The organism is Streptomyces sp. NPDC015242 (assembly GCF_043079125.1).
Classification (GTDB): Bacteria; Actinomycetota; Actinomycetes; order Streptomycetales; family Streptomycetaceae; genus Streptomyces.
In genome coordinates, this window is sequence record NZ_JBIBUF010000005.1 from 166406 (window position 1) to 222850 (window position 56445).

At 73.9% G+C, this 56445-nt stretch carries 50 protein-coding genes and 1 pseudogene (2 of these 51 only partly in view); 24 read left to right on the forward strand and 27 right to left on the reverse strand.

Annotated features, from left to right (window positions below; genetic code table 11):
• Nucleotides 1-98 carry the final stretch of a peptidase inhibitor family I36 protein gene (locus tag ACF07N_RS18560; protein ID WP_392113998.1) on the forward strand. The gene continues 238 nt to the left of window position 1, outside the view, so only the last 98 of its 336 coding nucleotides appear in the window; its start codon lies beyond the left edge, outside the window; the stop codon is at nt 96-98.
• Nucleotides 99-110: 12 nt separating this feature from the next.
• Here ACF07N_RS18560 and ACF07N_RS18565 read toward each other — a convergent pair whose 3' ends face one another.
• The 3 genes from ACF07N_RS18565 to ACF07N_RS18575 form a co-directional block, all read right to left on the reverse strand.
• Nucleotides 111-1076, reverse strand: coding sequence for a LysR family transcriptional regulator (locus tag ACF07N_RS18565; protein ID WP_392114826.1), 966 nt, complete (start codon nt 1074-1076; stop codon nt 111-113).
• A 98-nt stretch (nt 1077-1174) separates the two neighbouring features.
• Entirely contained in the window at nt 1175-2917 is a 1743-nt protein-coding gene (locus tag ACF07N_RS18570) for a pyruvate dehydrogenase (RefSeq protein ID WP_392114001.1), read from the reverse strand.
• A gap of 66 nt (nt 2918-2983) precedes the next feature.
• Complete coding sequence (locus ACF07N_RS18575; protein ID WP_392114004.1) at nt 2984-4081, reverse strand: protein phosphatase 2C domain-containing protein; 1098 nt, start codon at nt 4079-4081, stop codon at nt 2984-2986.
• A 1236-nt stretch (nt 4082-5317) separates the two neighbouring features.
• Between ACF07N_RS18575 and ACF07N_RS18580 the strand changes: the two genes are divergently transcribed.
• Complete coding sequence (locus ACF07N_RS18580; protein ID WP_392114007.1) at nt 5318-5800, forward strand: DUF456 domain-containing protein; 483 nt, start codon at nt 5318-5320, stop codon at nt 5798-5800.
• Nucleotides 5801-5829: 29 nt separating this feature from the next.
• Here the strand turns inward: ACF07N_RS18580 and ACF07N_RS18585 are convergent, their stop codons facing one another.
• The 6 genes from ACF07N_RS18585 to ACF07N_RS18610 all read right to left on the reverse strand — a co-directional run bounded on the left by ACF07N_RS18585 (nt 5830) and on the right by ACF07N_RS18610 (nt 13264).
• The gene (locus tag ACF07N_RS18585) at nt 5830-6318 is read right to left on the reverse strand and encodes a methylated-DNA--[protein]-cysteine S-methyltransferase (protein ID WP_392114010.1); all 489 of its coding nucleotides are present in this window, start codon (nt 6316-6318) and stop codon (nt 5830-5832) included.
• Nucleotides 6315-7730 carry a DNA-3-methyladenine glycosylase 2 family protein gene (locus ACF07N_RS18590; RefSeq protein WP_392114013.1) on the reverse strand — a complete coding sequence of 472 codons (1416 nt, stop codon included), beginning with the start codon at nt 7728-7730 and terminating at the stop codon, nt 6315-6317. The genes ACF07N_RS18585 and ACF07N_RS18590 overlap by 4 nt, the downstream gene beginning before the upstream one ends.
• Nucleotides 7731-7785: 55 nt before the next feature.
• Nucleotides 7786-8925 carry a ribosome small subunit-dependent GTPase A gene (gene rsgA, locus ACF07N_RS18595; RefSeq protein WP_392114016.1) on the reverse strand — a complete coding sequence of 380 codons (1140 nt, stop codon included), beginning with the start codon at nt 8923-8925 and terminating at the stop codon, nt 7786-7788.
• A 197-nt stretch (nt 8926-9122) separates the two neighbouring features.
• Nucleotides 9123-10616, reverse strand: a complete 1494-nt coding sequence (locus tag ACF07N_RS18600; protein WP_392114019.1) for a cellulose binding domain-containing protein — start codon at nt 10614-10616, stop codon at nt 9123-9125.
• A 184-nt stretch (nt 10617-10800) separates the two neighbouring features.
• On the reverse strand, nt 10801-12126 hold the full coding sequence (locus ACF07N_RS18605; protein WP_383338432.1) for a radical SAM protein: 1326 nt from the start codon (nt 12124-12126) through the stop codon (nt 10801-10803).
• A 130-nt stretch (nt 12127-12256) separates the two neighbouring features.
• Nucleotides 12257-13264: a hydroxyacid dehydrogenase gene (locus ACF07N_RS18610; protein ID WP_383338430.1), complete on the reverse strand. Its 1008-nt coding sequence runs from the start codon at nt 13262-13264 to the stop codon at nt 12257-12259.
• A gap of 177 nt (nt 13265-13441) precedes the next feature.
• On the opposite strand from ACF07N_RS18610, the gene ACF07N_RS18615 reads away from it, so the two are divergent.
• Complete coding sequence (locus ACF07N_RS18615) at nt 13442-14698, forward strand: FAD-binding protein (protein ID WP_392114024.1); 1257 nt, start codon at nt 13442-13444, stop codon at nt 14696-14698.
• Nucleotide 14699: 1 nt separating this feature from the next.
• Here ACF07N_RS18615 and ACF07N_RS18620 read toward each other — a convergent pair whose 3' ends face one another.
• Entirely contained in the window at nt 14700-15050 is a 351-nt protein-coding gene (locus ACF07N_RS18620; RefSeq protein WP_392114027.1) for a helix-turn-helix transcriptional regulator, read from the reverse strand.
• 136 nt (nt 15051-15186) lie between these two features.
• On the opposite strand from ACF07N_RS18620, the gene ACF07N_RS18625 reads away from it, so the two are divergent.
• The 6 genes from ACF07N_RS18625 to ACF07N_RS18650 all read left to right on the forward strand — a co-directional run bounded on the left by ACF07N_RS18625 (nt 15187) and on the right by ACF07N_RS18650 (nt 23317).
• Entirely contained in the window at nt 15187-15645 is a 459-nt protein-coding gene (locus ACF07N_RS18625) for an STAS domain-containing protein (protein WP_392114030.1), read from the forward strand.
• Between the two features lie 235 nt (nt 15646-15880).
• The gene (locus ACF07N_RS18630; RefSeq protein ID WP_392114032.1) at nt 15881-17137 is read left to right on the forward strand and encodes an ROK family transcriptional regulator; all 1257 of its coding nucleotides are present in this window, start codon (nt 15881-15883) and stop codon (nt 17135-17137) included.
• 164 nt (nt 17138-17301) lie between these two features.
• Complete coding sequence (locus ACF07N_RS18635) at nt 17302-18567, forward strand: ABC transporter substrate-binding protein (RefSeq protein WP_392114034.1); 1266 nt, start codon at nt 17302-17304, stop codon at nt 18565-18567.
• A 20-nt stretch (nt 18568-18587) separates the two neighbouring features.
• Entirely contained in the window at nt 18588-19553 is a 966-nt protein-coding gene (locus ACF07N_RS18640; RefSeq protein WP_392114036.1) for a carbohydrate ABC transporter permease, read from the forward strand.
• Nucleotides 19550-20431 (forward strand): carbohydrate ABC transporter permease, encoded by an 882-nt coding sequence (locus ACF07N_RS18645; RefSeq protein WP_383331250.1) that lies wholly within the window; start codon nt 19550-19552, stop codon nt 20429-20431. The genes ACF07N_RS18640 and ACF07N_RS18645 overlap by 4 nt, the downstream gene beginning before the upstream one ends.
• Nucleotides 20432-20443: 12 nt before the next feature.
• A complete protein-coding gene (locus ACF07N_RS18650) occupies nt 20444-23317 on the forward strand; it encodes a glycoside hydrolase family 2 TIM barrel-domain containing protein (RefSeq protein WP_392114039.1) in 2874 nt (957 codons plus the stop codon).
• 174 nt (nt 23318-23491) lie between these two features.
• Here ACF07N_RS18650 and ACF07N_RS18655 read toward each other — a convergent pair whose 3' ends face one another.
• Nucleotides 23492-24019, reverse strand: a complete 528-nt coding sequence (locus ACF07N_RS18655) for a hypothetical protein (protein WP_392114042.1) — start codon at nt 24017-24019, stop codon at nt 23492-23494.
• On the reverse strand, nt 24001-25692 hold the full coding sequence (locus tag ACF07N_RS18660; RefSeq protein WP_392114044.1) for a PHP domain-containing protein: 1692 nt from the start codon (nt 25690-25692) through the stop codon (nt 24001-24003). Before ACF07N_RS18660 ends, ACF07N_RS18655 begins: the two co-directional genes overlap by 19 nt.
• 249 nt (nt 25693-25941) lie before the next feature.
• On the opposite strand from ACF07N_RS18660, the gene ACF07N_RS18665 reads away from it, so the two are divergent.
• Both ACF07N_RS18665 and ACF07N_RS18670 read left to right on the forward strand, forming a co-directional pair.
• Entirely contained in the window at nt 25942-27279 is a 1338-nt protein-coding gene (locus tag ACF07N_RS18665) for a jacalin-like lectin (protein WP_392114047.1), read from the forward strand.
• Between the two features lie 78 nt (nt 27280-27357).
• Nucleotides 27358-27945, forward strand: coding sequence for a TetR/AcrR family transcriptional regulator (locus ACF07N_RS18670; protein WP_392114050.1), 588 nt, complete (start codon nt 27358-27360; stop codon nt 27943-27945).
• Between the two features lie 12 nt (nt 27946-27957).
• On the opposite strand, the gene ACF07N_RS18675 is transcribed toward ACF07N_RS18670, so the two are convergent.
• From ACF07N_RS18675 to ACF07N_RS18705, 7 genes are all read right to left on the reverse strand, one after another.
• Nucleotides 27958-28749 (reverse strand): isocitrate lyase/phosphoenolpyruvate mutase family protein, encoded by a 792-nt coding sequence (locus ACF07N_RS18675; protein ID WP_392114053.1) that lies wholly within the window; start codon nt 28747-28749, stop codon nt 27958-27960.
• Between the two features lie 510 nt (nt 28750-29259).
• A complete protein-coding gene (locus ACF07N_RS18680; protein ID WP_392114056.1) occupies nt 29260-30957 on the reverse strand; it encodes a DUF2264 domain-containing protein in 1698 nt (565 codons plus the stop codon).
• Nucleotides 30958-31037: 80 nt separating this feature from the next.
• Complete coding sequence (locus ACF07N_RS18685; protein WP_392114058.1) at nt 31038-32066, reverse strand: rhamnogalacturonan acetylesterase; 1029 nt, start codon at nt 32064-32066, stop codon at nt 31038-31040.
• Nucleotides 32067-32182: 116 nt separating this feature from the next.
• Nucleotides 32183-33595 (reverse strand): RICIN domain-containing protein, encoded by a 1413-nt coding sequence (locus ACF07N_RS18690; RefSeq protein ID WP_392114061.1) that lies wholly within the window; start codon nt 33593-33595, stop codon nt 32183-32185.
• A 1-nt stretch (nt 33596) separates the two neighbouring features.
• Nucleotides 33597-34688 (reverse strand): family 43 glycosylhydrolase, encoded by a 1092-nt coding sequence (locus ACF07N_RS18695; RefSeq protein ID WP_392114064.1) that lies wholly within the window; start codon nt 34686-34688, stop codon nt 33597-33599.
• A gap of 185 nt (nt 34689-34873) precedes the next feature.
• Nucleotides 34874-35992 carry an aminoglycoside phosphotransferase gene (locus ACF07N_RS18700; protein WP_392114067.1) on the reverse strand — a complete coding sequence of 373 codons (1119 nt, stop codon included), beginning with the start codon at nt 35990-35992 and terminating at the stop codon, nt 34874-34876.
• 119 nt (nt 35993-36111) lie between these two features.
• Nucleotides 36112-37047, reverse strand: a complete 936-nt coding sequence (locus ACF07N_RS18705; RefSeq protein WP_392114070.1) for an alpha/beta hydrolase family protein — start codon at nt 37045-37047, stop codon at nt 36112-36114.
• 49 nt (nt 37048-37096) lie between these two features.
• On the opposite strand from ACF07N_RS18705, the gene ACF07N_RS18710 reads away from it, so the two are divergent.
• Both ACF07N_RS18710 and mmuM read left to right on the forward strand, forming a co-directional pair.
• Entirely contained in the window at nt 37097-37504 is a 408-nt protein-coding gene (locus ACF07N_RS18710; protein WP_392114073.1) for a winged helix-turn-helix transcriptional regulator, read from the forward strand.
• A 61-nt stretch (nt 37505-37565) separates the two neighbouring features.
• Nucleotides 37566-38480 carry a homocysteine S-methyltransferase gene (gene mmuM, locus ACF07N_RS18715; protein WP_392114076.1) on the forward strand — a complete coding sequence of 305 codons (915 nt, stop codon included), beginning with the start codon at nt 37566-37568 and terminating at the stop codon, nt 38478-38480.
• A gap of 7 nt (nt 38481-38487) precedes the next feature.
• Here mmuM and ACF07N_RS18720 read toward each other — a convergent pair.
• Nucleotides 38488-38628: pseudogene (locus ACF07N_RS18720) on the reverse strand (MerR family transcriptional regulator); the annotation flags it as partial.
• A 71-nt stretch (nt 38629-38699) separates the two neighbouring features.
• Nucleotides 38700-40301, reverse strand: coding sequence for a carboxylesterase/lipase family protein (locus ACF07N_RS18725; protein WP_392114079.1), 1602 nt, complete (start codon nt 40299-40301; stop codon nt 38700-38702).
• A 321-nt stretch (nt 40302-40622) separates the two neighbouring features.
• Between ACF07N_RS18725 and ACF07N_RS18730 the strand changes: the two genes are divergently transcribed.
• Entirely contained in the window at nt 40623-41666 is a 1044-nt protein-coding gene (locus ACF07N_RS18730) for a LacI family DNA-binding transcriptional regulator (RefSeq protein WP_392114082.1), read from the forward strand.
• A 289-nt stretch (nt 41667-41955) separates the two neighbouring features.
• The gene (locus ACF07N_RS18735) at nt 41956-42375 is read left to right on the forward strand and encodes a RidA family protein (protein ID WP_392114085.1); all 420 of its coding nucleotides are present in this window, start codon (nt 41956-41958) and stop codon (nt 42373-42375) included.
• A 348-nt stretch (nt 42376-42723) separates the two neighbouring features.
• Here ACF07N_RS18735 and ACF07N_RS18740 read toward each other — a convergent pair whose 3' ends face one another.
• Nucleotides 42724-43377, reverse strand: a complete 654-nt coding sequence (locus tag ACF07N_RS18740; protein ID WP_392114088.1) for a ThuA domain-containing protein — start codon at nt 43375-43377, stop codon at nt 42724-42726.
• A 91-nt stretch (nt 43378-43468) separates the two neighbouring features.
• Nucleotides 43469-43876: an SRPBCC family protein gene (locus ACF07N_RS18745; protein WP_392114090.1), complete on the reverse strand. Its 408-nt coding sequence runs from the start codon at nt 43874-43876 to the stop codon at nt 43469-43471.
• A 113-nt stretch (nt 43877-43989) separates the two neighbouring features.
• Here ACF07N_RS18745 and ACF07N_RS18750 point away from each other — a divergent pair, with 113 nt between their 5' ends.
• Nucleotides 43990-44394, forward strand: a complete 405-nt coding sequence (locus tag ACF07N_RS18750) for a VOC family protein (RefSeq protein ID WP_392114093.1) — start codon at nt 43990-43992, stop codon at nt 44392-44394.
• A gap of 111 nt (nt 44395-44505) precedes the next feature.
• On the opposite strand, the gene ACF07N_RS18755 is transcribed toward ACF07N_RS18750, so the two are convergent.
• Nucleotides 44506-45111 carry a TetR/AcrR family transcriptional regulator gene (locus tag ACF07N_RS18755; protein ID WP_392114096.1) on the reverse strand — a complete coding sequence of 202 codons (606 nt, stop codon included), beginning with the start codon at nt 45109-45111 and terminating at the stop codon, nt 44506-44508.
• Between the two features lie 93 nt (nt 45112-45204).
• On the opposite strand from ACF07N_RS18755, the gene ACF07N_RS18760 reads away from it, so the two are divergent.
• Nucleotides 45205-46407 carry an MFS transporter gene (locus tag ACF07N_RS18760; protein ID WP_392114100.1) on the forward strand — a complete coding sequence of 401 codons (1203 nt, stop codon included), beginning with the start codon at nt 45205-45207 and terminating at the stop codon, nt 46405-46407.
• Nucleotides 46408-46552: 145 nt separating this feature from the next.
• Here ACF07N_RS18760 and ACF07N_RS18765 read toward each other — a convergent pair whose 3' ends face one another.
• Nucleotides 46553-47242 (reverse strand): helix-turn-helix domain-containing protein, encoded by a 690-nt coding sequence (locus tag ACF07N_RS18765; RefSeq protein ID WP_392114103.1) that lies wholly within the window; start codon nt 47240-47242, stop codon nt 46553-46555.
• A gap of 355 nt (nt 47243-47597) precedes the next feature.
• The gene (locus ACF07N_RS18770) at nt 47598-48533 is read right to left on the reverse strand and encodes an AraC family transcriptional regulator (RefSeq protein WP_383338379.1); all 936 of its coding nucleotides are present in this window, start codon (nt 48531-48533) and stop codon (nt 47598-47600) included.
• An 81-nt stretch (nt 48534-48614) separates the two neighbouring features.
• Between ACF07N_RS18770 and ACF07N_RS18775 the strand changes: the two genes are divergently transcribed.
• Nucleotides 48615-49484: an NAD(P)H-binding protein gene (locus ACF07N_RS18775; protein ID WP_392114106.1), complete on the forward strand. Its 870-nt coding sequence runs from the start codon at nt 48615-48617 to the stop codon at nt 49482-49484.
• 14 nt (nt 49485-49498) lie between these two features.
• On the opposite strand, the gene ACF07N_RS18780 is transcribed toward ACF07N_RS18775, so the two are convergent.
• Nucleotides 49499-50650: a YihY/virulence factor BrkB family protein gene (locus tag ACF07N_RS18780; protein ID WP_383331326.1), complete on the reverse strand. Its 1152-nt coding sequence runs from the start codon at nt 50648-50650 to the stop codon at nt 49499-49501.
• A 110-nt stretch (nt 50651-50760) separates the two neighbouring features.
• Here ACF07N_RS18780 and ACF07N_RS18785 point away from each other — a divergent pair, with 110 nt between their 5' ends.
• The 6 genes from ACF07N_RS18785 to ACF07N_RS18810 all read left to right on the forward strand — a co-directional run.
• Entirely contained in the window at nt 50761-52407 is a 1647-nt protein-coding gene (locus ACF07N_RS18785) for an acyl-CoA dehydrogenase family protein (RefSeq protein ID WP_392114109.1), read from the forward strand.
• A 247-nt stretch (nt 52408-52654) separates the two neighbouring features.
• Nucleotides 52655-53932, forward strand: a complete 1278-nt coding sequence (locus tag ACF07N_RS18790; protein WP_392114112.1) for a GAF domain-containing protein — start codon at nt 52655-52657, stop codon at nt 53930-53932.
• A gap of 175 nt (nt 53933-54107) precedes the next feature.
• Nucleotides 54108-55430 (forward strand): hypothetical protein, encoded by a 1323-nt coding sequence (locus tag ACF07N_RS18795; RefSeq protein ID WP_392114115.1) that lies wholly within the window; start codon nt 54108-54110, stop codon nt 55428-55430.
• Between the two features lie 22 nt (nt 55431-55452).
• Nucleotides 55453-56025, forward strand: coding sequence for a GNAT family N-acetyltransferase (locus ACF07N_RS18800; protein ID WP_383331338.1), 573 nt, complete (start codon nt 55453-55455; stop codon nt 56023-56025).
• Between the two features lie 126 nt (nt 56026-56151).
• The gene (locus ACF07N_RS18805; RefSeq protein WP_311241247.1) at nt 56152-56235 is read left to right on the forward strand and encodes a putative leader peptide; all 84 of its coding nucleotides are present in this window, start codon (nt 56152-56154) and stop codon (nt 56233-56235) included.
• Nucleotides 56236-56365: 130 nt separating this feature from the next.
• Nucleotides 56366-56445, forward strand: the beginning of a protein-coding gene (locus ACF07N_RS18810; protein ID WP_392114118.1) for a nitrite/sulfite reductase. Its footprint extends 1618 nt past the window's final position; 80 of the gene's 1698 nt are visible here — the first part of the coding sequence; the start codon lies at nt 56366-56368; its stop codon lies beyond the right edge, outside the window.

Consider the following 56445-nt stretch of genomic DNA (forward strand, 5'->3'; position numbering starts at 1 on the left):
ACAACGCCGACTGCACCGGTGGCTCGATCGTCATCGACGGCTCCGGCTACTACGCCATCGGCGCGTGGGTCAGCGCCTACCGGGTGTCGAGCGTCTGACGGACCGTCCCTTCACCGGCCGCCCGCCTCCTGGAGTCCGCCGCTCCGGGCGGCGGTGCGGGCGGCGGTGCGGGCGGCGGTGCGGGCGGCTCGCCGGACAGCCGTGATGGCGGGCTCGTCGCGTCGCTCGGCGAGCCAGGCCAGGGCCGATGTGGAGGGCGGCAGGTCCCTGACATCGACGTAGCGCACGCCCGGACGGGGAAACAGGTCGCGGGCCGCGGCCGGCAGGAAGGACATGGCTTCCCCCCGGGCCACGGTGTGCAGCAGCGTCTCCATGTCCGTGACGACGGGCCCGTACCGCACGGGGCTGCCGTCAGGGCGGGGATCGACGGACCAGAACTCCTTCCAGGCACGCGGCACCTGGCCGGGCCAGTCGACCACGGGGTGGCCGGCGAACTGGGCGAGAGCGGCGTCGGCCGTCCCGGCCAGGGGATGACCGGCCGGGAGACACGCCACCCGGGGCTCCGTGGCGAGATGCTGTTGTTCGATGCCCGCCGGCACGGGAGGTCGCACGAACACCACGTCGACCTCCTTGTCCCGCAGGGCGGCGGCGAACCGGTAGGCGTCCAGGGTCACCATGTGCACCGTCAGCAGCGGATGGCCCGCCTCCTGCAGGGCCCGCAGTACGGCGTGCGTATGAGGCATGGCGGCCTCCGCCCCGACGGTGCCGACGACGAGCCGGCCCGAGACGCGCCGCACCTGTGACTCGGCGGTGCGGCGCACCTGGACCATGGCGTCGACCGCCGCCCGGGCCGCGGGCAGCAGTGTCCGCCCGGCGTCCGTGAGATCGACCATCCGGTTGGTGCGCTCGAACAAGCGCACCCCCAGGCGTTTCTCCAGACCACGAATCTGCTGGCTCAACGCGGACTGGGTGATGAAAAGAGAGGCGGCGGCGCGCCCGAAATGGCGCATTTCCCCGAGAACGATGAACAGACGTAATTGGTGAATGCTGGGCTCAGCCTCATTACCTGCAGCCATCGACACGACACCGAACCAGCCAGAAGAAAGGGACAGGGACGAAGCGAGGACCAGGCTAGGAGGATGCCGGCCGGGCCGGTCCTGACAGATGTCAGGTGTCAGGGCCGGGGCACATTGCGCAGGTTGGAGCGGGCCATCTGCAGCATCCGGCCGACCCCGCCGTCCAGCACGATCTTGGACGCGGACAGGGCGAACCCGGTCACCATCTCCGCCTTGATCTTCGGCGGGATGGACAGCGCGTTGGGGTCGGTGACGACGTCGACGAGGGCCGGGCCCTTGTGCTTGAACGCGTCCTTGAGGGCACCGGCGAGGTCCTTCGGCTTCTCGACGCGCACACCGTAGGCGCCGCAGGCGCGGGCGACGGCCGCGAAGTCGGGGTTCTTGTTGGCCGTGCCGTGCGAGGGCAGCCCGGCGACCAGCATCTCCAACTCGACCATGCCGAGGGAGGAGTTGTTGAAGAGGACGACCTTGACCGGGAGGTCGTACTGCACCAGCGTCAGGAAGTCGCCCATCAGCATGGAGAAGCCGCCGTCGCCCGACATCGACACGACCTGCCGCTTCGGGTCGGTGAACTGCGCGCCGATCGCCATGGGCAGGGCGTTGGCCATCGAGCCGTGGGAGAAGGAACCGATGACGCGGCGGCGGCCGTTGGGTGAGATGTAGCGGGCGGCCCAGACGTTGCACATGCCGGTGTCGACGGTGAACACGGCGTCGTCGGCGGCGACTTCGTCCAGCACGGATGCCACGTACTCGGGGTGGATCGGTGTGTGCTTCTCGACCTTGCGGGTGTACGCCTTCACCACGCCTTCCAGCGCGTCGGCGTGCTTCTTCAGCATCCGGTCGAGGAAGCGGCGGTTCTTCTTCTCCCGCACGCGCGGGATCAGGCAGCGCAGCGTCTCCCGCACGTCGCCCCAGACCGCGAGGTCCAGTTTCGAGCGGCGGCCGAGGTGTTCGGGCCGGACGTCGATCTGGGCGATCTTGACGTCGTCGGGGAGGAACGCGTTGTACGGGAAGTCCGTGCCCAGCAGGATCAGCAGGTCGCACTCGTGGGTGGCCTCGTAGGCGGCGCCGTAGCCGAGCAGTCCGCTCATGCCGACGTCGTAGGGGTTGTCGTACTGGATCCACTCCTTGCCGCGCAGGGCGTGCCCGACCGGTGACTTGATCTTCCCGGCGAACTCCATGACCTCGGCGTGCGCGCCCGCGGTGCCGCTGCCGCAGAAGAGGGTGACCTTGCCGGCCTCGTCGATCATCTCGACGAGCCGGTCGATCTCGGCGTCGCCGGGGCGGACCGTGGGCCGGGAGGTGACGAGTGCGGTCTCGGCGGTCTTCTCCGGGGCGGGCAGGTCGGCGATGTCCCCGGGCAGGGTGACGACGCTGACGCCGCCGCGCCCGACGGCGTTCTGGATGGCGGTCTGCAGCAGCCGCGGCATCTGCTGCGGGCTGGAGATCATCTCGCTGTAGTGGCTGCACTCGGCGAACAGCCGGTCGGGGTGGGTCTCCTGGAAGTAGCCGAGACCGATCTCGCTGGAGGGGATGTGCGAGGCGAGCGCGAGGACCGGGGCCATGGAGCGGTGGGCGTCGTAGAGGCCGTTGATGAGGTGCAGGTTGCCGGGGCCGCAGGAGCCGGCGCAGGCGGCGAGACCGCCGGTGATCTGGGCCTCGGCACTGGCGGCGAAGGCGGCGGTCTCCTCGTGCCGGACGTGGATCCAGTCGATGGCGGAGTTGCGGCGGACGGCGTCGACGATCGGGTTGAGGCTGTCGCCGACGACGCCGTAGAGGCGTTTCACTCCGGCACGGGTCAGGATGTCGACGAACTGTTCCGCGACGTTCTGTTTGGCCATGGTTCTCGTCTGCCCCTTCGGTCTCCTGGGATCCCTCCGGGTTCCATCAAGTCACAGGGCGGGCGCTCACGCCTCCCACACGGCCGCCGCCGTACGGTCGTCTGCATAACCCTTGACCCGCACTTGGGAGTCGGCGAGGAACGCGGCGAGGCCGGGCGGTTCGGGCCGGGACCACCGCTCGGCGAGGTACTCGCCCAGTTCGGGCTCGCCGCGCAGCGGGTCGGCCAGGCCGGCGCTGCACATCAGGAGCGTGTCACCCGGGCGGGCGACGGAGGTGCGGAAGCGGAAGGGTTCGCGGGGCGGTTCCGGGGCGGGTTCGTAGGGGCTGGGCGGGGTCGGGATGCCCAGGTCCATGGTGAGCCGGTCGCCCTCGGGGGTCTCGGAGGGCGGCGAGCCGTAGCCCACGACCGCTTCGCCCCTGACGTCGGCGACCTGCGGCTCGATGTCCTGCCACTCCCCCTCCCGCAGCCGGAACAGGCCGCCAGGGCCGACGCCGAAGAACACCCGGGTACGGCACTCGGGGTCGGCGGGCAGCAGCAGGCAGCGCAGGCCCGCCGCGTACTCCTCCGGGGCGACGCCCTGTTCGGCGGCGCTGGCACGGAGCTTGCCGAGGCTGCGGTCGGTGAGACGGTGCAGACCGGACTTGAGGTCGCCGCGCCGGCCGCCCCTTATGTCCTCGACGAGCCGTGCGTGGCTGCGCCCGACGGCCCGTCCGATCCAGTGGCAGGCCTCGACGGCGGCCCGGTGCGCCCCGGGTGCCGTCCGGGCGCCGGTCGCCATCGCCACGAGCAGCAGGGCGTGCTCGCCGGTGCCGAACCGGGCGGTGAGCAGCGAGTCCCGGCGCGGCTCGCCCCGGTACCGCGCGGAGTCGCCGCGCACGGACGCCGCGCGCAGCGTGCAGACCCCGTAGCGGGCCCCGTCGAGCACGGTGTCGGCGACCAGGTCACCGAGGTCGTCCGGGTCGGCCGGCGGGAGGGCGGTGGGTTCTGCGTCGTAGGTCGGCGGCCGCGAACCGACGTGGCCCCGGGCGCGGGGGACGGACTCGGGCGGCTCGATCCGCGGGCCGGAGCCGCCGGGCCCGGGGGCGAATCCGGGCGGCGGGCCGGGCAGCGGCTCACCGGAGGCGGGAGGCACGGACGGCGGCCCGGAGGCGGCGGGAGACACGGGCGGCGCCTCGTCCGGGTGCGGCCCCGACCAGGAGGTGAGGGACCCGCTGGACGCGGACGTGGGACCGGCGGCCGCCGGTGGCGTGGGCGGCGGGCCGGCCGGGACCGGCGGGGCGAGCCAGCCGGCGGCCGTCGGGGGCGTGGCGTCCCGGGGCGGGCCGGCGGACGTGCCGGACGGCCGCCCGGGGTCGCGCCGGCCGGGAGGGCCGGCGGGCAGGGGTGGGACGGGCGGTGGGCCCGGAGGTGTCCGCGCGGCCGGGATCGCCGCCTTGCGCGTCTTCCCGGGGTCGTCCGGGGGCGTGCCGTCCCCGGAGGGCGCGGTGCCCAGGGGCGTGCCCGGGGCCCGGGCCGACGGCCCGGAGGCGTCATCCGGCTCCCCGGGCGGTGGACCGCCGGCCCGGCCCGGTGGGCTCACCGGGCCGGCCGGCCTCCCGGTGGGAGGGACCGGCGCCGCGGGGGGCCCCGCCGGCGCGCCCGGAGCCGTACCGCCCGGGCCTGCCGGGGCGGTACCGCCACCCGCGGGTGGGGGCGGCGGGCCCGTGGGGCGTGGTGGTCTCCTGGGGTCGGCCTCGGCGCGGCCCGGCGGACGGGACGCCGTCGGGAAGGTCACGGGGCCCGTGGCCCGTGCGGGGGGCGGTTCCCAGGGGGCCCGCTGCGGAGTCCGGCCACCGGGGCGCGGACCGTCCGGTGCGTCGTCCGCTCCGGAGGACCGGGGGGCGGGCACCACCGGCTCGGGCCCGGCGGCACGCGGCGGCACCACCGGCTCCGGGCCGGCAGGCCGCGTCGGCGTCCCCGGCTGCCTCCCGGCGGACCGGGTCGGCGGGGCGTCCTGCGAGCCGAGTCTCCGGCCGGGCCCGGCGGATCCGCTCTCCCCCGGGCCCCCGACCGTCCCCGCCGCCGAGGCGAAGCGGTCGTCCAGGGAATCGGGGGCCGGTGCGGGGCCCGTGTCGCCGGTGGAGTCGTCGTACAACTGCCCCCACCAGTCGTCCTCGTGACCGGTGGGCCTTCCCCCCTGCTGGCTCATGCCCCTAATTGTCCACCGCGTGAGCCGGATGAAAACGGGGCTTGTGGAAAAAACCGGCCCGCCACCCCGCCCTACCCGGCGCGTCGAGTGAGCCGTAGAACGTCCGAGCGATACCGGACGTCCCGGGCCGGGAGGCGGCTGACCTGCGGCTCCGGGGCCCGGTCACGCTGCTGACCTGCGCCTTCTGCGATGTTCCGGCAGTCTGGTCAGATGGGAGTGTGGGACCTCCTGCTGGTCGGGCTGGTCATCCTGCTCGGCCTGTGCGGAGTGCTGCTGCCCGCGATGCCGGGGTCGCTGTTCGTGTGGGCCGCGGTCCTGTGGTGGGCGCTGAAGGACCCGCGGCCCGTGGCCTGGTGGGTGCTGGTGGGGGCCACGGTGCTCATGCTCGTCTCCCAGGCCGTGCGCTGGGCGCTGCCGCCCCGGCGCCTGCGGGCGAACCGCACCAGCCGCCGCATGCTGGCCTGCGCCGGGGCCGGCTGCACCGCCGGGTTCGTCGTCGTCCCCGTCGTGGGCGCGATCCCGGGCTTCCTGGCCGGTGTCTACCTCTTCGAACGGGTCCGGCTGGGCCGCCGCGCCGAGGCGATGTCCGCCCTGCGCACGGTCATGCGCTCGGGCGGCTCCGGCATCCTGGCCGAACTGTTCACCTGCCAGCTGATCGCGGCGGCGTGGCTCGGCGCGGTCCTGTGGGGCTGAGCGGCCGCGCACGCCCTCCCGCGGGAACGTCAGAGCACTCCCTCGTGCGTCAGCAGCCGCACCTTGCGGTCCAGGCCGCCCGCGTATCCGGTCAGCGTGCCGTCGGCACCGACGACCCGGTGGCAGGGGCGGACCACGAGCAGCGGATTGGCGCCGATCGCGCCGCCGACGGCCCGCACGGCCGCCCGGGGCGCGCCGATGCGCCGGGCGATCTCGCCGTACGTCACGGTCGCGCCGTAGGGGATGTCGTCCAGGGCGGCCCACACCTTCTCCCGGAAGGGGGTGCCCTCGGTGCGCCAGGCGAGCCGGAACTCCTTCAGTTCGCCGGCGAAGTACGCGGCCAGTTGCTCCCGTGCCGCGCGGAAGGGTCCCGGGTCCCGCCGCCAGTCGTCCCGCACCACGCGTGCGCCCTTCTGCCCGGGCACGGACAGCGAGGTCAGCTCGCCGGTCGGGGCGGCGGTGAGCAGAAGCGGCCCGACGGGGCTGGGCACGCTCGTCCAGTAGGCCGGATGGGTCATCGAAGCTCCCACTCCCCTGCTGCGCGCAGGTGGTTCAGGGCGTACGAGCGCCAGGGGCGCCACGTGCCGGGGATGTCGGGGCCGGGCGGGGCGACGTCCGGGTCGCCGAGGGCGCGGGTGCGGATCTCGGCGACGGTCCGGGCGTCCAGGCCGGGCACGGCCAGCAGGGCGTCGTGCGCGCCGTCCCGGTCGGCGCCCGGGCCGAGGCGCACGGCGCCGTCGGCGAGGGCGGCGGTGAGGGCCCCGAGCGTGCCGCCGGGTTCGGCCTCCGCGAGGACGGCAGGCTCGGGGAACAGGTGTGTGAGGCTGCCGCAGGGCGCGTCGAGGGCCTTGCCGTAGCGGCGGACGAGGCGTTCCGCGTCCGTGCGTCCGGCCACCGCGCGCACCGCGAGTTCCTCCGGGTCGGCGGCGCCGGGTGAGCGCAGGCCGGGCCGGGCGGCGACCAGGGGCGCGAGCCGTGGGTCGGCGCCGAGCCGCTCGTCGACGGCGTAGGGGTCGGCGTCGAGGTCGAACAGCCGCCGCAGCCGCTGGACGGCGGTGGTCAGGTCGCGGGGGTCGGTCAGGTGCAGCCGGGCGTCGAGCCAGCCGCCCGGGTGGGCGCCGGTGCCGGTGCGGGAGGTGCCGGGACGTTCGCCGACGGCGACGATGCCGGTGCCGTACGGCAGGCGCAGGGTGCGCCGGTAGGTGCGCGCGCCGGGCGGGCCGCTCACCTCCTCGATGCCGGGCACGGCCTCGTGTTGCAGCAGGTCGAAGACGGGGCCGGCCTGGTAGGGGCCGCGGTGGGCGAGCCGCAGCGGGATCCCGGCGCCGGGGGTGGCCGTGCGCCGGGCCCGGCCGCCGCGCGGCGCGGCGGCGCGCAACTGGCTCGGGGTGGAGGCGTAGATCGCGCGGATCGTGTCGTTGAACTGCCGCACGCTGGAGAAGCCCGAAGCGAACGCGATCTCCGTGATCGGCAGCTCGGTGGTCTGCACCAGCAGGCGCGCGGTGTGGGCCCGCTGGGCCCGGGCGAGGGCGACCGGGCCGGCGCCGAGCTCGGCGGTGAGCTGCCGCTGCACCTGCCGTGCGCTGTAGCCGAGCCGTGCCGCGAGCCCGGCGACGCCCTCCCGGTCGACGACGCCGTCGGCGATCAGCCGCACGGCGCGGCCGACCGCGTCCGCGCGGACGTTCCACTCGGCGGAGCCGGGTACGGCGTCCGGGCGGCACCGCCGGCAGGCCCGGAAGCCCGCGCCCTGCGCGGCGGCGGCCGTGGCGAAGAACCGTACGTTGGCCCGCTTCGGGGTGACCGCGGGGCAGCTGGGCCGGCAGTAGATGCCGGTCGTCTCGACGGCGAAGAAGAACACGCCGTCGAAACGGGCGTCCCGGCTGCGCACGGCCTCGTACCTGGTGTCCTCGTCCGTTGCGTGGTTGCTCACGGGTCCAGTCTCCGCCGTCGGCCCGGCCGCCGCTGGCGGAAATCGGACACCGTGATCAGGAGCGCCGGTGCGCTCCCCGCCCGGCCTCCAGCGCGGCCCTGCCGGTCGCCCCCTTGGCCTCCAGCGCGGCCTTGCCGATCGCCCCCTTCCGCTTCCATTCCTTGCGGATCTCGGCCCGGAGGCGGGCGTCGGTCTTGGCGACGATGCGCTGGTTCTCGCGCAGCAGCTTGCGGTAGCTGTGCAGCCGCCGTTCCGGCAGTTCACCGGAATCCACGGCGGCCAGCACGGCACAGCCGGGTTCGGCCTCGTGCGCGCAGTCGTGGAAGCGGCACCGCTCGGCCAGGTCCTCGATCTCCGAGAACACCTGCCCGACGCCGCTCTCGGCGTCCCACAGCCCCACGCCCCGCAGTCCGGGCGTGTCGATGAGGACGCCGCCGCCGGGCAGGGCGAGCAGGTTGCGGGTGGTGGTGGTGTGGCGGCCCTTGCCGTCGACGTCGCGGGTGGCCCGGACGTCCATGACGTCCTCGCCGAGGAGCGCGTTGGCGAGGGTCGACTTGCCCGCGCCGGACTGGCCGAGCAGCACGGACGTACCGCCGGAGACGAGCGCGACGACCACGTCGAGCCCGTCCCCGTCCCGCGCGCTGACGGGCACGACCGGCACGCCGGGTGCGCTGGTCTCGACGTCCTGCACCAGGTGGGAGCGGGTCACGGCGTCGGGGACGAGGTCGGCCTTGGTGAGGACGACGACGGGCTGTGCCCCGGACTCCCAGGCGAGGGCCAGGAACCGCTCGATGCGGCCGAGGTCGAGTTCGACGGCGAGGGACACGGCGACGACGGCGTGGTCGACGTTGGCCGCGAGGATCTGTCCCTCGGACCGCTTGGAGGAGGTGGAGCGGACGAACGCGGTGCGGCGGGGCAGGTACGCGCGGACGTAGCGGGGGTTGCCGCCGGGTTCGACGGCGACCCAGTCACCGGTGCAGACGACCCGCATCGGGTCGTGCGGGGTGACGAACGCGGTGTCGGCCCGCAGCGTCCCGCCTGCGGTGACGACGTCGCACTGCCCGCGGTCGACCCGGATCACGCGTCCGGGCAGCAGCCCTTCGGCGGCGTAGGGGGCGAACTCGTCCGCCCACGCGTCGTCCCAGCCGTAGGGGCTGAGCGCGCGGGAAACGGAGGAAGCGGAGCTGGAAGTCAAGGGTGACCCTTTCCAAGGTCGGCCCCGGCTCGACGACGGTCGGATCAGCCGGTGGCCATGGAGGTGGACGTGAAGGACTGGATGCGGGCAGCGCTCATCGCAAAGACAGCCATCGGTCAACACCTCCTCGTTCCTCGACCGGTCGTGCTCCTGCGGCAGCGACCGGCGTCACCGTATCCCGCCGGGCCGCGGGCGCGTCAACCGCTTTTCACGCACTCCCGGCCGTTCAGCGTGAAGTCGTACGGCGGGGAGTTCGTGCCGCGCCAGGAGGCGATGAAGCCGAAGGCCAGGTCGCCTCCGGCGGGAACGGACTTGTTGTAGTCGGCGGCGGTGGCGGTGACGCGGGAGCCGTCCTGGGAGACGGAGGCGTCCCACATCTGGCCGACCTGCTGGCCGTCGCGGAAGGACCAGGACACCCGCCAGGAGTCGAGGGCGGTGGTGCTGGTGAGGCTGACCGTGGCCTGGAAGCCGTCGGGCCATTGGTTCACCAGGTCGTACTCGACCCGGCAGGTGGACCGTTCGCGCTCGGCGGGTGCGGCCCGCTCGGTGGGCGAGGCGGTGCCCTGCGGGCCGGTGCGGCGGTCGCCGCTCTCCGACGAGCGGGGCGGGTCCGGCTCCTCGGTGCCACCCGCGGCACGGCCGGCCGGCTGCGACGTGGCGGGCGGCAGCGACGGGGCGGACGGCAGGGACGGGCCGGGGTCGGCCACGGGCTGGCGGCCGGCGTCGTCGCGGGCCCCGAACTCGTCGCCGGAGCCGCCGAAGGGCATCAGGGACACGCCGAGCGCCAGAGCGGAGACGAGGACGGCGGCGACGAGGAGGCCGTTGCGGGCGACGCGGGCCTTCTGCGTCCCGTCCTCCGGGTCGTCGGCCGCCCGGTGCGGCGTGCCCGGACGGCCGGTGCCGAGCCGCACCTCGGCCGCGCGGCGGCGGCGCTCCAGATAGGCGAGACCGCCCCAGCCGATCACCCCGCCGGCCAGCGCCCCGGGCAGTCCGCCGCCGTGCAGGCGCAGGCAGGCGGCGGCCTCGGCGCACTCCACGCACGTGGCGAGGTGCCGGGACAGGTCGCCCGGGGTGTCGGCGGCGGGGGCGCGCGTGACGGCGTCCAGCAGCCGGGCGTAGCTGCGGCACTCGGCGTCCATCGGGGTGTCGAGGTGGTTGCGGTGGCAGCGGTCCCGGAACAGGGTGCGGACCTGCTCGAGTTCCTCGGCGGCGGTCGCCGGGTCGAGGCCCAGGCGCCGCGCGACGAGGGACAGCGGCAGCGCCTCCACCTCGGCCAGCCACAGCAGTTCGGCGTCGGCCTGCTGCAGGTCGCGCAGGCCGCGCAGCGCGAGCGGGCGCCGCAGGGGCGGCCCCGTGTAGCGGGCGGCCTTGTCCGAGTTGAGCCACAGCCGCAGGTCGGGGTCGAGCTTGTGTCCCTGCCCGTCCTCCTCCCAGGCCGCCGCGGTGGTGCGCACGGCGGTCAGCAGCAGCGGGATGCGGGGCAGCCGGGCGGGGCGGCGGCCGGCGCCCCGTACGGGCCCGGCCTCCGCCGCGCGGGCCTCGCGCATGCCGTGTGCGAACGCCTCGCGGCCGAGCTGTGCGGCGGCCGTGGAGCCGGACGTGCACAGGTCGGCGTAGGCGAGGACCGCGTCCCAGCACTCGGAGAACAGCGCGGCCTCGGTGGCGTCCTGAGGGGTCGGCAGGTCGGGCATGAGTCTCCTGCATCCGCAAACGAGGTCAACTCACCATGTCGGCAATGGAGTTGGGGGGAACCTCGGGGCGGGGAGGAGTTTTTCACGCTTCCGACACAACTGACAAGCCGCGTATTCGAATCCCGGAGCCCGGCCGACGGGACTGTATACGCACCGGAGGCCGGTCCGTCTCGAGCGGGGCGGGTCAGACCTCGACGGGTTCGTCCGCGGGCAGGCTGTCCATGAAGGAGCTGACCGAGAAGACCGCGTTGCCGGCACCGGGCGGGCCGTAGCCGGGGGGCGAGGAGAGGCCGAAGTCCTCCATGGTCTGCCGGTACGCCTGGAGCAGGCGGATGTGGTACTCCAGGGGCGCGCCTTGCGGGTTGGCCTTGCCGAGCGGCGTCGTGGGCTCCGGGCACCAGGTGGTGAAGCGGGGCGTGATGCCGTGCGACATGAAGAAGCGCAGGCCCTCGGTGGTGGAGGCGATGGCCTCGTCGACCGTCTTGAAGCCGAAGGGCTCGGCCATCTCGACTCCGGCGACGAAGTTCGGGATGACGTTGCGGGCGCCGAAGACCTCGGCGGAGTCGAGGATGCGCCTGTGCCACTCGTCGCGCCCGACGTACCGCTCCTTGCCGGGGCAGTACATCTTGAACAGGTACTCGTCCCACACCTCGTAGTTGGGGTGGTAGATCTGCACGCCGTAGTCCTTGAACCGCTGGACGTCGTCGCGCGGCAGGGCCTGGGCCACGACCTTGCCGATCCAGCGGCCGGGGAAGCGCTCCTCGATGGCCTTGGCGTAGTGGCCGTAGAAGTCGGCCTCGTCGCGGCCGGAGACCGTCTTGGTGATGGCGCCGCCGGTGAGGGTGTAGGCGGTGGAGGTCTTCGCCGTGTCGTAGCGGTCGATGATCTCCAGGGCCTCCAGCACCTCCTCCACGTCCTTGACGCCGGTGTAGGGGCGGCCCGCGGCCTTGTGCTGGCGCCAGTTGTGGTTGATGTCGCAGTACTGGCACTCCTCCTTGGCGCCGAAGTACTGGCAGACGCGGAAGACCGTGAGGTAGATCAGGTAGCCCCACTGGATGGTCGGGGCGACCTCCATGACCGACTTCCCGTTGGCCAGGGTGTGCCGGTAGTACTCGGGCATCGGCGGCACGCCGACGTCGGAGATGCGCCTGCCGTCGAGGTAGAGGCCGAGCACGCCGTCCTCGTTCGCGGCGACGCGGTAGGGCGAGGCGGGGTTCACCCGGACCGAGACGACCGTGCGGCGCAGGTCGTAGGGGCCGCCAGTGAGGATGATCTCCTCGGGCGGGCGGCGCAGCGCGGCCTCGCCCAGCTCGGGCAGGGTGCCGTGGTCGAAGGAGAAGATGAAGTACGACTTCGGCTTGACCTCGCCGTCCTCGTTGTCGCTGAGCGCCGACGGGTCGAAGGCCACACCGCCGCGGAGCAGGTCCTCCTTGAAGACGGCTTCCCGCGGGACGTGCGGGAACCGCTCCATCAGATCCTCGACCAGCGCGGTACGGCTGCCGCTGCCCATCCCGTGTCTCCTCCCGGCTCGGACGTACGACTCCTCACGGTATGCCCATGGGTGCGCGTGAGCGGTACCGGGTCCCCCCGGGCCGGCACCTCTGCCGGGAATCGCCCGGTTCGTGACCCCGGGGCCGCCGTCAGGCCGTGTGCGACAGGGCCGCGGGGTCGACGGCGTGGGCCAGGCCGTCCCCGGCCAGCAGCCGTTCCGCCTCCCGCGTCACGGCCAGGCCGAGCCGGGCCAGCTCGTTGCCCTGGGAGCCCGCGAGGTGCGGGGTGACGAACGCCCCGGGCAGGTCGTACAGGGGCGAGCCGGCGGGGAGCGGCTCGGGGTCGGTGACGTCGAGGACCGCGGTCAGGCGCCCGGCGCGCACCTCCGCCACCAGGGCATCGTGGTCGACCAGCGAGCCCCGGGCGGTGTTGATCAGCGTGGCCCCGTCGGGCATGAGGGCCAGCTCACGGCGGCCGATCAGGTGGCGGGTCTCGGGCGTCTCGGGGGCGTGCACGGTGACGATGCCGCTGGTGCGCAGCAGCTCGTCGAGCGGCAGCAAGGGGACGCCGAGCGCGGCGGCCTCCGGCTCGTCGACGTAGGGGTCGGTGAGGACCGGGCGCAGGTCGAAGGGGCGGAGCAGTTCGAGGACGCGGCGGCCGATGCGGGAGGCGCCGATCACGCCGACGCGCCGGCCGTGGTTGCCGATGCCGGGGACGACGCCCCAGCCGGCCGGCGCCCGGGTGGCGCGCAGCCGCTCGCGGGCGGCGAGCACGTCCTTCCCGGCGAGCAGGATCATGGCGAGGGTGTACTCGGCGACCGGCAGCGCGTTGGCCGCGGCCGCCGAGGAGACGGCGATGCCGCGCTCCCAGAGCGCCGGGGTGGTGAAGGACTTCACCGAACCGGCCGAGTGCAGCACCGCCCGCAGCCGGGGGGCCGCGTCCAGGACCGCCTCGTCGAGCCGGGGACAGCCCCAGCCGGTCACCAGGATCTCGGTCCGGGCGAGGGCGCCGAGGACGGCGGGGTCGCCGAAGTCCTCCGCCACGAGACCGGGGTCGAGGTCCACCGACGCCCGCAGCCGGGCCAGGACGCCGGGCGGGAAGACCTGGGGCACGTGCTCGGCGGTCATAGCGAACAGTGCCGGGGGGCGCTGGCTCAAGGAGGTGACCTTCCCACTCGTGACACGCGGGAGCGGTCCTCGACGACCGGGCAGAAACCGCTCTCTGCAACGTCTCCACGGTAGGCCGACCCGGGCGGCGGCGGCAACGCACGGCGGCCGGGGTAGGTTCCGGCGGGGGCCTTCCCGGCCCTCGCTGCCTCGGGGAAGGACGACGCGATGAACGGGACCGTGACCAACTGGGCGGGCAACATCACCTACGCGGCGAAGGAACTGCACCGGCCTGGCTCGCTGGACGCACTGCGCGCGCTCGTGGCGGACAGCGACCGGGTGCGGGTGCTGGGCAGCGGGCACTCGTTCAACGCGATAGCCGAGCCGGGCACCGAGGGCGTCCTGCTGTCGCTGGCGGAGCTGCCGCCACAGGTGGAGGTCGACACGGCGGCCAGCACGGTCCGGGTCGGCGGCGGTGTGCGCTACGCCGAGCTGGCCCGGCGGGTGCACGCGCAGGGGCTCGCGCTGCCCAACATGGCGTCCCTGCCGCACATCTCGGTCGCCGGGTCGGTCGCGACCGGCACGCACGGCTCCGGGGTGCTCAACGGGCCGCTCTCGGCGCCCGTCCGCGAGGTGGAGCTGGTCACGGCCGACGGGTCGACGGTGACCATAGGCCGGGACGAGGAGCGGTTCGGCGGGGCCGTGACGTCGCTCGGCGCGCTGGGCGTGGTCACCGCGCTCACCCTCGACCTGGAGCCGGCCTACGAGGTGGAGCAGCACGTGTTCACCGAACTGCCGCTGGAGGGGCTGGACGCGGGGGCGTTCGAAACGGTCATGGCGACGGCGTACAGCGTCAGCCTGTTCACCGACTGGCGGGCGCCGGGCTTCCGGCAGGTGTGGCTCAAGCGGCGCGCCGACCAGCCGCTGCCCGCCTTCCCGTGGGCCGCGCCCGCCACCGAGAAGATGCACCCGGTGCCGGGCATGCCGGCCGTGAACTGCACCGAGCAGTTCGGCGTGCCCGGGCCGTGGCACGAGCGACTGCCGCACTTCCGGGCGGAGTTCGTGCCGAGCAGCGGGGAGGAACTGCAGTCGGAGTACCTGCTGCCGCGCGGGCACGCCGTGGACATGCTGCGGGCCCTGGACGCGATCCGGGACACCGTCGCCCCGGTCCTGCAGACCTGCGAGGTGCGCACGGTGGCCGCCGACGACCAGTGGCTGAGCCCGTCCCACGGGCGGGACACCGTGGCGGCCCACTTCACGTGGGTGGCGGACACGCGGGCGGTGCTGCCGGTGGTGCGGCGGGTGGAGGAGGCACTGGCCCCCTTCGGGGCGAGGCCGCACTGGGGCAAGGTCTTCGCCCTGCCCGCGTCGGCGCTGCGCGGGCTCTACCCGCGGCTCGACGACTTCCGCGCACTGGCCCGGGACCTCGACCCGCGCGGCACGTTCGCCAACGCGTTCGTGCGGGACGTGCTCGCGGAGGCGTAGCTCACGCCGTGGCGTGCGGGCGGCTCGGCGTGCCCGGGGGCACCGTGCGGTCCGCCTCGTCCCGCAGCAGCAGCGAGAGCAGGGACGCCACGGTCAGGCCGGCCTCGGCGGGGTGCCGCAGCACCTTGCCGGGGTCGATCCGGTAGGTGTTGGTGCGGCCCTCGCGGGTGTGGGAGAGGTAGCCGTCCCGCTCCAGGTCCGAGATGATCTTCTGGACAGCGCGTTCGGTGAGCCGGCAGTGGGCCGCGATGTCCCTGATCCGGACGCTGTGGTTGTCGGCGATGGCCGCCAGCACGCGGGCGTGGTTGGTGAGGAACGTCCATCCGGTGTGTGGCTCGGGCACTCCATCCATGGCCCACACTTTACCGACCGGACATTCGCGCACCCAAAAACACGTACTTCATTTCATGTATCGGTTGACGTGCGTGGGGTGGACGGGCAACGCTTGGGAGACGAAGGCGGGGCGAGCGGAAGAGGGAGCGACAGCCATGCCGGAGCCTGCGTACGCCGCGCGGTCCGGGCCCGGGAGGGGCGCCGCATGGACCGCGAGCGACGATGTGTCCGCGGCGCTGCCGCCCTGCACGGCCGGCCTGCAGGTCAGGCCGGACGGCGACCGGACGGCCGTGATGCTGTCGGGCGGACTGGACCTGGGCAGCCGGCGCCTCCTCCCGGATCTCCAGCGGGCCCTCGCCTCGTCGACGAGCGGCGTCGACCTCTTCCTGGACGCGGTGGCGTTCTGCGACTGCGCCGGCCTCGGCGTGCTGCTGGAACTGCGCGCCCACGCCCTCGCCGGGGGCCGGACGGTCACCGTCCGCTCCGCCGGGAGTGCCGTGGGACGCCTGCTCGACCTGACCGGCACGAGGGACCTCTTCGCGGAGGCGGGGCACGCACCCGTCCGGCCGGAGGGCGGTGTGCCCGCCGCGGCCACCCGGCCGGCGGCGCTCTGAACGCCCGGCACCCGCGAACCACCGGCACGCCGAACACCTCCGCACCGCACCCCTGAGGCGGCCGGCCTCTCCCCCTGGGGCATCATGGGCACGCCACCGCACGACACTCCGCGACACCGCGGCCGGTACTTTATAAAGCCCCTTTCCAAACCCCTTGTCGAAAGGTGCGGCGGCCCCATAGCCTTGCGCCGCGCCGGTGCCGATGCCGCCCCGGCACGAGCCGGCCTGGGAAGGGATGGGCACCCCGGTGAAGCGCACATCACGCGACATCCGCACCGCGAACCGTTACGAGGTGCTGCGCCAGATCATCGCGGCGTCCCCCACCTCACGGCAGGAACTGGCGGCCGCCACCGGCCTCAGTCTCGCGACGGTCGCCACCCTCGTCGGTGAACTGCTCGACCTGCGCATGATCACGGAGGTCGGTTTCGAGGACTCCGCGGGCGGCCGCCCCCGGGGCCTGGTCGCGGTCAACACCACCGGGGGCGCGCTGATCGGCGTCGACATCGCCGAGACGTACGTCCACGTCGAGCTGTTCGACCTGGGGCTGAACGTGCTGGCCCGCGCCGAGGAGGACGTCCGGCCCGGCGAGAGCCTGCCCGAGCAGGTGGTGGGCCACGTCGCCACCGCCGTGGGCTCGGTGGTCGCCCAGGCCGGCGTCGAGGGCGCCCGGGTGCTCGGGGTCGGCGTGAGCGTACCGGGACAGGTGGACCGGGCCACCGGCATCGCGGAGTACGCCCCCAACTGGGACTGGCACGACGTGCCGCTGCTCGACCTGCTCACCGAGCACATCGCCTACCCGCTGTACCTGGACAATCCGCTGCGCGCCAGCGCGGTGGCCGAGCTGTGGTTCGGGGCCGCGCGCGGGCGCGGCAACGCCGTGATCGTCAACCTGGGCACGGGGGTGGGCGCCGGGCTGGTGCTGGGCGGCGGGCTGCACCGGGGCGTGAGCAACAGCGCCGGCGAGTGGGGCCACACCACGATGGTGCTGGACGGACGGCTGTGCCGGTGCGGCAACCACGGCTGCGTCGAGGCCTATGTGGGCGCGCGCGGCATCATGCTGAACCTGCGCGAGATCGGCCCCGGCAGCGCGCTGCTCCACCCCGAGGACCAGACGGCGACCATCGACGCGCTGGCCCGGGGCGTGGTCGCGGGCGACCCGGTGGCCCTCCGGGCCGTCCACGAGACCGCCCGCTATCTGGGCGCCGGGATCGCCGACCTGGTGAACCTCTTCAACCCCGAGATCGTCGTGCTGAGCAGCTGGGTCGCCCGCACCCTGGGCGAGCCGCTGCTGCGCGAGGTGCGCGACGCCGTGACCCGGCACGCGCTGCCCCGGCCGCTGGCCGCCACGCAGATCGTCCTCTCGCCCATCCCCACCGACTCGGTGTGCCTGGGCGCGGCGACGTTCGCCCTGGAGGGCGCGCTGCAGGCGGTCGGGCAGAAGAACGGCACGCGCGCCGCCGTGCGCGGCCGGGCCACCGCGCCGCCCTCGTAGCGGCGCCGGCACTCCCCCACGCCCTTCGGGTGTTCGATATAGCGAACCGGAGACAACGCTTCGCACCGACTTCGTCCAACCCCTTGCCGAAGCCTTAGCCGAAGCTCTAGCGTCCCGCACCGCACCCCCTGAGCCGCAGCCGTACTCGAGACAAGGACGTCAGCATGTCGGCATCGAGCAACAGCAACTGGGACCGCCGAACCGTACTGCGGGCCGCGATGGGCCTGGCCGCCGCCGGCGGACTGGCCGCCTGCGGCAGCAACACCGGACGGGGCGGCGGGTCCGGTTCGGGCAAGAACCTGGTGCAGTACTTCCACGCGTACGGCGAAACCGGCGTCGAACAGGCCGTCAAGCGCTACGCCAAGGCCTACCAGGACGCCGACGTGACCACCCGGTGGATCACGGGCAACAACTTCGAGCAGAAGCTCTTCGCCGCGCTGCTCACCGACAACGCGCCCGACGTCTTCGAGTTCCACCCGCAGATCCAGCTCGTCAAGAGCGGGCAGGTGGCCGACCTGACCGACATCATCGAGCCGGTCAAGGACGACTTCAACCAGGCCGACATCACGTCCCACACGGTCGACGGCAAGATATACGGCGTCCGGATGATCGACGACCCGCAGTTCCTCTTCTACCGGCCCTCGCTGTTCGAGAAAGCGAGAATCGAGGTCCCGACCACGCTCGAGGAACTGCTCGAGGCCGCCGACAAGCTGACCACCAGCAAGGTCAAGGGCATCTTCCTCGGCAACGACCTGACGTCGATCGACCGCCCGCTGATCTGGTCGGCCGGCGCCGACACCCTCACCGCGGACAACAAGCCCGCCTTCAACACCGACGCCGTCGCCGACGGCCTCAAGCAGCTGCGCGCTCTCTTCACCAGTGGCAACCTGCTCCTCGACGCCCCCGCCGACTCCTGGGACCCGTCGGCCTTCATCCAGGGCCTCACCGCGATCCAGTGGTGCGGCATGTGGGCCATGCCGGCCATGCAGAAGGCGCTCGGCGACGACATCGGCATCTTCCCGTTCCCCAAGGTCGGCTCGGCCGGCAAGCAGTCGGTCTACAACGGCGGCTGGTCGATGTTCGTCAACGCCAAGGGCAAGAACGTCGAAGCTGCCAAGGAATACGTCAAGTGGCTGTGGATCGACCAGAAGCAGTACCAGGAGGACTTCGCCACCTCCTACGGCTTCCACATCCCGCCGCGCACCTCCCTCGCCCGGTCCGCGGACAAGCTGAAGTCCGGTCTGCCGGCCGAAGGAGTCAAGCTCTTCAACGAGTTCGGCCACTTCGACAACATCGGCTGGACGCAGTCCATGATCGCCGCGTTCTGGGACGTGATCGCCAACACCGTCCGCAAGGACGGCGACCCCAAGGCCCAGCTGGCCGCCGCCGAGAAGAAGGTCGACGCCGAGCTCAAGAAGCTCTTCGGATAGGCCACCGGACGGATCTCGACATGTCGACCACCACCACACGCGGGGTCGCCTCCCCCGCCCCGGCCAAGGGCTCCGAGGGCCGGCCGCGGCGGGGCCTCAGGGCGAGCAGCACCTTCAACTTCTGGCTCTTCACCGGCCCGTTCCTCCTCGGCCTGGTGATCTTCGTCTTCGTGCCCATCGGCTGGAGCATCTGGCTCAGCTTCTTCGAGGCCCGCTTCACGGTCACGCCGAGCGAGTTCGTGGGCTTCGAGAACTACGCGTCGATCCTGACGGACGACGACTTCCTCAGCTCGCTCGTCACCTTCACCGTGTTCGCCGCGTTCATCGTGCCCGCCACCTGGGCGATGTCGCTGGGGCTCGCCCTGCTGGTGAACCGGCTGACCTTCATGCGGGCGTTCTTCCGGTCGGTGTTCTTCCTGCCCACCGCGGTCAGTTATGTCGCCGCCGCGCTGATCTGGAAGATGTCCATCTTCAACGGCGTCCGCTTCGGTCTGGCCAACACCGTGCTCGGCTGGGTCGGCATCGACAACGTCGCCTGGCTGGCCAACCCCGATCCGCCCTGGTACTGGCTGGTCATCGTGACCGTCCGCCTCTGGCTCCAGTCGGGCTTCTACATGATCCTGTTCATCGCGGCGCTGCAGAACATCCCGCGGGAGCTGTACGAGGCCGCGGCCATCGACGGCGCCAAGCCGGGCTGGCAGACCTTCCGGCACATCACGCTGCCCCAGCTGCGGGCGACCTCGACCGCGGTGATCCTGCTCCTGCTCGTCGCCGCCTACCAGGCGTTCGACGAGTTCTGGAACCTGCTGCCCAAGGCCACCTGGGGCCAGCCGCCGCTGGTCGAGCTGTACAAGATGGCGCTGGGCGAGAACCAGAACTACGGCGTGGGCAGCGCGGGCGCGGTCGTCCTCACCCTGCTCATCTGCGTCGTCACGCTGTTCCAGGGCAAGCTCATGGGCTTCGGAAGGGGTGAGGAGTCCAAGTGACCATCACAGCACCCGACCTCGACAAGGCCACGGAGCCGGTCAGGGGCAGGCGGGGCGGCGTCCTCGGCAACACCGGCCTGTACCTCGCGACCGGTGTCGCCGCGGTCCTCTTCCTGGTCCCCTTCTACCTGATCGTGCGCAACGCGCTGATGACGGACCCCGAGATCACGGGCGAGGAGTGGAAGTGGTTCCCCGGCTCCGTCCAGTGGAGCAACTTCACCGAGCCCTTCGACGACGTCACCGTCGACTTCGCCCGGTCCCTGTGGAACTCCGTGGTCGTCGCCGTCCTGCACACCGCCGGCATCCTGCTGATCTGCTCGCTCGCCGGGTACGGCCTCGCCCGGATCCCGTACAAGCACGCCAACAAGGTGTTCTACGCCGTCCTGGCGACCCTGATGGTGCCCACGGCGGTCACGTTCGTGCCGAGCTTCGTCCTGGTGTCGTCCCTCGGCTGGGTCGACAGTTACCGGGGGCTCATCATCCCGGGCCTCTTCAGTGGTTTCACGTGCTTCCTGTTCCGGCAGTACTTCCTGGGGTTCCCGAAGGAGCTTGAGGAGGCGGCGCGCGTGGACGGGCTCGGCTACTGGGGCGCGTACTGGCGTGTCGTCGTGCCGAACTCGCTGAACTTCTTCGCGGCCATCGCCACGATCACCTTCATCAACGGCTGGAACTCCTTCCTGTGGCCCCTGGTCATCGGCCAGGACCCGAGCGCCTGGACCGTCCAGGTGGCGCTGTCGTCGTACATGACGAACCAGACCGTCAACTACCACCTGATCTTCATGGCCACGGCCATCTCGATCCTGCCCCTGGTCCTCGTCTTCCTCTTCCTCCAGCGCTGGCTGGTGCAGGGGATCGCGCAGACCGGCATCAAGGGCTGAGCTAGGAGACCGATGTCTTTCCGCACGACCCCCTCCGCCGACTACGTCGAGGACGTCTCCCCGGGCCGCGGGACCCTGCCGCCGCGTGCCTGGTACGCGTCCTCGGACGCGCGGTCGCTGTCGCTGAACGGCAGTTGGCGCTTCCGGCTGTCGGCCACGGCCGGCGCCGAGGACGACTCGTTCGCCGAGGAGGGCCACGACGCCGGGGACTGGGCCGAGGTCACGGTCCCCGGGCACTGGGTCCTCCAGGGCGACGGGGCGTTCGGGTCCCCGATCTACACCAACCACCTCTACCCCTTCCCGGTGGATCCGCCGCACGTGCCGACGGAGAACCCGACCGGTGACCACCTGCGCGTCTTCGAGCTGCCGTCCGACTGGCCGTCGGACGGCGGTGCGGTGGTGCGCTTCGACGGCGTCGAGTCCTGCGCCCGGGTGTGGCTGAACGGCACGGAGCTCGGCGAGTTCAAGGGCTCCCGGCTGCCGCACGAGTTCGCGGTCGGGCACCTGCTGAAGCCGGGGCGCAACGTGCTCGCGGTCCGGGTCCACCAGTGGTCGGCGGGGTCCTACCTGGAGGACCAGGACCAGTGGTGGCTGCCCGGCATCTTCCGTGACGTGACGCTGCTGCACCGCCCGGCCGGCTCCGCGGGCGACTTCTTCGTGCACGCCTCCTACGACCACACCACCGGCGAGGGCACCCTGCGTGTCGACTGCGACGTCGACGGGCGGGTGACCGTCCCGGCCCTGGACATCGATGTCGCCACCGGCGAGCCGGTCACCGTCGCCGTCGAGCCGTGGACCGCCGAGACGCCGAAGCTGTACGACGGTGTGCTGGACACCGGGGGCGAGCGGATCCCGCTGCGCGTCGGGTTCCGCACGGTCGTCCTGGAGGACGGGCTGGTCAAGGTCAACGGCAGGCCGGTCCTCTTCAAGGGCGTCAACCGGCACGAGTGGCACCCGCGGACGGGCCGCGCGCTCGACCTGGAGACCATGCGCGAGGACGTGCTGCTGATGAAGCGGCACAACCTCAACGCCGTGCGCACCTCGCACTATCCGCCGCACCCGGCCTTCCTGGACCTGTGCGACGAGTACGGGCTGTGGGTCGTCGACGAGTGCGACCTGGAGACCCACGGCTTCACCGAGCAGGACTGGCGGGACAACCCCGTCGACGACGACCGCTGGACGCCGGCCCTGCTGGACCGGGCCGCGCGGATGGTCGAGCGGGACAAGAACCACCCGTCGGTCGTGTTCTGGTCGCTGGGCAACGAGGCCGGCACCGGCCGGGGGCTCACCGCCATGGCCGAGTGGATCCACGCGCGCGACCCCGAGCGGCTCGTGCACTACGAGGGCGACTGGAACTGCCGCGACACGGACGTCTACTCGCGGATGTACGCCTTCCACGACGAGGTCGACCGGATCGGCCGGCGGCTCGACGGCGGCACCCGCAGGCGACGCGAACTGCCGTTCATCCAGTGCGAGTACGGGCACGCGATGGGCAACGGGCCGGGCGGACTCGCCGACTACCAGGAGCTGTTCGAGAAGCACGAGCGGCTCCAGGGCGGTTTCATCTGGGAGTGGATCGACCACGGCGTCGAGCACCCCGGGCTGGGCTACGCCTACGGCGGCGACTTCGGCGAGGAACTGCACGACGGCAACTTCGTCTGCGACGGGCTGCTCTTCCCGGACCGGACGCCGTCGCCGGGCCTGATCGAGTACAAGAAGGTCATCGAGCCCGTCCGCATCGAGGGCGACGGGGCCGACGGCACGGTGCGGATCACCAACAAGCACGACTTCGCCGACCTGTCCGCGCTGGCCTTCGAGTGGTCCTGCCAGGTGGACGGCGAGACCGTCGAGTCGGGTTCCCTCGCGGTGCCGGCGCTCGCGCCGGGCGAGAGCGCCGAGGTCAAGCTGCCCGAGCCGCCCGCGGACGGCCGGGGCGGCGAACGCCAGTGGACGGTGCGTGCGCTGCTCGCGGACGACGCCTCCTGGGCCGCGAAGGACCACGTCGTGGCCTGGGGCCAGTTCGCCGTCGGGGCACGGCCGCTGCCGACCTTCCCCGCGACCGACAAGCCCGTGCCCGACGGGGACCGGATCACGCTCGGACCGGCCGTGTTCGACGCCCGGACCGGGGCGCTGCTCTCGATCGGCGCGGTGGCGGTCGGGGCGACACCGCGTCTGGACGTGTGGCGGGCGACGACCGACAACGACGACGGCGCCGTATGGCAGTCGGACACCCGCTACGGCCATCTGTGGCGCACGCTCGGCCTGCACCGGATGCGCCACCGCCTGGTGTCCGTCGAGGCGGGCGACGACGCGCTGACGGTCCGCACCCGGGTGGCGCCCGCCGCCCGCGAGGTGGGCCTGGGCACGGTGTACCGCTGGACGTCCGACGGCGAGCGGCTGCGGCTGTCCGTGTCCGTGACGCCCGAGGGCGACTGGACGGTGCCGCTGCCCCGGCTCGGGGTGCGCTTCGGCCTGCCGGAGGCCGAAGCGGTGGAGTGGTTCGGCGGCGGTCCCGGCGAGGCGTACCCGGACACGCGGGCGGCGTCCATGGTGGGCCGCTGGCGGTCGACGGTGGACGGGCTGCAGACGCCGTACGTCCGGCCGCAGGAGAACGGCGCCCGGGCCGACGTGCGCTGGGTCGAGCTCGGCGGGCTGCGGATCGAGGGCGACCCGGAGTTCTGGTTCACCGCGCGGCGCTGGACGACGGAGCAGCTGGACGCGGCCCGGCACCGCACCGACCTCGTGCCCGGCGACACGGTGTGGGTCAACCTCGACCACGGGCAGCACGGCATCGGTTCACAGTCGTGCGGCCCCGGCCCGCTGCCGCAGTACTACCTGAACGCCGAGCCCGCGGAGTTCTCGTTCGTGTTCTCGACCACCGGGTGAGACGGGACGGCCGCGACGGCCGGCCGGCCGTTTCCGTGGCCGCCGGCCGGCCCGGCCCCCGGACCGGGGTGGACAGCGTGGCCCCGGCGAGCGGGAGGCGGATCGCCCCTGCGGCCGGGGCGACCGGGGTCGTGCCCCGGACCACGGCGAGGAGCGGTCCCGCCCGGGCCGGTGTCAGTGGTCCGCGCAGCACGGGGTCGGGTCCGGCACCTCGAAGGGGACGAGGGTGCCGCCCGCGGCGGGCATGGCGGTCAGGACGAGCAGGCCGTCCTGCCACTGGGGGCGCACGTGGTCCCGGGTCGCCAGCGGGGTGGCGGGCGCGGGCGGCTCCGGTGTGCCGAGGACGGCCACCCGGTCGATCGCGGACCGGGCCAGCAGGTCCGCGACCGTCAGCGTGCCGGTGAGCGCCCCGGCGCCCGGGTAGAGCACCGCGCGCCCCATCCGGTCGGGAACGCCCGGCGACACCGGGTGTCCCAGGCCCGTGAGCCGCTCCACGGCGGTGCGGTGCAGCGGCTCCGAGGGCAGGGCGAGGGACAGCACGACCCGGGGCCGGTCGCCCCGCACCAGGTGGGTGCAGCCGAACGCGTCCTCCGGGAGGGCGAGTCCGGCCGCCAGGGTGCGCAGCAGGTGGTCGGCCGCGCGCAGTTCCCGCAGCCGCGGGTCGACGGTGAGGGTGTACGGCGTCACGAGGGCAGGACCCACACCGGGTTGGTGTAGAACCACAGGTCGCGCCAGGGGTCGGCGTCGCCGACGACGTCGAGCGCGGGGCCCGCCGGGTCGACGGCCGCGCCGAGGGCGCCGACCGCGGACCGGTTGCCGTCGGTGCCGCGCAGCCGGAGGTACACGGGCTTCTCCACGCGGCCGAGGTCGAGGGTGAGGCGGACGGTGCCGGTGGCCTTGCTGACGTCGTACGCCTTGACGACCTTCGCGGTCGGGGCGGTGAAGGTGTCCCGGTCGGCGACCGGGCCCGTCACGTCGCCCTGGATGACGTCGACGCGGGCCAGTTCGGGGAGGAACCCGGCCCAGTTGGGGCCGCCGGCCGGGGTCACGTCGACGGTGAGCGTGACCCGGGTGCCCTTCCTGACGTGCAGCGCGCCGCCGAGCGTGGCCCAGCGGCCGCCGCCCGACACGCGTACGTCCACGGCGTCGACGAGCTGCCCGTGGTCGACCCAGACGCGGCCGGCGCGGATGCCGTCCATCACGGCGGCGTAGGAGAAGCCGTCGGCGCCGACGTGGGTGCGGCTGTACTGGCCGGGCCAGTAGTCGCCCTGGGTGATGTCGATCTTCCCGCCGTAGACGGGGTCCTCGTAGCGGCCGTTGGCGTTGAAGTCGCCGCCGGGGCCGCGCACCGCGGTGTCGGCGTAGACCTGGTGGGAGTCGGAGTTGGCGGTGATCCACCAGGGCTTGCCCTCGGCGAGGAGGCTGTCCCACAGGCCGCCGACGGTGGCGGTCATCCAGTCGAAGCCGCCCCAGGTGCGGTAGCTCTCCGGCGGATAGCCGGGGAAGGAGTTGGCGCCGGGGTTGTTGTCGTAGATGCCGCGTGCGCGGCCCATGCCGAGCGGGGCGGGCAGGCCGGCGGCCTGGTGGCCGGGGGCGCCCTCGAAGCCGACGGCGATCTGCCGGCCGGGGCCGGAGGCATCACGCCAGGCCCGGATCTCGTGCGGGGAGTCGACGCCGCGCCGGGCCGGGTGGTTGGCGAGCATCAGGGCGTCCTTGACCTTGCGGCGCCTGACCTGCTCGGCGAGGAAGCTCAGGCCCGCGACGGCGAGCGCCTCGTTGGCGGGCGTGGAGTCGGAGGCGTTCTTGACGCTGCCGTCGTAGTCGGTCTCGAACTGCTTGAGGACGGCGACCTCGTTCTTGCCCGGGTGCACGAAGACGGTGCCGTGCTCGGCGGCCGGGATGTTCCACTCCAGGCCCTGGAAGACGAGGGTGTCGCGGTGGGCGGAGCGGGCCGCCTGGATGTCGGGGTTGACCTTCTCCACGCCGATCCTCGCGTGGGTGGCGCTGCCGTGGTCGGTGATGACGAGCCAGTCCATGCCGTGCCTGGCGCCCTGGCGGACCTGGTCGACGACGCGGTACTTGCCGTCGCTGCTGTACTGGGTGTGGATGTGGTGGTCGCCGGCGAGCCAGAGGAAACCGCCCCGGCGGCCGCCGGACGAGGCGGCGGCGGGCCCGGCCTGGGCGAGGACGCTGCCGGCCGCGAGGCCGGCGCCGAGCAGGCCGGCGCGGCGCAGCAGCGAGCGGCGCGAGGCCTGCTCGGGGGTGAGGGCCTCGTCGGGGACGGAGGTGTCGAAGGCGGCGGGCAGGGCCGGTGCGGCCTCGTGCTCGTGGTCGTGCCCGTGGTGGTGATGGCCGTGTGCGTGCCCGTGTCCCATTGAAGCGCCTCCTGTGTGCCACCGGTGCGGCGGCTGCCTTCCGCGGCGTGTGGCCACGCCGCGTGTGGAGGATCGAGGCGAAAGGTGAACGTTGAACGACCAGGGGATGAGCGGCGGGCGGCCCCGGCACGGCGGATCTCCCCGTCTCTCACTGTTTCCTCAACTCGCCTTGTTCGTCACACTGGTCGGCGCTCAACCTGAGCATCGTTCAGGTTCCGTCGCGCCTCCCCGACCGGAGACACCCCCACCATGAGACGACTCCTCGGCACCCTCACCGCCGCCGCCCTGGCCCTCACCGGGCTCACCGCGGCCACCACGACGCCCGTGGCCGCGGCGCCCGCCGCCGCGGCCGCGCCCACCGGGTCCTTCAACGTCCTGACCTACAACATCGCCGGTCTGCCCCTCGGCCTCGGCGACAGCGACCCCGAGACCAACACCCCGCTCATCGGTCAGCGGCTCGGGGCGTACGACATCGTCAACGTGCAGGAGGACTTCAACTACCACGCGTCGCTGTACGCCGCCGACCGGCACCCGTACCGCACCGCGACCAGCGGCGGCGCGGCCTTCGGCGACGGCCTCAACACCCTGTCGGACTTCCCCTTCGAGGACTTCCAGCGGGTGAAGTGGAACCAGTGCACCGGCACCAACTGCCTCACTCCCAAGGGCTTCAGCCTGGCACGGGTCCGGCTGGCCGAGGGCGCCTACGTCGACCTCTACAACGTCCACACCAACGCCGACTCCACGGACGACGCGCTGGCCGCGCGCCGGGCCAACATCGAGCAGCTCTCCGACTTCATCCAGGCCAACTCGTCCGGCAACGCGGTGATCGTCATGGGTGACACCAACACCCGGTACACCCGCACCGGCGACAACATCCGCACCCTGCTGGCGGAGAACGGCCTGACGGACGCGTGGGTCGAGCGGGTGCGCGGCGGCACCCCGCCGGCGCAGGGCGGTGACGCGCTGGTGTGCGACGCGGCGGCCCCCACGGACGACTGCGAGGTCGTGGACAAGGTCCTCTACCGCGGCGGCGCGCTCGTGGACCTCACCGCCACCGGGTACGCCAACGACTGGCGGTCCTTCCTGCGCCCGGACGGCAAGCACCTGTCCGACCACTTCCCGCACACGGCCGGCTTCTCCTACACGCTCCACTCCGCGCTGCGCGCGAGCGACTTCTTCGGCGGCCCGCACGGCACGGCGTTCAACGACGCGGACGACCTGCCCGCGACCCCGGCACCCCGCACCCTCACCCTGCGCGGCGACGCGCGCCTGGACGCGCTGTCCCTCACCCACGACGGCGGCACGGTCCTCACCCACGGCGGCACGGGCGGCACGGCCAGGTCCCTGACCCTGGCGGCCGGTGAGCACCTGACCTCGGTGACCCTGACCCAGGGCCAGAAGGACGGCCGGACCAGGATCTTCTCGGCGTCCTTCACCACCGGCCGGGGCCGCACCCTGGCCGCCGGCACCGCCACGTCCGACGCGAGGACCTTCACCGCCCCCTCCGGCCACCGCATCGTGGGCTTCACGGGCCGCGCGGGCTCCGAGATCGACAAGCTGGGGGTGATCTACGCTCCCGTCCGCTGAGCGGCCGGGGGCCCGGCGCCCGCTACGATCACACCGCCCCAGCCGACACGGCACCGTCCGACAAGGAGGCCGAGCCCCATGCCCAGAGCCGGCCTCACCCCCGACCGTCTCGTCGCCGCGGCGGCCGACCTCGCCGACGAGGCGGGCCTGGAACAGGTCACCCTGTCCGCGCTCGCACGCCGTTTCGGGGTGAAGGACGCGAGCCTGTACTCGCACGTCAGGAGCCTGCGGGATCTGCGCACCCGGATGGCCCTGCTCGCGGGCGGCGAGATGATCGACCGGATCGCGGCGGCGGTCGCCGGACGCACCGGCCGGGACGCGCTCGCCGCCTTCGCGGGCGCCTACCGGGCCTACGCCCTGGAGCATCCCGGCCGGTACGCGGCGACGCAGCTCCCCCTGGACGAGGCCCTGGCCACCGGCTCCACCGCCCTGCGCCGCACCGCCGAGGTCACCTACGGCATGCTGCGCGCCTACGGCTTGGAGGAACCCGACCTCACCGACGCCGTGCGCCTGCTGCGCAGCGCGTTCCACGGCTACTGCGCCCTGGAGTCCACCGGTGCCTTCGGCGCTCCACGGGACGTGCAGGCCTCCTGGGACAAGGCGATCGGTGCCCTGCACGTGCTGCTGCTCAACTGGCCCCGCGACGACCGGCCCTCCGGCCCCTGACGGCGGGCCCGGTCAGCCGGGCGGCGGGAGCAGCCCCGCCACGTCGCCGTACGACGGTGCCGCCCCGCCGGGGGCCCGGCCCGCCCGGACGTCGGCCACGGCCTCCAGGGCGGCGCCCAGGGCCGTGCGGTACAGCAGTGAGCCGAGGCTGATCCGGCGGGCTCCGGCGTCGGCGAGCTGCCGGACGGGCGGGCCGGTGGGCGCGTAGAGGACGTTGAGGGGAACGTCCAGGCACCGCGCCAGGACGGTGATCCGGCGCAGGTCGGTGAGGCCGGGGACGAACACGCCGTCCGCGCCGGCCGCCTGGTACGCGTCGAGACGGGCGAGCGTGTCCGCGGTGTCGCCGTCGCCCAGCCAGTGGGTGTCGGTGCGGGCGTTGACGAAGAGAGCGGGCACGGCGCGCTTCACCGCGGTGATCTTCGCGGCGAGCCGTTCGGGGGGCCCGAGGCCGTCCTCCAGGTTGATGCCGACGACGCCGACGGCGTACAGCTCGGCCGCGAACCGCGCGACCTCGTCGGGGTCGTCGCTGAAGCCGCCCTCGGCGTCGACGGACAGCAGCAGCGGCTGCGAGCCGAGGGCGAGGGCCAGCCGGAGCGTCTCCTCACGGGTCGCGGCCGCGCCGTCGGGCAGGCCCGCGACGGCGGCGACGCCGAGGCTCGTCGTCGCCACCGCCCGGAAGCCCTGCCCGGCGAAGGCCCGTGCGGAGGCGAAGTCCCAGGCGTTGGGCAGCAGCAGCGGCTCATCGCCGTGGTGGAGCGCGGCGAAGGCGGTGACGGGCGTGGGCCGCCGGGGGCTCTCGGTCATGCCGCCACGCTAGGGCCGGGTCGTTTCGGCCGGCACCGAAGGGACGGCCGGAGGTGCCGGCCCGGTGCACACGCGCGCCCGGGCCTGCGCGCACGCCCACGCCGGGCCGGGCCCCCGGCGGCGCGCGGGCACACCCGCCGGGTGGGGCATACGCGCCGGGCACGGACACACCCGCCGGGTGGGACACACCCGCCGGGCACGGACACCCGCCGGGTGGGGCATACGCGCCGGGCACGGGCACACCCGACGGGTGCGGGCACACCCGCCGGGTGGGGCACACGCGCCGGGCCGGGCACCCGGCGGCGCGCGGGCACACCCGCCGGGTGGGGCACACCCGCCGGGCGCGGGCACACCCGTCGGGTGGGGCATACGCGCCGGGTGGGGCATACGCGCCGGGCACGGACACATCCGACGGGTGCGGGCCGGGTCCCGTGCGGTGCGGACCGGCTCACGCACCTGGCAGCTGAGGCACACGCCGACTCGCGTACCCGTCGGCCGGCGTCCCGCCGGTCACGACGAGGGGCCGCTCACCTGCACCCCCGCCTCGTCGTCCAGCCGTACGCGCACCTCGTCCCCGCCGCTCCAGCGGACCGTCAGTGTGCCGTCGTCGTCCGCGTCGACCCGTACCGCCTCCGCCAGCGGCACCGGGTCCGGCTCGGCGGTGAGCCGGGCCAGCGCGACGAACAAGGTGGCGTCGCGGGCTGTGACGCCGCCGAGGTCGTCGTCGAGGCCGACGGCGGGCAGGAGTTCCGCGCGGACGCCCTGCGGCGCGCTCCACCCGGTCACGCGCACCGCCGTCCCGGGCCCGGCTCCCGCGACCAGGTGGGCGCGTACCTCCACCGCCCCGCGTGCCAGCACCAGGTTCGTCACCCGCGCTCCCCCGCCCGCCGTGTGCCGCGAGGCCGCCCAGCCCTCCCCGGCGCCCAGCGGCTCGATGCCCGACCGGCCCGGATCGCCGCCGACGAAGACGCTGTTGTCGTGCGTCGCGGCCGGGGCCGTCACGGTCGAGTAGGCGAGGCGCGTGTAGTACGGGTCGTAGCGGACGTCCTCGCTGCCGTGGTTGTGCAGGCGGACCAGGCCGTCGGAACGGGTGGACTGCAGCAGCCAGTTGGGGGGTCCGACGGGCGTGACGGCGTCCTCGCGCTCGGCCGGCCCGGGGCGTTCCGGCGCCGTCCACACCTCGTGCTCCGGCGGCAGCAGCAGACCGAGGAAACCCTTGCTCGCCCAGTACGGGGAGGCCGGGCCCGAGTATCCCTGGAGGACGGACGGGTCGGGGCCGTGCCACCCGAGGGTCAGCAGCCCGCGGTCGTCGACCGCTCCCCGCTCCAGGAAGTACCGCAGCGCGCCCGACGCCAGGCGCCTCGTCTCGCCCGGCTCCAGCGGGGTACGGCCGGTGAGCGCGCCCAGCCACAGCGGTGCGGTCGTCGCGAAGCGGTACGTCAGGGAACGCCCCTGGTGCATCGGGGCGCCGTCGCCGCCGAACAGGCGGGCGTAGTCGGCCAGATGCCGCTCCAGGCGGGCCCCGTACAGCTCCAGCAGGCGCTCGTCCCGCTCCAGCCAGGCGTGCAGCACCGGGTAGAGGTGCATCGCCCAGCCGTTGTAGTAGTCGTACTTGCGGCCGTCGCCGTCGGTGTACCAGCCGTCACCCCGGTACCACTGCTCGACGCGCTCCAGGCCGCGGTCGATCGCCGCGCGGGACGCCTCCACCTCGTGGCCCGTCTCCGCGAGGAAGCCGCCGACCGTGACGGGGAACAACTCCCAGTTGCACGGCCAGGGTTCGGCGGTGAGCGCGTCGGCCAGCCAGGCCGCCGCCCGCTGCCGTACACCGTCGTCCAGGCGGTCCCAGAGCAGGTCGCGGGTCAGGCGCAGGGCCAGGGCGATGGACGCCGCCTCCACCAGGGGCTGACCGCGGTCCTCGATGCGCGGCCAGACGCCCGAGACGCCGGCGGCGAGGCCGGTCGCGTAGCGCTCCAGGGCCTTCTCGTCGCGGCGGAAGGCGGCCAGCAGCAGGGTGCGGGCGTATCCCTCCAGCCCGTCGGAGAGGCGGCCGGACCAGCTGGTGCGGTCGCCGGGCAGGTGGTAGAGCGCGTGGTCCCCGGTCGCGTAGGGCTCCACGGCCGCGAGGAGGGCGTCGGCGGCCGCCTCCCAGTGGGCGCGGGTCCAGCCGGTGTACGGGGACGCCGTGCGGTCGGCGGGGGGCAGCTGCATCGGCTCTCTCTCGTCGTCGTGCCCGGCCGGAACGGGCCGGGCCTGGGGCGCCCCGGTTCCGGTCGGGGCGCCCCAGGGGTTCATCCCACCCGCACCGTGCCCGGCGGCACCAGGTGCCGGGTGACGAGTGCGTCGCGGACCAGACCCGCGTAGCGGGTGGCCCCGCGTACGGAGGTGTGGGTGTTGTCCCTCGCCTCGCCGGTGAGGTACAGCGCCTTGGAGGCTTCCACGCCCAGGGACTCCACGAGTTCCTTCGTCTTCGCCGTGAGGTCGATCAGCGGGACGTCCCGCGCGGCGGCAACCGAGCGGACGACCGCCGGGTGGTCGACGCCGAGGCCGTTGACCAGCAGGGCGGTTCCGTTGTCGAGGGTGCCGTCGGCGTTGAACCAGCGGCGCACGATCGGAGTGACAAGGACCGGCTGTCCGCCCCGCTCCCGGACGCCCGCCACCAGGGTCTCCAGGTTGGCCCGGTAGGTGGCCTCGTCCGTGGTCTTGTCGTTGTGCGCGAGCTGGACGAGCACCGTGTCACCGGGGCGGATCAGGGGCCGCACGGTGGCCCACAGTCGCGGGTTCCCGAGATAGGAGACCGTACTCTCCCCGGAATCGGCGTAGTTGGCCACGGAGACGCCCCTGCGGAGGTACTGGGGCAGCTGCTGGCCCCAGCCGGAGTACGGGGCGCCGGGCTGGTCGCAGACGGTGGAGTCGCCGATCAGGAGGATCTGCCGGGTGTGCCGGGCGGGGGTGACCCGGATGCCGGCGAGGGCGGGCGCGGAGCCCTCGATCCGCAGGTCGAGGCCGGGGGTTCCGTCGGGGCCGGTGGGCTCGCCCTCGGGGGTACGGACGTTCACCGTGAAGGCGCGGATGACGCGCTCGCCCGCGGCCACGGCCGTCTCGGGCAGCAGGGCGCGGCGTGTCTCGCCGCTGACGCTCGTGCGGGACGCGGCCGGTCCGCCGAGCTCGACGCGCACGTCGTACGTGCCCGGCGGCAGGTCGAAGTGGCAGACTCCGCCGGCGCACGGGGCGGGGGCCCCGGCGGCCGGGGCGGGGGTGGGCGGCAGCGCGGCCGCCAGGGCCACCGCCGCCACGACGGCGATGCTGAGACGTCTCACTCGTGGCTCCTCCGGCGGACGACAGGATCTGAGGGTGGACCGTACCGCCCGCGGCAAGCGCTTTCCAGAGCGCGGGCGGTACCCCGGGCGGAGCCTGCTCGCTCCCCGGGAGGCGGTCAGCTGCCGCGCGTCCACTGCTGGTTGGTACCGCCGTTGCACGTGTACGTGATGATCGCGGCGCCGTTGGCGGTGGAGCCGCCGTTCACGTCCAGGCACTCACCGCTCGCCCGCGACCGGACGTTCACGTACGAGCCGGTCGTGGTCAGCGACCACTGCTGGCTCGTGGCGGAGGCGTCGCAGTTCTCCTGCGTGACGGTGTTCGCGTTCTCCCGCAGGCACAGCGAGCTGTTCCTGACCACCAGCTGGTGGTAGCCGCCGCCGACGGACCTGAACCAGTACTTCTGGTTGCCGCCGCCGTTGCAGTCGTACTGCTTGATCTGGGCGCCCTGCCACAGCGACTGGCTGGTCACGTCCGCGCACCGGGCGGAGTGCCGGGCGATCAGGGTCTGGTACGTGGCGCCGGTGCCGGAGACGGTCCCGGCGGCGGTGTCGACGGTGACTTCGGGAGACCAGGACATCGACATCGTGGTCGCGTCGGAGAAGGCCAGCGGCAGCCACACGTACCGGGAGTCGTTGACGGTGCCGCCGAAGGAGTTGCCCCACCGGTCGCCCAGGTACAGGTAGGAGGTGCCCGAGGTGCCCTGCACGGGCAGGACGAACGCGGTCTGCGAGCCGAACGCCGTCGCGTCGCCGATGTTCCTCATGGCCGACCAGGGGCCGGCGAGGTTCGTGGCGGTGGCGTACTGCTGCTGGTTGGGGTTCCAGCCGGTGGCGCCCGAGGTCAGCATGAAGTACACGCCGTTCCGCTTGAACAGGGCGGGGGCCTCGCGGTGGCCGCCGGGCCAGGGGTTGGCCACCAGGCTCGCGATGCCGGTGTAGTCGGCGGTGAGGCGGTAGATGTGGAGGTCGTAGTTCTCCCGCGCGGCGGAGATCATGTATCCGGTGCCGTCGGTGTCGGTGAAGACCGTGATGTCACGGGACATGTGCTGTCCGAGCGGCCGGAAGCTGCCCTTCCAGGTGTAGTTCCCGTCGACGGTGTCGGAGACGGCGACGGCGGCGCGGGCCTCGCTGTAGTCGGTGCCGTTCTCCTTGTGCATCCACATCACGAACCTGCCGGTGGCCGCGTTGTACACGACCTTCGGCCGCTCGATGTTGGCGGTCGCCAGCTCCGGGTCGCTCGCCTCGGTCAGGACGTGGTTGCGGAACTCCCAGTTCTTGAGGTCGGTCGAGCGGTAGGCGTCGACGTAGCGGAAGGTGTTGTCGGCGTTGCGGTGTTCGCCGAACCAGTAGTAGTAGGCGCCGACCTTGAGGACCCCGCCCCCGTGCGCGTGCACGGGATGGCCCGACGTGCCCGTGAACTGGGTGCCGTTGGCGATCGTCGCGGGAGCGGCCTGTGCCGGACCGGCGGTGGCGAGGGCGCCGGACAGACCGAGGCACAGGGCGAGGAGGGCGGCGTACGCGCGTCTCATGTCAGCCCCCTGCCGTGGCCGTGTCGGCGACCGGCGTGCCGAAGTCGGGGGTGCCGTCCGGCTTCCAGCCGAACGTCTGGACGCGGGTGTGGCGGTTGGGGTCGTTCAGCGGGTCGCCGGCGATCTCCTTGTACTGGCGGGCGTGGTAGACGAGGACGTCGGTACGGCCGTCCTCGGCGACCGTGAAGCAGTTGTGGCCGGGGCCGTACTGCCTGGTGGTGTCGTCGCTGGTGAAGACGGGGGTCGGCGACTTGGACCAGCTCAGGGGGTCCAGCAGGTGGCTGTCGGCGTCGGCGGTGAGCAGGCCCACGCAGTAGTTGGCGTCGGTGGCGCTGGCCGAATAGGTCATGAACAGGCGGCCGTTGCGCTTGAGGACGTACGGGCCCTCGTTGACCTTGAAGCCGACGCACTCCCAGTCGTACTCGGGGGTCGACAGGCGCACCTGCGGGCCCTTCAGGGTCCACGGATTCGCCATCTCGGACAGGAAGATGCCGGTGTTGTTGTCCATGCCGGGCTCGTGCTGCGCCCAGGCGAGGTAGCGCCTGCCGCGGTGGGTGAAGGTGGTGGCGTCCAGGGAGAAGGTCTCCCAGGCGGTCTTGACCTGGCCCTTCTCCACCCAGGTGCCCTGGAAGGGGTCGGGGTGGGCGTTCTCCAGCACCCAGATGCGGATGGCCCAGACGTCCTCGGCGGGCGCGGAGGCGAAGTAGACGTACCACTTGCCGCCGATGCGGTGCAGTTCCGGTGCCCAGATGTGCGCGCCCATGGGGCCCGTCGGGTGGGCGCGCCAGATCACCGACTCTGCGGCCGCGCCCAGGCCGTTCAGGGTGCGGGAGCGGCGCAGGACGATGCGGTCGTACTCGGGGGCGGTGGCGGTGAAGTAGTAGCGGCCGTCCTTGTGCCGGTGGATGTGCGGGTCGGCGCGGTTGCGCACGAGCGGGTTGACGAAGGGGGCGGGCTTCGGGGGCCGGGCCGGCTCGGCCGGCCGGGCGGCGGCGGGGGCGGCGGGGACGGCGGCCAGGGCGCCGGCGGCTGCGGCACCCTTCAGCAGCAGCCTGCGGCTGGGGGGTTCGGGCAGAGCGGGGTCGCGGCTCATGCGGCCTGCCTCTCATGGGGGGGAACACACGGCTCATGGGGGGGAACACGCGACGTCGTTCGACATCTCGGACGCCATCTGTAATCACGAACGCCGAAAAGGTAAGGGTGTGTCACGGGGAGGTCAACGGGTCCGACGGGACAAAGGCGTTCGGGGCGTTGGTCACCCCTCGGACGCGCCCGGTGTCAGCGGCCGCTCGGCGCCGGCGGGAAACCCAGCCGGTGGGCCAGCGCTCTGGCCTCGGCCGCCCACTCGGCCAGGAACGCCAGGACCAACCCCCGTTCGCGGGGGCGGAGGCCGGCCGGGACGCCGCCCGCGCCGCCATACGCCACCGGCTCGCCGTCCGCCCGGGCCGGCATCAGCGCGGTGAGCGAGCCGTACTTGACCGCGGAGGCGCACACGCCGAGGCGGACGAGGTGCTCGTCGCCGCGCCAGCCGCTCGCGCGCAGGCCGTGCAGGTAGGCGTCGTACGCCTCCTTGGCCAGACCGGGGAGGTCGGCGGCGGGCAGGCAACGGTCGAGGACGCAGTCGGGCAGATAGGTGCCGAGGTCCTCGCCGAGGGCGCCGTCGCCGGTGAACGCCCAGTCCAGCAGGACGCTGCTGCCGGGGCCGCCGGCGACGACGTTGGCCGGGGAGTGGTCGAGGTGCGACAGGGCGCGCGGGAGCGACTCCATCACGGTCAGGAACCACTCCCGGTCGTGGCGCAGACGCGCCATGTCCGCGCGCAGGCCGGGCGGGAAGTGCCGCCGCACCAGGGGGTGGCGCCAGGCCTCGTCGTCGTCGAGCAGGTCCTCGCCCGTGGCCCTGCCGGCCGTGCGGTCCCGCAGGAAGCGCTGGGACAGCCACGGGTGGTCCCGCCCCACGCCCACCTCCCCCTGGGCGGTGCCGAGCCGGTAGGCGTGGTCGGCGTGGCGGGACGGGGACCAGGCCGTGGCCGGTGTGCCCGGCACGTCCTCCAGCCACAACGCCACGTCCCCGTCGGGTCGTTCGACGCACTCCAGCAGCTCCGGGGCGCGGATGCCGTGCCGCTCCCAGACCCGGGCGAGCCCGGACCGGTAGACGTAGGCCTCACGCCGCCAGAAGGTCCAGTGCCTCGGGTCGTTGGAGGCGGCCCAGGCGACGCCGGTCTCCCCGGTCCGCGTCAGCACCTTCAGCACGGCCGTACGGCCGCCGCCGGTGACCCGCCACACCCCGGCCGTGACACCGTTCGACGGGTTGTGCGGGAGCGGCTCGCACACCGCCCGGTCCGCCGGAACCCCCAGCACCTCACGGATCTCGGCTTCTGCGACAGCGACCTCGGGCATCCCCCGATGCTATGCCGACGCCCCGGCCCTGTCCCCGCGGCTGCGCGGCCCCACCCGCCGGGATTCCGGCGACGGCCGCTCGCGGCCTCGCTGCGTGGACGGGCCGGACCGTGCGCCACCTACTTGCTCTCGACGCCGAAGGCTCCGGCGCTGCGGCCGATCCGGTCCTGCAGGGCCTGCCAGCCGCGCGCGTCGGCGCCGAGGACGTCGTGCAGGTAGGCCGCGACGGCGTCGGCGACGAGGGCGACACGGGCGGGGTCCTCGTCGGTGGTGTCCTTGGTGGCCTCGCCGGAGATTCCGCCGAGGAGGTGCTCGCCCTCGGCGATGGTGAGCAGTCGCTTCGGACCCGGGCTGAGGTGGTAGGCATCGGTGAACCATTCCGGTCCGCGGGTGGTCATCACCGACTGGTCCCTTCCCCCGGCGACGACCAGGGCGGGGGCCGTCATGGTGGAGAAGTCGGGGCGGGCGAACGGGAGATGAGCCAGCGCGAAGGGCGTCAGGGCGTCCCCGGCACCGGCCGCCGCGAGGAGCGCGCCCGCCTTGACGGCGGGGTGGGAGAAGTCCTCACCCGGGTTGCCCTCGGCGTCGAGGACGCGGGCGCCCAGCAGGGCTCCGGCGGTCTGCGCTCCCCAGGAGTGCCCGGCGACGGCGACGCGGTCGCGGTCGGCGCGCGCGGCCGGGCCGCCGACCTGGGCGAGGATGTCATCGAGGCTGTCCAGGACACGGTGCAGATCGGCGATGCGCACGCGCCAGATGGTGGCGAAACGGGGATCGTCGAAGCCGATCCCATGGCGGCGGGAGTCCAGATGGGTGGGCTGCACCACGACGAACCCGGCGGCGGCCCAGCGGTCGGCGAGGGGCTCGTAGCCGTCCATCGACCAGGCGTTGCCGTGGGAGAAGACGATGACGGGCAGGTCTCGGCCGTCGACCGGTGCGGTGACCTTGACCTGCAGGCCGATGCCGCGCCCGCTGGTGGGGACGGCGACGGGCTTGACGGCGAAGACCCGACGGCCGAGCGTGGCCGTGGGGCGGCGTGGGCCGGAGTGAAGTTCCATGGCGTCGACGGTAGGGAGCCGACAGGGACCGATCGGTAACCTTCGGCTCATGGACATGACCGCAGCCGACCTGGCGAGCGCGGCGGAGGAACTGGAAGCGGGCACGGTGTTCCTCGCCGACTGCCCCGCCCGGCTGGCGATCGAGATCATCGCCAGCAAGTGGTCCGTGGTCGTGCTGTTCGCTCTCACCGGCGGACCCAGAAGACACAGCGAACTCGTCGCGGTGTCCGGCGGGATCTCGCGCAAGGTCTTGACACAGACCCTTCGCCACCTGCAGCGCAACGGCCTGGTCGAACGGCGGGTGTACGCCGAGGCACCGCCACGGGTCGAGTACGGCCTGACCGCGCTCGGCCGCACGCTCCAGGAACCGATCGTGGCGCTGACCGCGTGGGCGCGGACCCACGGCGAAGCCGTCGTCGACTTCCGGGAGTCGGCGGAGGCCCGGTCGATCGGCTGAGCACGGGCGGGCCCCGGGCGGGGAGCGCCACCGGCGCGGGACGTCGACTACCGTCGACCGCATGACCAGCACTCCTCCCCTCGCCGAGGCCCTCGCCGCCGGGACGGCCGTCCTGGACGGCGGTCTGTCCAACCAGCTCGAGGCGGCCGGGCACGACCTGAGCGACGAGCTGTGGTCCGCGCGGCTGCTCGCCGAGCGGCCGGAGGCGGTCACCGAGGCGCACCTGGCCTACTTCCGGGCGGGCGCGGACGTGGCGATCACGGCCAGCTACCAGGCCACGTTCGAGGGCTTCGGCCGGCGCGGGATCGGCCGCGACCGCGCTGCCCGGCTCATGGCCCTGAGCGTGGACCTGGCGCGGGAGGCGGCGCGGCGGGCCCGGGCCTCCCGGCCCCTGTGGGTGGCGGCCTCCGCGGGCCCGTACGGGGCGATGCTGGCGGACGGGTCGGAGTACCGGGGCCGTTACGGTCTGACCGCCGGCGAGCTGGAGCGCTTCCACCGCCCGCGTCTCGAGGTGCTGGCCGCCGCGGGCCCCGACGTCCTGGCGCTGGAGACGGTCCCGGACGCCGACGAGGCCGCGGCGCTGCTGCGAGCGGTGCGCGGGCTCGGGGTGCCGGCCTGGCTGACGTACTCGGTCGCCGGGGACCGCACGCGGGCCGGGCAGCCGCTGGAGGAGGCCTTCGCCGTGGCCGCCGACGCGGACGAGGTGATCGCGGTCGGGGTGAACTGCTGCGCGCCCGGGGACGTCGAGGCCGCCGCGGCGACGGCGGCGCGGGTGACCGGCAAGCCGGTCGTCGTCTACCCCAACAGCGGCGAGACGTGGGACGCCGCCGCCCGCGCCTGGTCCGGCCGCCCGACCTTCACCGCCGGGCAGGTGGAGAGCTGGCGGCACGCGGGCGCCCGGCTGATCGGCGGCTGCTGCCGGGTGGGGCCGGAGGCGATCTCGGGGATCGCGAGGACGCTGACGGCGGCCTCCTGACGCCCTCTCACGTGGGGGCGCGGGAGTCCTGGGCGGACAGTTCCTCCGCGAGTTCCATACAGCGCAGACGGGCCGGGGAGAAGTCGTAGGGCATCTTGCCGGTGGCTTCGAACACGCTCATGGAGCCGGCCTTCCGCCTGCCGGCGCCAGGCCGCACCGCGCCGCGCCACGCCGATGGGTCCGCCGTGGTCCCGCCGCCGCATCGCGCCGGAACCCGGCTCAGTTGCGGCGCAGTGCCCCCGGGCGGCGCAGTCGTCGTATCGCCGTGCGCAGTTCCGTGCCGCGCGGGCCCGGGGAGCCGGCGGGGGCCGGGCCCGCGGTGAACGTGTCGGGGATCGCGGCGTCCCGTGCCCAGAGGGCGAGTTCCCGGTCCCGGGGGCCCCGGGCGGTGTAGGCCACGGCGTGTTCCGCGTCCGGGGCGCTGTCCCCGAACACCCGCACCGGGTGCGTGGCGTCCCAGCGTTCCCAGCCCGGGTCCCCCTCCGTCGCGAAGCGCACCCAGGCCGTGTGCATCGCGTCGGCGAGTTCCTGCGGCGCGTCCTCGCCGGCGAGTTTCCGGGCGTCCGGGACCTCCCCGGTGTCGAAGACGAAGCCGAGCTCCAGGGCGTGGCAGGCGCCGAGGCCGGGCAGGCGGGAGGGCCAGGCGAACTCGTAGACGTACGACGGTTCCGCGCGGGCGTCGGCCAGCCGGTGCAGGGGAAGGCGCAGCAGGTGGTCGGTGACGAGCCGGCCGGCGAGGTCCGCCGGGCCGTCCCCGGGGTGCAGGGCGCGGTAGCCGCGCGGCACCTCGCTGCCGCAGTGGCAGCGGGCCATGGCACCGGCCAGCGCGACGGCACCGAGGCGGTCGACGCGCTCCTGGAGACCGCCCGGGACCAGCCAGAGCCGGTGCTCGTCGCGGGTCCAGCCCATCAGCAACTCCACGCCGGGTGCGGCTCCGTCGACGAGGGCGTCCAGGGGGTCGCGCGGGACGACGTCGCCGTCGACGACGATGCCGAAGGCGGGGCCGCCCACCACCGGGCTGCTGAGCCGGCCCACCTCGGCCTGTGTGCGCAGCAGCAGGCCCCGGTCGACGGCGGCGAAGGCCTCGGCGGTGGCGGGGACCTTCAGCCGGGACGCCATCCTGCGCACCATCCGCCGCACCTTCGCCCGCTCGGACGCCTCGGGCGGGCCGCTCTGCAGGACGCCCCGGCGGACCAGGCCCCGGGCCTGCGGGGCGGCGAGGAGGGCGGCGGCGCTGATGGCCCCGGCGGACTGCCCGGCGAGGGTGACGCGGCCGGGGTCGCCGCCGAAGGCCTCGATGGTCTCGTGCACCCAGGTCAGCGCGGCGAGCTGGTCGCGCAGTCCGGGGTTGGGGGGCGTGCCGGGGAACAGTCCGTAACCCTCGACGCCCAGGCGGTAGTTGACGGAGACGCAGACCACGCCGTCCCGGGCGAAGGCGTGGCCGTCGTAGACGGGTACGGCGGAGGAACCCCGGGTCAGGGCGCCGCCGTGCAGCCAGACGAGGACGGGGAGCCGGGCCGCGGGGTCCGGGTCGGGGGTCCACACGTTGAGGTTGAGGATGTCGTCGCCGGGGACGACGGGGTCGGAGAGGTAGCGGGCGAAGGCGCTGGAGTACGGGGGCTTGGGCGGGGTCGGGCCGAACGCACCGGCGTCGCGGACGCCGTCCCAGCGGGGCGGGGGCCCGGGCGGCCGGAAGCGGCGGGGGCCGAAGGGCGGTGCCGCGTAGGGGATGCCGCGGAAGACCGCGACGCCCCGCTCGTGTCTGCCCCGCAGGGCACCGTGGGGCGTGCTCACCAGGGGGTCCGCCAGGTCCGCCGTCATCCGTCCTCCAGCCTCCTCACCGCGCCCGTGCACCGTGAGGATCAGAGCACCTCATGATGGCCCGGTATTCCGGCGCGGGGGCGGTGGGCGGGCTGTCCGGAGTACCCGGGCGCCCGGTGCGGCCCCGGACTCCGCGTCCGCGGACGTTCGGGGTTTCGAAAGTTTTTGACCGGCGCGAACCCGCCAACTCACCCGTCTTCCCGCCGTCCTGCGCCCCACCTACAGTAGGAAGCGCTTTCTGCCCGTCGGAGCCGAACCGTCGCGGGCAGCGCTGGTCGAAACTTTCCACGGCCCGGGGCGGGCCGGAGAGGTGGGTTCCCGATGGTCCGAACGGCGAGTGCGAGCGCGGCGGCCGGCCCGACGCTGGCGGTCGTGGCCCGCGAGGCGGGGGTCTCGGTGCCCACCGCCTCGAAGGTGGTCAACGGCCGCGAGGACGTCGCTCCCGAGACCCGCCGCCGCGTCACCGAGGCGCTCGACCGGCTCGGTTACGTGCGCCGGCCCCGCTTCGACCCCGCGAAGGCACCCCGGCTCGTCGACCTGGTCGTGCACTCGCTGGAGAGTTCGTGGTCGGGCGCGGTGCTGCACGGGGCGGAGGAAGCGGCGCACGACGCGGGTCTGGAGGTCGTGGTCTCGGCGGCGCTGACCCGTTCCCGGGCCGGACGTCCCGAGCGGGGCTGGCTCGACAAGCTGGTCGCGCGGGGCTCCTCCGGCGTGCTGTTCAACCTGGCCGAGCTGAGCGCCTCGCAGTACGGCTGGCTGGAGCAGCACCGCATCCCGTTCGTGATGATCGACCCGGTGCAGGAACCGCCGGAGGGCGTGGTGTCGGTGGGGGCCGCGAACTGGCAGGGCGGCCTGACGGCCACCGAACACCTGCTGTCCCTGGGGCACGAGCGGATCGCCGTCATCGCGGGGTCCCGGCGGACGATGTGCAGCAGCGCACGGGTCGCCGGCTACCGCTCGGCGCTCGCCTCCGCCGGGGTCCGGCAGCGCTCGGAGTACGTCCGGCACGCCGGCTTCGACGAGGGCCAGGCCCGGCGCCGCATGCTGGAACTCCTCGACCTGCCGGAGCCGCCGACGGCCGTGTTCGTCTGCTCGGACCGGATGGCCCTGGGAGTCTACGCGGCCCTCGCGGAAAGGGAGTTGAGGGTCCCGGGTGATGTGAGCGTGGTCGGTTTCGACGACCTTCCCGAGGCGCGCTGGGCCTCCCCGCCCCTGACCACGGTCCGTCAGCCGCTGGCGGAGATGGCCGCGACGGCGCTGCGCTCGCTGCTGCGCATGATGGACGGGCACCGGCCCGAGAGCACGCGGACGGAGCTGTCGACACGGCTGGTGGAACGGGCGAGCACGGCGGCACCGGGAGCGTAGGGGACGTCTGCCTCCGGTGCACGGCGAGCGGCGTGACGCGGATACGCCGGAGGGCGGAGGGCCCGTCACGCGGGGGCCTGTCGTGCGGGGGCCTGTCGTGCAGGGGCCCGTCGCGCGGGGCCCGTCGTGCAGGGGCCCGTCGCGCGAGGGCCCGTCGCGCGGGGGCCCGTCGTGCGGGGGGGGCGCGGGGAGCAGGCCGCGCGGAATGCCCTCGCCGCAGCGCGGAGTTGGCAGGGAGGACAGGGCCGTCGCAGGCGGCGGCCGTACTCCGTGAAAGGACTGCCAGGTCATGACGCGCGACTCGCGCACGATCACCAACCCGGCCACGCTCCACGACCCCACGCCGTTCGGGTACAGCCACGCCGTCTCCGCCTCAGGCGAGACCGTCTTCATCGCCGGCCAGTACGCCTCCGACGCCACCGGCGCGCCCGTGCCGGGGGACTTCGCCGCGCAGGTGGACCTGGCCTTCGACCGGCTGCGGTCGGCGCTGGAGGGGGTCGGGCTCGGCTGGGAACACGTCGTCCGGCTCGGCACGTTCGTCGTGGACCACGACCCCGGCAAGCTGGAGGTCCTCGGCAAGGCCCTGCACGCCCGCTTCGGCGACCGGCTTCCGGCGCAGACGCTGAGCGGGGTCGCGGCGCTGGCCCTGCCGGGGATGCTGTTCGAGGTCGACGCGGTGGCGATCCGCCCCGCGCCGGACGCCGGCTGAACCCGGCCCTCCCCGGCCTCCGATTTCCGGCTGGCGGCTCACGGCCGCCCCGGCGCCCCCGGCGCGCACGGGGGGCGGCGGGGCACCGCGGGGCAGGGGGGCACGCGAGCCGCCGGGGCCACCCGGCCGGTGCCCCCCGTGCGCGCCGCGCGCCCGTCGCGAGGGGGATCTGGCCGGAACCGATCGGCGTCGAACGATGCGGCGGGGAGGTCGGGCACCGCACAGCCTCACGGGCCGGCACCGGCCGCGAGGAGCCCGTCCGGCGTCCACGGACCGGGGTGGGTCGCCGGGGACTTCGTGGGCCGCGCTGCCGGGACGCGCCCTGCGCCCCGGCGGCCGCGGCCGCCGTCAGGGCAGGTCGAGCGCGGCCGCCCAGGCGATACCGCCCCGCAGGTGGGCCCGGAAGGCGGGGTCCTCGTAGGCCTCGGCGGCGTGTCCGAGGGCCGTGTAGAAAACCCGGCCCCGTCCGTGGTCGCGGCACCACACCAGCGGGTGGTCCGCGCCCATGCCCCCGCCCTCGTAGGAGGACTCGTCGGCGGTGACCAGGACCCGCACGCGGCCTCGCGGGTTGGTGCGGAAGTCGTACCACTCGTCGGTGAAGTCCCAGACGGCGGGCAGGTGCCGGGTCGCCGGGTGGTCGTGGTCCTCGACGACGGCCTTGCCCGGCTGGTGGCGCGGGTGCCGGTCGAACCACGTGCCCAGCAGCTCGCCGTAGTACGGCCAGTCGTACTCCGTGCAGGCGGCCGCGTGGACGCCGGCGAAGCCGCCGCCCGACTCCACGTAGGCGGCGAGCCGCTGCCGCCCGGCCGGGGTCAGGATGTCGCCGCTGGTGGAGAGGAAGACGACGGCCGCGTAGCCGTCCAGGGGCTGTTCCAGGGCCGCCGGGTCCTCGGTGGCGTCGATCTCGAAGTCACCGAGGGCGCGCAGGGCGGCGATCCCGGCCGGGATGGACGCGTGCCGGTACTCGGTGGTGCGGGTGTGGACGAGCAGTCGGGGTGCCATGACATCCGAACCTACGAGAGGTGAGGGCCGCCCGGGGGCTGTCGCGGCACCGAAGGTTTCCGGCACCCCCGCCCCCGGCTCACCCATGTTCTCAGCGCTGCTCCATCACCCGCTTCAGCGCGGCGAGGTCGGCCGAGACCGCCTCGGCGTCGCGGCGGAACTCCTCGTCGCTCGTCCCCGGCTGCCGGCGCAGCGTGAACACCACCTCACAGCCGGCCCCGTCGGCGATCACCCGCATCGGGTTGCGCACGGTCCGCCCCGAGGGCAGCGTGACGTCGTGGTCGAGGACGCCGAAGTCGTTGCGGGGCGTGAAGTCCACGACGATCCGCCCCAGGGGCGACTCCCCCACCCAGCGGCCGTCCACCGGCCGCAGGGAACTCGCCAGTCCGGGGGCCCAGGCGGGGATGTTGGCGGGGTCGCGCGCGTAGTCGTAGACCTCCTGGCACGGGCGGTCGACGAAGACGCTCAGGTGCCTCGATGTGCGTGTCGTGGTCGTCATGGCGGCGAGGTTACGGGGCCGGCCGCACAGCGGTCTTGAACGGATCGGACGGGCCGCGGCCGGTGTCCGTTTCCTGCAAGACCGGCCGTCGCGGGCCTGCCTACGGTGGGTGCGTGACCGCACGATTCGACGCCATCGGGCTGGTCGTCTCCGACATGGCCGCCTCCGTCGCCTTCTACCGCCGGCTCGGGTTCGCCTTCCCCGAGGACGCCGGGCGGCAGCCGCACACGGAGGCCGGACTGCCAGGGGGGTCGCGGCTGATGCTCGACACCGAGGAGACGGTCCGCTCCTTCCTCCCCGGGTGGCGGCCGCCGGCGGGTGGGGGCAGGACCTCGCTGGCCCTGCGGTGCGACGGGCCGGACGAGGTGGACGCGCTGTACGCGGAGCTGACCGGCGCCGGGTACCACGGTGAGCTGAAGCCCTGGGACGCCTTCTGGGGGCAGCGGTACGCGGTGGTGCTCGACCCGGACGGCAACGGGGTGGACCTGTTCGCGCCGCTCGGGAGCCTGTCTCAGTGATCGGCGAGCAGCCGGGCGGTCGTGATCGGCGGGACACGTACACCGGGCTCATCCCGTACGCGTGATCACCAGACACACGCGCGTTGCCGCTGCCGGCACATCCCGGTGCCGTCAGGCAGGTGCCGCGGGCGCAGGCCCCAGGGCGCGGATCGCGCAATCGATCGCGGCGGTCAGACGCTCGATGCCGTGGCCGGCGCGTTCTCGCACCCGCAGGCCGAGCACCGTGGTGAACAGCAGTTCCACGGCGCCGTCGATGTCGAGACCGGCGGACAGTTCGCCACGGTCACGGCCCTCGGCCAGCACGGACCGCAGGGCCCGCCGGGTGACCTCGAAGGCGGCCTCGGTCCGCTGACGGACCTCTTCGTCGCCGGTGCCGAGCTCGGCGGCCGTGTTGACCACGAAGCACCCGCGGCCGGGCGTGCCGTCGGCCGGGCAGGTGACCAGCCACAGCATCCATTCCCGCAGCACCTCCCGAACGGGATGGTCCGCCGCGTCCAGCCGCTGCCGGGCCTCAGCCGACTCGGTGGCCCGGTAGTGGTCGAGCGCGCGCAGGAACAGCGTGTGCTTGTCCGTGAACGTCCGGTACAGGCTGCTGGGCGTGAGCTTCAGCTCGTCACCCAGGTCGCGCACCGAGGTGGCGTGGTAACCGCGTCGCCAGAACAGCTCGGTCGCCGACGTGACGGCGTTCTTCTCGTCGAACTGTCGCGGGCGTGCCATGTGTTCATCTTACCCAACTTGTGGAGCGATCGCTCCCATACTAGTGTCCCCAGTTCGGGAGCGATCGCTCCCGAACTGGTGAAGGAGGCTCCGTTGACGACCGCAGAACAGCCCCCCGCCCCGGCGCAGGAATCAGAGACCCCGGAGAGCAGTCGCTGGACGGCGGTCTCCGCGGTGGCTCTTGGCACCTTCCTGCTGGTGACCGCCGAGCAGCTGCCGATCGGTCTGCTGACCTCCGTCGGGTCCGCGCTGTCGGTCTCCGAGGGGACGGCGGGGCTGATGGTGACGGTGCCCAGCATCGTCGCCGCGTTCGCGGCGCCGCTGGTCCCGATGCTCGTCGGGGCGATGGACCGGCGCATCCTGCTGCTCGGACTGATGGCCCTGATGACCGTCTCCAACCTGGCCTCGGCCCTTGCTCCGAACTTCGCCGTCCTGGTGGGCTCCCGGGTGCTGGTCGGTGTCGCGATCGGCGGCTTCTGGGCCATCGCCGGCGGCCTGGCCGTCCGGCTCGTCGCCCCCGCGGACGTGCCGCGAGCCACCGCGGTCGTCTTCGGCGGCGTCGGAGCCGCGAACGTGTTCGGTGTCCCGCTCGGCACCCTGGCCGGTGACCTCACCGGCTGGCGCACTGCCTTCTGCTCGCTGAGCGCCCTGGCGCTCGTCACCCTCATCGCCTTGCTGGTGGTGCTGCCGCGGCTGGTCGCGTCGCAGGTCATCCGGCCGAAGCTGCTGATGGAGCAGTTCCGCAATCCCGGTGTGCGCGTCGGCATCATCGCAACGGTGCTGATCGTGTTCGGGCACTTCGCCGCCTATACGTTCGTGAGCCCGGCACTGCAGAAGCTGTCGGGGATCGACGAGCGCTACGTCGGTCCGCTGCTGTTCGGGTTCGGTGCGGCCGGCACCATCGGGAACTTCGTCGCCGGCTCGGCGCTCTCCCGTCGGGTGCACCGGAGCGTGCTGGTCATCTCCGTGGCCCTCGCGGTCGCGATGCCGCTCTTCCTGCTGCTGGGCCGGACCGCGGTCGGCGGCGTCGTCCTGCTGATCGTCTGGGGTCTGTCCTACGGCGGTGTGTCCGTGGGCCTTCAGACGTGGATGATCAAGGCCGCCCCACAGGCGGTGGAAGCGGCTTCCTCGCTGTGGGTGGCGGTGTTCAACCTGTCCATCGGCCTCGGTGCGCTGGCCGGCGGTGTCATCGTCGACTCGCTCACCCTCCAGGGCGTGCTGTGGCTGGGCGGCGCCTGCGCCCTGCTCGCCGTCCTGGCGATCTGGACGGCCCGCACCGACGACGCCTTGCGATGACCGGGCCCTTCCCAGAGCCCCCCGGGAACGCGTAACCGCGACGGCGCTGGCCGGCGTGCCGCCGGTGTACCGGCGGCCCACCGGTCGGCGCCGCATTGTGTCGGGCTCCGGACGCGGCCTGATCGCCGGTTGCCGAGACACCCTCCTAGCCGCCGCGGGGCAGTAGCTCGCTCAGCGGCAGCCCGGCCAACTCCTTGACGTCGCGCGCCATATGCGCCTGGTCGGCGTACCCGGCCCGGGCGGCCGTCTCCACGAAGGGCGTCCCGGCCCGGGCCAGTGCGAGGGCGCGGCGCAGCCGCAGGATGCGGGCCAGGGTCTTGGGTCCGTAGCCGAACGCGGCCAGGGAGCGGCGGTGCAGCCGGCGCGCACCGATGCCGAGTGCGTCCGCGGTGGCGGCGACCGGGCGGCCCGCGTCGAGGGCGGCGACGACCCGCCGCAGCAGCGGGTCCGGGGGCTCCGCGTCGGCCGCCCACCGCAGCGCCAGCTCCTCCAGGCCGCTGGCCGCGTCGGGGGCCGCGTGCACGCGGGCGGTCAGCCGCCGCACCTCGGAGGTGGGCCACAGGTCCGCGAGCGCGACCCGGCGGTCGCGCAGCTCGTGCGCCGGAACGCCGAGAAGGGCCGGGGCCGTGCCCGGCGGGAAGCGGATGCCTGACCAGGGCCCGCCGTCACCGTCCGTGAGGTACGCCCGGGTGTCGGGTCCGGCGACCAGCAGCCGCCCGTCGTGCCACAGCAGATCCATGCACCCGTCCGGCAGCACCCGCCCCGCCCCCGGCGATCGCGGGGTGTTGGTCCACACGGCCGCCCCCGCGAGCCGCGACGCCCGTTCCGCATACACGCGTGCCAGGCTACGCCGCCGGCGCGCGCCCCACCCCAGGGGCGCGGGGAACTACGCGAACGACCACAACGCACCCGCACACACCCACCGCCACCACCCCGCACGGCGCCCGGTCCCCCTCTGCACGGACCGCAGCGCATGATCACCCACAACCCACCCACCGGCTCCCAGCTCCGCATCCACGTCCGATACGAACCCCACCCCAGGGGCACGGGGAACTGCGCGAACGACCACAACGCACCCGCACACACCCACCACCGCCACCCCGCACGGCGCCCGGTCCCCCTCGTCCTTCCCCCTTCCGCGCCGCGAGCCGGATCCCCGCACGCCGGCCGCCGGATCCGGGTGTCCGGCCCTACCCCGACCGTCCCCGGTACTCCGCCGGACTCACCCCGTACACCCGCTTGAACGCCGTGGACAGGGCGAAGGCGCTGCCGTACCCCACCCTGCGGGCCACCGCGTCGAGCGTGTCGCCGGAGGCGCGCAGGCGGTCGGCGGCGAGGGCGAGGCGCCAGCCGGTGAGGTACGTCATCGGCGGTTCGCCGACCAGGTCCGTGAAGCGGCGGGCGAGCGCGGCCCGGGACACCCCGGCCTTGGCGGCGAGCCCGGCGACCGTCCACGGGTGCGCGGGGTCGTCCTGGAGCAGGCGCAGCACCCCGCCGACGACCGGGTCGGCCAGTGCCCGGTACCAGGCCGGCGCCGCCGCCTCCGGGCGCGCGAACCACGCGCGCAGCGCGGCGATGACGAGCAGGTCGAGCAGGCGGTCCAGGACGACCTCCTGGCCGGGCGCGTCCCGCTCTATCTCCGCGCAGAGGTACGGGGTGAGGGGGCAGTCCCACACCTCGGGCGTCAGCGTGAGCAGCGGCGGCAGGGCGTCCAGCAGCCGCCCGCCGATCTCGCCCGGCATCGGGTAGGTGCCGATCAGCAGGACGGTGGCGCCGTCGAGCCGGTCGCCCCAGGCGCGCACGCCGAGATCCATGGAGCCGTTGAGGGGCCGTCCGTCGGGCCGCCGGCACTCCTGGCCCGGCAGGATCAGCGCCTGCGGTGCCGTTCCGGGGGCGTCGGCGCAGGTGTACGGGTCGGGGCCGCGGGCGATGGCGAGGTCGCCCGCGCGCAGCCGCGTGCTCTCGCCCCGGTCGGGCAGGACCCAGGCCTCACCGCGCACGGCGAGCATCACGGTGAGCGGCGCGCGGTCCTCCACCCGGACCGCCCAGGGCGGGTCGAAGCACGCCCTGATCATGAACGCGCCCCGTGCCCGGGGGCCTTCGAGCAGGCCTGCGAGAGCGTCCATGCGGCCAGCGTAGACGCGGGCGTATGGGAATGAGCCGTTCGGCGATGGTTCCGGGCCCCGAGCGGGAGTTGACTCGGCGGCATGACGGACACAGCGCGGAACGCGACACGGAACACGACGGGCGGCACCCCGGGCATGACGCTGGTGGTGACGGGCGCCTCGGGCCGTACGGGCAGCCGGGTGGCGCGGGCGGCCGCGGCCGCCGGGCTGACGGTGCGGGCGGCGTCCCGGGCGACCGGGTTCGACTGGTGGGACCCCGCAACCTGGGCGGACGCCCTGCGCGGCGCCGACGCCGCCTATCTCGCCGTCCCTTCGGACGTCGGGGCACCGGGTGCCGCGGAGGCGGTCGGGGAACTCGCTCGGGAGGCGGTGGGGCTCGGCGTGCGGCGGCTGGTGCTGCTGTCCGCGCGGGGCGAGGACCAGGCGCTGCCCACCGAGGAGGCGCTGCGCGCCTCGGGCGCGGACTGGACGGTGGTGCGGTCCGCGTGGTTCGCGCAGAACTTCAGCGAGGGCCCGCTGGCGGCGGAGCTGCGGGACCGCGGCGAGCTGGTGTTCCCGGCCGGTGAGGTGCGCGAGCCGTTCGTCGACGTGCGGGACGTCGCGGACGTGGTGGTCGCCGCGCTGACGGCCGGGGACCGGTACGCGGGGCGGACCCTCGCCCTGTCCGGCGGGCGGCTGCTGACCTTCGGGGAGGCGGTCGCGGAGATCGCGGCGGCGACCGGGCGGCCGCTGGCGTACCGGTCCGTCGCGACGCGGGACTACGGCGAGGCCCTGGCCGCCTTCGGGGTGCCGCCGCGCGAGGCGGAGGCCCTGACCGGGATCTTCGGCACTCTTCTCGACGGCCGCAACGCCCACCTCTCGGACGGGGTGCGGGAGGTGCTGGGCCGGGCGCCCGGAGACTTCTCCGGCTTCGTCCGGGAGGCGGTGGCGGCCGGCACCTGGAAGGCCTGAGACCGGCCGGCGCGTCACTTCTCGGCGGGCGGCTGCCCCTCGCCGTTGCCGTGGCCGTTCTTGGCGGGGGTGGACTTGACGTGGGTGCGCAGCCGGGCCGTGACGTCCTCCGGGGGCAGGAAGCGGGACCAGCGCTCGGGGAACTCGGAGGGCATGTCGGGGTCGGCCTCGCCGCGGGCGGCGGCGCGCGCCACGTACTCGGCGACCTGGGCCTGCCGCATCCGCTCGTTGGCCTCGCGGGCCGCGGCCGTCGCGGCGGCCGGCCAGACCCGGTCGATGGCGGCGTTCACCGCGGCCCCGACGAGCACGGCGAACGCGGACACGCCGATCCACAGCAGCACGGCGACGGCGGCGGCGAGCGAGCCGTAGATGGTGGCGCCCTCGACGGTGTTCTGCAGGTAGATCCGCAGCAGGAAGCTGCCCAGCACCCACATGCCGAGGGCGACCAGCGCGCCGGGCACGTCCTCGATCCACGGGGAGCGCACCGGCACGGACACGTGGTAGAGCGTGGTGAGGAAGGCGATGGACAGCAGTATCACCACCGGCCAGTACAGGACCTGCACCACCGTCGTCGACCAGGGCAGGATGTCCACCATCGCGTCCGGCCCCGCCACCATCAGCGGCAGCGCGACCGAGCCGATCAGCAGGGCGACGATGAACAGCAGGAAGGCCAGCAGGCGGGTCTTGACGATGCCCCGCACGCCGTCGAGGCCGTACATCACGGTGATGGTGTCGATGAAGACGTTCACCGCGCGGGAGCCCGACCACAGCGCGATGAGGAAGCCGAGGGAGATGACGTCGACCCGGCCGCCCTTCATCACGTCGTGCAGGATCGGCTCGGCGATCTCCCGCACGCCGCGGTCGGACAGCACCGTGCGCGAGGCCTCCAGGAGGTTGGTGCGCAGGCTCTGGATGGTGTCGGCGCCGGTCCAGGCGTCGACGTAGCCGAGCAGCCCGATCATGCTCAGCAGCAGCGGCGGCACCGACAGCAGGGTGAAGAACGCGGCCTCGGCGGCGAGACCGAGGATGCGGTACTCGATGCAGGAGTTGACGGTGTCCTTGAGCAGCAGCCAGGCGGTTTTGCGCTTGGAGACGTTGCGGTAGAGGGCCCGTGCCCGGTGGAGGCGCCCGGAGGGCGTGTCGGGGGTTTCACTTGCTGGCTGCACCCCCTAACGGTATCCGTCGTCCCCGGCCCCACTCACCCACAGGCCGCCTCTTCGCCGACCGGGCCGGGTCCGCTGGTGACCGAGGTGCTACCGCGGGGTACGTTCGCACCATGGCAGGCAGCACGCACCTCGTGACGAACCAGGTCCCGCCGCTGGTCGGGTACGACGTCTTCTCCGCGGACCGGGCCCTGGCCGCCGCGGTCGAACGGCATCTGGAGCCGGAGCTGCGCGAGGAGGTGCTCGGCGAGCTGTCGGCGCTCGGGCGGACCTCCGGCTCGGCCCAGGTGCAGGAGTGGGGCGCGCAGGCGAACGAGAACCCGCCGCGGCTGCGCACGCACGACCGGTACGGCCACCGGATCGACGAGGTGGAGTTCCACCCGGCCTGGCACCGGCTGCTCGGCAAGGGCGTCTCGGCCGGTCTGACCGCGGCCTGGGGCAGGCCCGCGGGACATCTGCGGCGGGCCGCCGCCTTCGTGGTGTGGACACAGGTCGAGGCCGGCAACGGCTGCCCGCTGTCGATGACGCACGCGGCCGTGCCCGCGTTGCGCGCGGATCCGGACCTGGCCGCCGAGTGGGAGCCGCGGCTGACGTCGATGATCTACGACCGGGAGCTGCGGCCCGCGCACCTCAAGGCCGGGGCGCTGTTCGGGATGGCCATGACGGAGAAGCAGGGCGGCAGCGACGTCCGGGCCAACACCACCGTGGCGCGGCCGCTCGCCGAGGCGGGAACGTACGAGCTGACCGGGCACAAGTGGTTCTGCTCGGCGCCGATGTCCGACGGCTTCCTGGTGCTGGCGCAGGCCCCGGAGGGGCTGACCTGCTTCCTGGTGCCCCGGGTGCTGCCGGACGGCACGCGCAACGTGTTCCGCCTCCAGCGTCTGAAGGACAAGCTCGGTAACCGGTCGAACGCCTCCGCGGAGGTCGAGTTCGACGGGACCTGGGCGCGCCGGGTCGGCGAGGAGGGGCGCGGGGTGCGCACCATCATCGAGATGGTCGCGGCGACCCGGCTCGACTGCGTGCTCGGCTCGGCCGGGCTGATGCGGCAGGCGGTGGCGCAGGCCGTGCACCACTGCACCCACCGCGAGGCGTTCGGCGGGAAGCTCGCCGACAAGCCGCTGATGCGCAACGTCCTCGCCGACCTGGCGATCGAATCGGAGGCGGCGACGACGCTGGCGCTGCGGCTGGCGGCCGCCTGCGACGACGGCGGCGAGCAGGAGCGGGCCCTGCTGCGCATCGCGGTGCCGGCGGCCAAGTACTGGGTGACCAAGCGGTGTCCGGCGGTCGCGGTGGAGGCGGCGGAGTGCCTGGGCGGCAACGGGTACGTCGAGGAGTCCGGGATGCCGCGGCTGGTGCGCGAGTCGCCGCTGAACTCGATTTGGGAGGGCGCGGGCAACGTCCAGGCCCTCGACGTGCTGCGGGCGCTGCGCCGGGAGCCGGGGGCGCTCGACGCCTACCTGCGGGAGGTCGGCCAGGCGCGCGGCGCCGACCACCGGCTGGACGGGGCGATCAAGAACCTGCTGACCGAACTCGCCGACCTGGGCGGCGTGGAGGGCCGGGCGCGGCGCCTGGCGGAGCGGCTCGCGCTGGTGCTCCAGGGGTCGCTGCTGGTCCGTTTCGCGCCACCGGAGGTCGCCGACGCGTTCTGTGCCGCGCGGCTGGGCGGTGACGGGGGCGCGGCCTTCGGGACGCTGCCGCACACGCTCGACCTGGCGTCGGTGGTGGAGCGGGCCCGGCCGGAGCACGACCCGGCGTCCTGACAGGGCTGCGGGAAGCGGGGGTGGTGCTGCGCCGACACGGCACCACCCCCGCCGCACTGGCCCGTTCGAGCCGCTGAACGCCGCTCGGGACGGCGCGGCTCAAGTTTCGGACACGGCAGGGCCGTCCACCAGGGTTGCAGGGGGTTGCAACTTGCTGGTGACTGTGCGGGGACTGTGCGCACACCCCCGGGGCAGACGGCACTATGAGACAGACGGTCAAAGAAGCAACTCCGGGGGGCGCAGGCGCATGGACGTCACTCACCTGGCCGCTGTCGACACCACACGAGCGGCCCGGCTCCTCAGCAAGGTCCGGTCCGCTCGGCTGTCCGGGCAGCCCGCCCCCGTGCCGCCGCGCCCCGTGATCGAGCAGTCCTGGGAGCGCATGCTGCGCAGCGGCGTCGACCCGGAGCGTGACGTCCGGGCGGATCCCCTCACCCGCGAGGAGGTGCAGCGGCGGCGCGAGACGTCGGCGCTGCGCCATGTGCTGCCGGTGCTGCGGGAGGGCCTGCTGGCGGCGGCCGACGTCGCCCACCACATCATGGTCGTGGCCGACGAGGACGGCCGGGTGCTGTGGCGCGAGGGCAGCGCGCCGGTGCTGCGCCGGGCGGACGGGCTCGGTTTCGAACTGGGCGCGGACTGGCGGGAAAGCGTCGTCGGAACCAACGGGCTGGGAACCCCGGCGGTGGTGCGCCGGCCCGTGCAGGTCTTCGCCTCCGAGCACTTCGTGCGCTCGCAGGCCGGCTGGACGTGCGCGGGCGCCCCGCTGACCGACCCGCGCGACGGCCGGCTGCTGGGAGTGGTGGACGTCAGCGGACCGCTGGAGACGATGCATCCGGCCACGCTCTCCTGGGTGGACTCGGTGGCCAAGCTCGCCGAGGCCCGGCTGCGGGAGATGCACCTGGAGTCGCTGGAGCGGCTGCGCGCGGTGGCGTCGCCGGTGCTGGCCCGGCTCGGCGGGCGCGCCCTGGTCGTCGACGCGAACGGCTGGACGGCCGCCGTGAGCGGGATGCCGTACACGCGCCGGGTGGCGCTGCCGAAGTCGCTGTCGGCGGGGCCGCGCTGGATGCCGGCGCTCGGGCTGTGCTCGGTCGAGCCGCTGGCCGGGGGCTGGTTGCTGCGGGCCGCGGCCGACGAGCCGGTGCCGCGCGGCGGGACCAGGATCGTGCTGGACCTCAGGCAGGCGCGCCGCTGGTCGGTGGAGGTGTCCGGCGGGGCGGGCTCCTGGGCCAGGGAACTGAGTCCGCGGCACGCCGAGTTGCTGTACCTGCTGACCGTCCACCGCGCCGGGCGCAGCGCCTCGAATCTGGCCGCGGACGTGTTCGGCGACCCGGACCGCACGGTGACGGTGCGTGCCGAGATGTCGCGGGTACGGCGGTATCTGGGGACGCTGCTGGAGCACCGGCCGTACCGGTTCGCCGAGGACGCCGAGGTCGAGGTGCTGCTGCCGGACGACCCGGGCGATCTGCTGCCGCACTCGGCCGCGCCGGCGGTGGCGCGGCTGCGCCGGTCCGCTCCGGCGCCCTGAGGTTCACGCACCGTGGCGTCCGGGCCGCCCCGAGGGGTGCATCTTTCGCATATTTGCGGGGTCTTCGTCCGCCGCCCCCTCCCCCTGCCGTAGCATCGCCGTACGGGCCACCCCACCTGCTCCTCCGTCAACGTACGGATCACAGGGCGCAGTTGGCCCGTCTCGGGAGGACGTTATGAAGCATCGCGGCAGACACCGGCGGCGCAGGCGGGGCAGGGCGCTGCGCGCGACCCTGGCCGGGACGGCCCTCGCGCTCACCGCCGCCGCCACCATGATCAGCGCCTCGCAGGCCACCGTCGACGACCCGGGCCCCCTGCGGCCGGTGGGGGTGTCCACCGAGGCCGGGCGGCTGCCGCTGACCGAGGAGCGGGTGCCCGGGCGGTGGCTGGACCGGCTGGCGTCGCGGATGGGCCGGCCCGTCGGTGTCGGCGCGGTACTGGAGGGCGCCGACCTCCCGCTGCGCGAGGCGGCCGCGTGCACGGCCCCCGAGAAGCGCAGCCTGCCGGTCGAGCCGGCGGCCACGCGCGCCTACTGCTTCGGCGCCTCCGACACCCGGGGCTGGCGGCCCGGCGCGGTCACCACCTCGGGCGACGCCGACGACGACGGCCGCTGGGCGGAGAACCGGGTGATCCTCTCGGGCTGGACCCGCGGCGGCGGGGCCGGGTCCCTCGACGGCCCGGACCCCGGGCAGGGCCTGGCCAAGGTCGCCTTCGTCGACGCGAACGACCCCGCCCGGCTGCGCTACACCTGGGCGCTGCTGGCCGTGCCGGTGGACGGCGGCCGGGACTACCGGGGCCTGGCCTCCCCGCTGTCCGGAATGGTCTGGTACCAGGACAAACTGCTGGTGACGACCCGCGAGGGCGACCGGGACGCGCTGTACGTGTACGACCTGGACCGCATCCAGCGCGCCACCGTCGACGCCGAGGCGGTCGGGCGGGTGCGCGGCGGCTGGGCGGCGCACGGCTCCCGGTACGTCCTGCCGGCCGTCGGCTCGTACACCCTGTCCGGCGGCGGTGACGTGCCGCGCCCGGCCACCGTCTCCCTCGACCGCAGCACCGCGCCGGACAGCCTGGTGGCGGGCGAGTGGGTGCCGGCCGACAGCGACCGGCCGACCCGGCTGTGGCGCTACGCTCTCAGCCGCGCCCCGGCCCGCTCCGGCCTGCTCGCCACGGACTCCGCGCACCGCGCGGAGCCGGTCGAGGCGTACGAGTCGGAGACGGCCGACCTGCGCGGAGTGCTGGCCTACCGTTCGGCCTGGTATCTGGACCGCGCGGCGGGCTCCCCGGGCGGGCACGGGACGCTGTGGCGCCAGGACGCGGAGGGCGCCCGGGCGACGGAGTGCGGTCCGGACGCGACCCGGCACTGCTGGAGCGGCGGCTCGGGTGCGCTGTCCTACTGGGAGGAGACCGGCGAGGTGTGGTCGCAGTCCGGCCGGATGCTGTTCGCGCTGCCGCTGGCCTCCGTCGACCGGGCCGTGGGCGGATCGACAGACGAGTAGGCCGGATGGTTGTCTGGCCCGCATGACGACCATCGCCGTGACCACCTGGTCCCTGGAGCAGACCGCGCCGACCGATCTGCTGCCGGCCGCCGCCCCGGAGGGGGACGTGCGGATCGTCCGCTCCGAGGTGCCCTCCCCCGAGTTCAGCCGTTTCCTGTACGCCTCGGTGGGCGGCGACATCCGCTGGACGGACCGGCTGAGCTGGTCGTACGCCCGCTGGCGCGAGCACCTGGAGCGGCCCGGCGTGGAGACGTGGGTGGCGTACGACCGGGGCACGCCCGCCGGGTACGTGGAGCTGGAGGCGCAGGACGACGCGGTCGTGGAGATCGTGTACTTCGGGCTGCTGCCCGCGTTCCGCGGCCGGCGCATCGGCGGGCACCTGCTGTCGTACGGCGCGGCCCGGGCCTGGGACCTCGCCGACCGCTGGGCGGGCCTGGCGCCGACGAAGCGGGTCTGGCTGCACACCTGCAGCAAGGACGGGGAGCACGCGATGGACAACTACCAGCGGCGCGGCTTCAAGCTGTTCGACACCAAGGTCGAGGAGGAAGCGGAGGTTGCCGCTCCGGGACCGTGGCCTGGGGCCTTCCCCGCCTGACCTGCCCGGACACCTGCATACGGCCCGATGTGACCCAGAACACCCTTGTCTTGCTCTGCGAGACAAGGGTGTCCGCATCTCGGACAAAGCTGGACTGTGTCCAGATCGCCATGACACGCTTCCGCCATGTCTGGAACTGGAATCGCCTTGGTGAGTCGACGGCACGTCGACCTCGGCCGCATGTCCAGCGCCATCTGTCCGGCGCACTGAGAGCACTCAGCACACGCCCGGCATCCCCTTTTCTCCTCTCGTTCCCGCGCAATGACGCGCACGTATGCCCATGCGCCCGCACGCGCAGGTCAGAGCCGCTTTCCCGCCTGTCCCGAAGGACGTATCCACCATGGCCGCCACCCCGCAGAAGCCTGCCGCCGCGACTCCCCGCCGCAAGGTGAGCCGTCACCGCGGTGAGGGCCAGTGGGC

Coding starts and splice junctions, on each gene's coding strand:
- ACF07N_RS18745 (WP_392114090.1), bottom strand. CDS start 43,876: ATGACGACCACGACACGCACATCGAGGCACCTGAGCGTCTTCGTCGAC.
- ACF07N_RS18710 (WP_392114073.1), top strand. CDS start 37,097: ATGGACATGACCGCAGCCGACCTGGCGAGCGCGGCGGAGGAACTGGAA.
- ACF07N_RS18690 (WP_392114061.1), bottom strand. CDS start 33,595: ATGAGACGCGCGTACGCCGCCCTCCTCGCCCTGTGCCTCGGTCTGTCC.
- ACF07N_RS18565 (WP_392114826.1), bottom strand. CDS start 1,076: ATGGCTGCAGGTAATGAGGCTGAGCCCAGCATTCACCAATTACGTCTG.
- ACF07N_RS18620 (WP_392114027.1), bottom strand. CDS start 15,050: ATGGATGGAGTGCCCGAGCCACACACCGGATGGACGTTCCTCACCAAC.
- mmuM (WP_392114076.1), top strand. CDS start 37,566: ATGACCAGCACTCCTCCCCTCGCCGAGGCCCTCGCCGCCGGGACGGCC.
- ACF07N_RS18705 (WP_392114070.1), bottom strand. CDS start 37,047: ATGGAACTTCACTCCGGCCCACGCCGCCCCACGGCCACGCTCGGCCGT.
- ACF07N_RS18580 (WP_392114007.1), top strand. CDS start 5,318: ATGGGAGTGTGGGACCTCCTGCTGGTCGGGCTGGTCATCCTGCTCGGC.
- ACF07N_RS18700 (WP_392114067.1), bottom strand. CDS start 35,992: ATGCCCGAGGTCGCTGTCGCAGAAGCCGAGATCCGTGAGGTGCTGGGG.
- ACF07N_RS18570 (WP_392114001.1), bottom strand. CDS start 2,917: ATGGCCAAACAGAACGTCGCGGAACAGTTCGTCGACATCCTGACCCGT.
- ACF07N_RS18650 (WP_392114039.1), top strand. CDS start 20,444: ATGTCTTTCCGCACGACCCCCTCCGCCGACTACGTCGAGGACGTCTCC.
- ACF07N_RS18790 (WP_392114112.1), top strand. CDS start 52,655: ATGGACGTCACTCACCTGGCCGCTGTCGACACCACACGAGCGGCCCGG.
- ACF07N_RS18630 (WP_392114032.1), top strand. CDS start 15,881: ATGGGCACCCCGGTGAAGCGCACATCACGCGACATCCGCACCGCGAAC.
- ACF07N_RS18785 (WP_392114109.1), top strand. CDS start 50,761: ATGGCAGGCAGCACGCACCTCGTGACGAACCAGGTCCCGCCGCTGGTC.
- ACF07N_RS18625 (WP_392114030.1), top strand. CDS start 15,187: ATGCCGGAGCCTGCGTACGCCGCGCGGTCCGGGCCCGGGAGGGGCGCC.
- ACF07N_RS18680 (WP_392114056.1), bottom strand. CDS start 30,957: ATGCAGCTGCCCCCCGCCGACCGCACGGCGTCCCCGTACACCGGCTGG.
- ACF07N_RS18730 (WP_392114082.1), top strand. CDS start 40,623: ATGGTCCGAACGGCGAGTGCGAGCGCGGCGGCCGGCCCGACGCTGGCG.
- ACF07N_RS18800 (WP_383331338.1), top strand. CDS start 55,453: ATGACGACCATCGCCGTGACCACCTGGTCCCTGGAGCAGACCGCGCCG.
- ACF07N_RS18775 (WP_392114106.1), top strand. CDS start 48,615: ATGACGGACACAGCGCGGAACGCGACACGGAACACGACGGGCGGCACC.
- ACF07N_RS18795 (WP_392114115.1), top strand. CDS start 54,108: ATGAAGCATCGCGGCAGACACCGGCGGCGCAGGCGGGGCAGGGCGCTG.
- ACF07N_RS18725 (WP_392114079.1), bottom strand. CDS start 40,301: ATGACGGCGGACCTGGCGGACCCCCTGGTGAGCACGCCCCACGGTGCC.
- ACF07N_RS18670 (WP_392114050.1), top strand. CDS start 27,358: ATGCCCAGAGCCGGCCTCACCCCCGACCGTCTCGTCGCCGCGGCGGCC.
- ACF07N_RS18665 (WP_392114047.1), top strand. CDS start 25,942: ATGAGACGACTCCTCGGCACCCTCACCGCCGCCGCCCTGGCCCTCACC.
- ACF07N_RS18805 (WP_311241247.1), top strand. CDS start 56,152: ATGTCTGGAACTGGAATCGCCTTGGTGAGTCGACGGCACGTCGACCTC.
- ACF07N_RS18735 (WP_392114085.1), top strand. CDS start 41,956: ATGACGCGCGACTCGCGCACGATCACCAACCCGGCCACGCTCCACGAC.
- ACF07N_RS18740 (WP_392114088.1), bottom strand. CDS start 43,377: ATGGCACCCCGACTGCTCGTCCACACCCGCACCACCGAGTACCGGCAC.
- ACF07N_RS18695 (WP_392114064.1), bottom strand. CDS start 34,688: ATGAGCCGCGACCCCGCTCTGCCCGAACCCCCCAGCCGCAGGCTGCTG.
- ACF07N_RS18600 (WP_392114019.1), bottom strand. CDS start 10,616: ATGCCCGACCTGCCGACCCCTCAGGACGCCACCGAGGCCGCGCTGTTC.
- ACF07N_RS18615 (WP_392114024.1), top strand. CDS start 13,442: ATGAACGGGACCGTGACCAACTGGGCGGGCAACATCACCTACGCGGCG.
- ACF07N_RS18660 (WP_392114044.1), bottom strand. CDS start 25,692: ATGGGACACGGGCACGCACACGGCCATCACCACCACGGGCACGACCAC.
- ACF07N_RS18755 (WP_392114096.1), bottom strand. CDS start 45,111: ATGGCACGCCCGCGACAGTTCGACGAGAAGAACGCCGTCACGTCGGCG.
- ACF07N_RS18770 (WP_383338379.1), bottom strand. CDS start 48,533: ATGGACGCTCTCGCAGGCCTGCTCGAAGGCCCCCGGGCACGGGGCGCG.
- ACF07N_RS18635 (WP_392114034.1), top strand. CDS start 17,302: ATGTCGGCATCGAGCAACAGCAACTGGGACCGCCGAACCGTACTGCGG.
- ACF07N_RS18605 (WP_383338432.1), bottom strand. CDS start 12,126: ATGGGCAGCGGCAGCCGTACCGCGCTGGTCGAGGATCTGATGGAGCGG.
- ACF07N_RS18640 (WP_392114036.1), top strand. CDS start 18,588: ATGTCGACCACCACCACACGCGGGGTCGCCTCCCCCGCCCCGGCCAAG.
- ACF07N_RS18675 (WP_392114053.1), bottom strand. CDS start 28,749: ATGACCGAGAGCCCCCGGCGGCCCACGCCCGTCACCGCCTTCGCCGCG.
- ACF07N_RS18585 (WP_392114010.1), bottom strand. CDS start 6,318: ATGACCCATCCGGCCTACTGGACGAGCGTGCCCAGCCCCGTCGGGCCG.